General features: G+C 60.9%; 60 protein-coding genes and 1 other RNA gene (1 of these 61 cut by a window edge). 41 read left to right on the plus strand and 20 right to left on the minus strand.

What is annotated here, in order from left to right; translation table 11 throughout:
• From J5289_RS17235 to J5289_RS17265, 7 genes are all read left to right on the plus strand, one after another.
• Positions 1-12, plus strand: the 3' portion of a protein-coding gene (locus J5289_RS17235) for a hypothetical protein (RefSeq protein WP_209182239.1). It extends 330 nt beyond the left edge of the window; the window shows 12 of its 342 coding nt (coding positions 331-342); the start codon falls outside the window, past its left edge; it ends in the stop codon at positions 10-12.
• 150 nt (positions 13-162) lie between these two features.
• The gene (locus tag J5289_RS17240; RefSeq protein ID WP_209182238.1) at positions 163-369 is read left to right on the plus strand and encodes a hypothetical protein; all 207 of its coding nucleotides are present in this window, start codon (positions 163-165) and stop codon (positions 367-369) included.
• A 116-nt stretch (positions 370-485) separates the two neighbouring features.
• The gene (locus J5289_RS17245) at positions 486-1,304 is read left to right on the plus strand and encodes a pseudouridine synthase (RefSeq protein WP_374108257.1); all 819 of its coding nucleotides are present in this window, start codon (positions 486-488) and stop codon (positions 1,302-1,304) included.
• Positions 1,305-1,310: 6 nt separating this feature from the next.
• Entirely contained in the window at positions 1,311-1,991 is a 681-nt protein-coding gene (locus tag J5289_RS17250) for a phosphoribosyltransferase (protein ID WP_209182244.1), read from the plus strand.
• A 115-nt stretch (positions 1,992-2,106) separates the two neighbouring features.
• On the plus strand, positions 2,107-3,060 hold the full coding sequence (locus J5289_RS17255; protein WP_209182234.1) for a phosphoribosylaminoimidazolesuccinocarboxamide synthase: 954 nt from the start codon (positions 2,107-2,109) through the stop codon (positions 3,058-3,060).
• A 325-nt stretch (positions 3,061-3,385) separates the two neighbouring features.
• Entirely contained in the window at positions 3,386-4,819 is a 1,434-nt protein-coding gene (locus J5289_RS17260) for an efflux transporter outer membrane subunit (RefSeq protein ID WP_209182232.1), read from the plus strand.
• A gap of 470 nt (positions 4,820-5,289) precedes the next feature.
• Entirely contained in the window at positions 5,290-6,261 is a 972-nt protein-coding gene (locus tag J5289_RS17265) for an SH3 domain-containing protein (RefSeq protein WP_209207654.1), read from the plus strand.
• Between the two features lie 76 nt (positions 6,262-6,337).
• Here the strand turns inward: J5289_RS17265 and J5289_RS17270 are convergent, their stop codons facing one another.
• The 5 genes from J5289_RS17270 to J5289_RS29250 all read right to left on the minus strand — a co-directional run bounded on the left by J5289_RS17270 (position 6,338) and on the right by J5289_RS29250 (position 8,214).
• A complete protein-coding gene (locus J5289_RS17270) occupies positions 6,338-6,580 on the minus strand; it encodes a DUF982 domain-containing protein (RefSeq protein WP_142831472.1) in 243 nt (80 codons plus the stop codon).
• A 173-nt stretch (positions 6,581-6,753) separates the two neighbouring features.
• Positions 6,754-7,065 carry a hypothetical protein gene (locus J5289_RS17275; protein ID WP_142831473.1) on the minus strand — a complete coding sequence of 104 codons (312 nt, stop codon included), beginning with the start codon at positions 7,063-7,065 and terminating at the stop codon, positions 6,754-6,756.
• 230 nt (positions 7,066-7,295) lie between these two features.
• Positions 7,296-7,484 carry a hypothetical protein gene (locus J5289_RS17280; protein ID WP_224129845.1) on the minus strand — a complete coding sequence of 63 codons (189 nt, stop codon included), beginning with the start codon at positions 7,482-7,484 and terminating at the stop codon, positions 7,296-7,298.
• Positions 7,485-7,617: 133 nt separating this feature from the next.
• Positions 7,618-7,914 (minus strand): hypothetical protein, encoded by a 297-nt coding sequence (locus J5289_RS17285; protein ID WP_209182228.1) that lies wholly within the window; start codon positions 7,912-7,914, stop codon positions 7,618-7,620.
• A 171-nt stretch (positions 7,915-8,085) separates the two neighbouring features.
• Complete coding sequence (locus J5289_RS29250; protein WP_257623386.1) at positions 8,086-8,214, minus strand: hypothetical protein; 129 nt, start codon at positions 8,212-8,214, stop codon at positions 8,086-8,088.
• 346 nt (positions 8,215-8,560) lie between these two features.
• Here J5289_RS29250 and J5289_RS17290 point away from each other — a divergent pair, with 346 nt between their 5' ends.
• From J5289_RS17290 to J5289_RS17310, 5 genes are all read left to right on the plus strand, one after another.
• Entirely contained in the window at positions 8,561-10,960 is a 2,400-nt protein-coding gene (locus tag J5289_RS17290; protein ID WP_209182226.1) for a transglycosylase domain-containing protein, read from the plus strand.
• A gap of 294 nt (positions 10,961-11,254) precedes the next feature.
• Complete coding sequence (dnaK, locus tag J5289_RS17295; RefSeq protein ID WP_142831477.1) at positions 11,255-13,177, plus strand: molecular chaperone DnaK; 1,923 nt, start codon at positions 11,255-11,257, stop codon at positions 13,175-13,177.
• Positions 13,178-13,267: 90 nt separating this feature from the next.
• Positions 13,268-14,407: a molecular chaperone DnaJ gene (gene dnaJ, locus J5289_RS17300; protein WP_209182220.1), complete on the plus strand. Its 1,140-nt coding sequence runs from the start codon at positions 13,268-13,270 to the stop codon at positions 14,405-14,407.
• A gap of 198 nt (positions 14,408-14,605) precedes the next feature.
• Positions 14,606-15,847 carry a cyclopropane-fatty-acyl-phospholipid synthase family protein gene (locus tag J5289_RS17305; RefSeq protein ID WP_209182218.1) on the plus strand — a complete coding sequence of 414 codons (1,242 nt, stop codon included), beginning with the start codon at positions 14,606-14,608 and terminating at the stop codon, positions 15,845-15,847.
• 171 nt (positions 15,848-16,018) lie between these two features.
• A complete protein-coding gene (locus tag J5289_RS17310) occupies positions 16,019-16,198 on the plus strand; it encodes a hypothetical protein (RefSeq protein WP_209182216.1) in 180 nt (59 codons plus the stop codon).
• Between the two features lie 73 nt (positions 16,199-16,271).
• Here J5289_RS17310 and J5289_RS17315 read toward each other — a convergent pair whose 3' ends face one another.
• From J5289_RS17315 to J5289_RS17325, 3 genes are all read right to left on the minus strand, one after another.
• The gene (locus tag J5289_RS17315) at positions 16,272-16,547 is read right to left on the minus strand and encodes a metal/formaldehyde-sensitive transcriptional repressor (protein ID WP_111220898.1); all 276 of its coding nucleotides are present in this window, start codon (positions 16,545-16,547) and stop codon (positions 16,272-16,274) included.
• A 30-nt stretch (positions 16,548-16,577) separates the two neighbouring features.
• A complete protein-coding gene (dmeF, locus tag J5289_RS17320; RefSeq protein WP_209182214.1) occupies positions 16,578-17,546 on the minus strand; it encodes a CDF family Co(II)/Ni(II) efflux transporter DmeF in 969 nt (322 codons plus the stop codon).
• 110 nt (positions 17,547-17,656) lie between these two features.
• A complete protein-coding gene (locus J5289_RS17325; RefSeq protein ID WP_209182207.1) occupies positions 17,657-18,727 on the minus strand; it encodes an FAD-binding oxidoreductase in 1,071 nt (356 codons plus the stop codon).
• Positions 18,728-18,932: 205 nt separating this feature from the next.
• On the opposite strand from J5289_RS17325, the gene recF reads away from it, so the two are divergent.
• From recF to J5289_RS17340, 3 genes are read left to right on the plus strand one after another with little or no spacing between them, the layout of a single operon-like run.
• Positions 18,933-20,057, plus strand: coding sequence for a DNA replication/repair protein RecF (gene recF, locus J5289_RS17330; RefSeq protein WP_209182205.1), 1,125 nt, complete (start codon positions 18,933-18,935; stop codon positions 20,055-20,057).
• A 45-nt stretch (positions 20,058-20,102) separates the two neighbouring features.
• Positions 20,103-20,888 carry a molybdopterin-synthase adenylyltransferase MoeB gene (locus J5289_RS17335; protein WP_142831483.1) on the plus strand — a complete coding sequence of 262 codons (786 nt, stop codon included), beginning with the start codon at positions 20,103-20,105 and terminating at the stop codon, positions 20,886-20,888.
• Positions 20,885-21,373, plus strand: coding sequence for a GNAT family N-acetyltransferase (locus tag J5289_RS17340; protein WP_142831484.1), 489 nt, complete (start codon positions 20,885-20,887; stop codon positions 21,371-21,373). Before J5289_RS17335 ends, J5289_RS17340 begins: the two co-directional genes overlap by 4 nt.
• A gap of 55 nt (positions 21,374-21,428) precedes the next feature.
• Here the strand turns inward: J5289_RS17340 and J5289_RS17345 are convergent, their stop codons facing one another.
• Positions 21,429-22,430: a D-glycerate dehydrogenase gene (locus J5289_RS17345; RefSeq protein ID WP_209182203.1), complete on the minus strand. Its 1,002-nt coding sequence runs from the start codon at positions 22,428-22,430 to the stop codon at positions 21,429-21,431.
• A 185-nt stretch (positions 22,431-22,615) separates the two neighbouring features.
• On the opposite strand from J5289_RS17345, the gene J5289_RS17350 reads away from it, so the two are divergent.
• Positions 22,616-23,155 carry an SH3 domain-containing protein gene (locus J5289_RS17350; protein WP_209187285.1) on the plus strand — a complete coding sequence of 180 codons (540 nt, stop codon included), beginning with the start codon at positions 22,616-22,618 and terminating at the stop codon, positions 23,153-23,155.
• Here the strand turns inward: J5289_RS17350 and J5289_RS17355 are convergent.
• Positions 23,148-24,140, minus strand: a complete 993-nt coding sequence (locus tag J5289_RS17355) for an adenosine kinase (protein ID WP_209182199.1) — start codon at positions 24,138-24,140, stop codon at positions 23,148-23,150. The two genes, J5289_RS17350 and J5289_RS17355, sit on opposite strands and share 8 nt — an antisense overlap.
• Before the next feature lie 329 nt (positions 24,141-24,469).
• Complete coding sequence (locus J5289_RS17360) at positions 24,470-25,681, minus strand: MFS transporter (protein WP_247748935.1); 1,212 nt, start codon at positions 25,679-25,681, stop codon at positions 24,470-24,472.
• Between the two features lie 203 nt (positions 25,682-25,884).
• On the opposite strand from J5289_RS17360, the gene J5289_RS17365 reads away from it, so the two are divergent.
• Positions 25,885-26,418, plus strand: coding sequence for a ribonuclease H (locus J5289_RS17365; protein WP_209182198.1), 534 nt, complete (start codon positions 25,885-25,887; stop codon positions 26,416-26,418).
• Between the two features lie 42 nt (positions 26,419-26,460).
• On the opposite strand, the gene J5289_RS17370 is transcribed toward J5289_RS17365, so the two are convergent.
• A complete protein-coding gene (locus J5289_RS17370) occupies positions 26,461-27,051 on the minus strand; it encodes a cytochrome c family protein (protein WP_209182196.1) in 591 nt (196 codons plus the stop codon).
• Between the two features lie 149 nt (positions 27,052-27,200).
• Here J5289_RS17370 and J5289_RS17375 point away from each other — a divergent pair, with 149 nt between their 5' ends.
• The 5 genes from J5289_RS17375 to J5289_RS17395 all read left to right on the plus strand — a co-directional run bounded on the left by J5289_RS17375 (position 27,201) and on the right by J5289_RS17395 (position 30,182).
• Positions 27,201-27,956, plus strand: coding sequence for a 3-deoxy-manno-octulosonate cytidylyltransferase (locus J5289_RS17375; protein WP_209182194.1), 756 nt, complete (start codon positions 27,201-27,203; stop codon positions 27,954-27,956).
• Between the two features lie 10 nt (positions 27,957-27,966).
• The gene (locus tag J5289_RS17380; RefSeq protein WP_209182192.1) at positions 27,967-28,821 is read left to right on the plus strand and encodes a prephenate dehydratase; all 855 of its coding nucleotides are present in this window, start codon (positions 27,967-27,969) and stop codon (positions 28,819-28,821) included.
• 39 nt (positions 28,822-28,860) lie between these two features.
• Positions 28,861-29,094, plus strand: coding sequence for a BrnA antitoxin family protein (locus tag J5289_RS17385; protein ID WP_142831493.1), 234 nt, complete (start codon positions 28,861-28,863; stop codon positions 29,092-29,094).
• A gap of 78 nt (positions 29,095-29,172) precedes the next feature.
• Positions 29,173-29,688: an N-acetyltransferase gene (locus J5289_RS17390; protein ID WP_247748934.1), complete on the plus strand. Its 516-nt coding sequence runs from the start codon at positions 29,173-29,175 to the stop codon at positions 29,686-29,688.
• 98 nt (positions 29,689-29,786) lie between these two features.
• Entirely contained in the window at positions 29,787-30,182 is a 396-nt protein-coding gene (locus J5289_RS17395) for a cupin domain-containing protein (protein ID WP_209182190.1), read from the plus strand.
• 5 nt (positions 30,183-30,187) lie between these two features.
• Here J5289_RS17395 and J5289_RS17400 read toward each other — a convergent pair whose 3' ends face one another.
• Positions 30,188-30,433: a DUF6434 domain-containing protein gene (locus J5289_RS17400; RefSeq protein WP_247749742.1), complete on the minus strand. Its 246-nt coding sequence runs from the start codon at positions 30,431-30,433 to the stop codon at positions 30,188-30,190.
• 182 nt (positions 30,434-30,615) lie between these two features.
• Here J5289_RS17400 and J5289_RS17405 point away from each other — a divergent pair, with 182 nt between their 5' ends.
• On the plus strand, positions 30,616-30,795 hold the full coding sequence (locus tag J5289_RS17405) for a hypothetical protein (RefSeq protein WP_111220881.1): 180 nt from the start codon (positions 30,616-30,618) through the stop codon (positions 30,793-30,795).
• Positions 30,796-30,814: 19 nt separating this feature from the next.
• Here the strand turns inward: J5289_RS17405 and J5289_RS17410 are convergent, their stop codons facing one another.
• Positions 30,815-31,183, minus strand: a complete 369-nt coding sequence (locus J5289_RS17410; protein ID WP_209182187.1) for a VOC family protein — start codon at positions 31,181-31,183, stop codon at positions 30,815-30,817.
• Positions 31,184-31,275: 92 nt separating this feature from the next.
• The gene (locus J5289_RS17415; RefSeq protein WP_209182185.1) at positions 31,276-32,187 is read right to left on the minus strand and encodes a LysR family transcriptional regulator; all 912 of its coding nucleotides are present in this window, start codon (positions 32,185-32,187) and stop codon (positions 31,276-31,278) included.
• A gap of 114 nt (positions 32,188-32,301) precedes the next feature.
• Between J5289_RS17415 and J5289_RS17420 the strand changes: the two genes are divergently transcribed.
• Positions 32,302-32,997, plus strand: coding sequence for an NADPH-dependent F420 reductase (locus J5289_RS17420; RefSeq protein ID WP_209182183.1), 696 nt, complete (start codon positions 32,302-32,304; stop codon positions 32,995-32,997).
• 60 nt (positions 32,998-33,057) lie between these two features.
• Here J5289_RS17420 and J5289_RS17425 read toward each other — a convergent pair whose 3' ends face one another.
• The 3 genes from J5289_RS17425 to J5289_RS17435 are packed head-to-tail and all read right to left on the minus strand — an operon-like array spanning position 33,058 to position 35,127.
• Complete coding sequence (locus J5289_RS17425) at positions 33,058-33,747, minus strand: YafY family protein (protein WP_209182177.1); 690 nt, start codon at positions 33,745-33,747, stop codon at positions 33,058-33,060.
• Positions 33,748-33,760: 13 nt separating this feature from the next.
• Positions 33,761-34,720, minus strand: a complete 960-nt coding sequence (nudC, locus tag J5289_RS17430) for an NAD(+) diphosphatase (RefSeq protein WP_209182176.1) — start codon at positions 34,718-34,720, stop codon at positions 33,761-33,763.
• Positions 34,717-35,127: an HIT family protein gene (locus J5289_RS17435; RefSeq protein WP_209182175.1), complete on the minus strand. Its 411-nt coding sequence runs from the start codon at positions 35,125-35,127 to the stop codon at positions 34,717-34,719. The genes nudC and J5289_RS17435 overlap by 4 nt, the downstream gene beginning before the upstream one ends.
• Before the next feature lie 90 nt (positions 35,128-35,217).
• On the opposite strand from J5289_RS17435, the gene ffs reads away from it, so the two are divergent.
• The 3 genes from ffs (at position 35,218) to J5289_RS17450 (ending at position 37,608) form a co-directional block, all read left to right on the plus strand.
• An RNA gene (gene ffs, locus J5289_RS17440) (signal recognition particle sRNA small type) lies at positions 35,218-35,314 on the plus strand.
• Positions 35,315-35,360: 46 nt separating this feature from the next.
• Positions 35,361-37,247: a DNA polymerase III subunit gamma/tau gene (locus J5289_RS17445; RefSeq protein WP_209182174.1), complete on the plus strand. Its 1,887-nt coding sequence runs from the start codon at positions 35,361-35,363 to the stop codon at positions 37,245-37,247.
• A 37-nt stretch (positions 37,248-37,284) separates the two neighbouring features.
• Positions 37,285-37,608: a YbaB/EbfC family nucleoid-associated protein gene (locus J5289_RS17450; protein WP_111220873.1), complete on the plus strand. Its 324-nt coding sequence runs from the start codon at positions 37,285-37,287 to the stop codon at positions 37,606-37,608.
• Positions 37,609-37,691: 83 nt separating this feature from the next.
• On the opposite strand, the gene J5289_RS17455 is transcribed toward J5289_RS17450, so the two are convergent.
• Entirely contained in the window at positions 37,692-38,309 is a 618-nt protein-coding gene (locus tag J5289_RS17455; protein ID WP_209182173.1) for an MOSC domain-containing protein, read from the minus strand.
• Between the two features lie 57 nt (positions 38,310-38,366).
• Here J5289_RS17455 and recR point away from each other — a divergent pair, with 57 nt between their 5' ends.
• The 11 genes from recR (at position 38,367) to J5289_RS17510 (ending at position 50,141) form a co-directional block, all read left to right on the plus strand.
• On the plus strand, positions 38,367-38,972 hold the full coding sequence (gene recR, locus J5289_RS17460; protein WP_209182172.1) for a recombination mediator RecR: 606 nt from the start codon (positions 38,367-38,369) through the stop codon (positions 38,970-38,972).
• 179 nt (positions 38,973-39,151) lie between these two features.
• Positions 39,152-40,396, plus strand: coding sequence for a lytic murein transglycosylase (locus J5289_RS17465; RefSeq protein ID WP_209182171.1), 1,245 nt, complete (start codon positions 39,152-39,154; stop codon positions 40,394-40,396).
• 148 nt (positions 40,397-40,544) lie between these two features.
• Positions 40,545-41,162, plus strand: coding sequence for a ribosome maturation factor RimP (gene rimP / locus J5289_RS17470; protein WP_143123263.1), 618 nt, complete (start codon positions 40,545-40,547; stop codon positions 41,160-41,162).
• Positions 41,163-41,207: 45 nt separating this feature from the next.
• Positions 41,208-42,830 (plus strand): transcription termination factor NusA, encoded by a 1,623-nt coding sequence (nusA, locus tag J5289_RS17475; RefSeq protein WP_209182170.1) that lies wholly within the window; start codon positions 41,208-41,210, stop codon positions 42,828-42,830.
• Complete coding sequence (locus J5289_RS17480) at positions 42,827-43,519, plus strand: RNA-binding protein (protein ID WP_209182169.1); 693 nt, start codon at positions 42,827-42,829, stop codon at positions 43,517-43,519. The genes nusA and J5289_RS17480 overlap by 4 nt, the downstream gene beginning before the upstream one ends.
• Before the next feature lie 100 nt (positions 43,520-43,619).
• Positions 43,620-46,358: a translation initiation factor IF-2 gene (gene infB, locus J5289_RS17485; protein ID WP_209182168.1), complete on the plus strand. Its 2,739-nt coding sequence runs from the start codon at positions 43,620-43,622 to the stop codon at positions 46,356-46,358.
• Between the two features lie 83 nt (positions 46,359-46,441).
• Positions 46,442-47,083 (plus strand): YcxB family protein, encoded by a 642-nt coding sequence (locus tag J5289_RS17490; RefSeq protein WP_209182167.1) that lies wholly within the window; start codon positions 46,442-46,444, stop codon positions 47,081-47,083.
• A 69-nt stretch (positions 47,084-47,152) separates the two neighbouring features.
• Positions 47,153-47,563 (plus strand): 30S ribosome-binding factor RbfA, encoded by a 411-nt coding sequence (gene rbfA, locus J5289_RS17495; protein WP_209182166.1) that lies wholly within the window; start codon positions 47,153-47,155, stop codon positions 47,561-47,563.
• A gap of 9 nt (positions 47,564-47,572) precedes the next feature.
• Entirely contained in the window at positions 47,573-48,505 is a 933-nt protein-coding gene (gene truB / locus J5289_RS17500; protein WP_209182165.1) for a tRNA pseudouridine(55) synthase TruB, read from the plus strand.
• Positions 48,506-48,642: 137 nt separating this feature from the next.
• The gene (locus J5289_RS29855) at positions 48,643-48,837 is read left to right on the plus strand and encodes an AAA family ATPase (protein ID WP_209182164.1); all 195 of its coding nucleotides are present in this window, start codon (positions 48,643-48,645) and stop codon (positions 48,835-48,837) included.
• Positions 48,838-48,968: 131 nt separating this feature from the next.
• Entirely contained in the window at positions 48,969-50,141 is a 1,173-nt protein-coding gene (locus J5289_RS17510) for an AAA family ATPase (protein ID WP_209207653.1), read from the plus strand.
• A gap of 34 nt (positions 50,142-50,175) precedes the next feature.
• On the opposite strand, the gene J5289_RS17515 is transcribed toward J5289_RS17510, so the two are convergent.
• Complete coding sequence (locus J5289_RS17515) at positions 50,176-51,255, minus strand: IS630 family transposase (protein WP_111223089.1); 1,080 nt, start codon at positions 51,253-51,255, stop codon at positions 50,176-50,178.
• A 252-nt stretch (positions 51,256-51,507) separates the two neighbouring features.
• On the opposite strand from J5289_RS17515, the gene rpsO reads away from it, so the two are divergent.
• The 3 genes from rpsO to J5289_RS17530 all read left to right on the plus strand — a co-directional run bounded on the left by rpsO (position 51,508) and on the right by J5289_RS17530 (position 55,417).
• Positions 51,508-51,777 carry a 30S ribosomal protein S15 gene (rpsO, locus tag J5289_RS17520; protein WP_111220861.1) on the plus strand — a complete coding sequence of 90 codons (270 nt, stop codon included), beginning with the start codon at positions 51,508-51,510 and terminating at the stop codon, positions 51,775-51,777.
• 407 nt (positions 51,778-52,184) lie between these two features.
• Positions 52,185-54,320 carry a polyribonucleotide nucleotidyltransferase gene (gene pnp, locus J5289_RS17525; protein WP_209182121.1) on the plus strand — a complete coding sequence of 712 codons (2,136 nt, stop codon included), beginning with the start codon at positions 52,185-52,187 and terminating at the stop codon, positions 54,318-54,320.
• An 80-nt stretch (positions 54,321-54,400) separates the two neighbouring features.
• Positions 54,401-55,417, plus strand: a complete 1,017-nt coding sequence (locus tag J5289_RS17530; protein ID WP_209182122.1) for a class I SAM-dependent methyltransferase — start codon at positions 54,401-54,403, stop codon at positions 55,415-55,417.
• Positions 55,418-55,510 lie beyond the last annotated feature (93 nt).

Raw genomic sequence — 55,510 nt, forward strand, 5'->3', positions numbered from 1 at the left:
TGGTGGCGCTAACCGGACTTCGGTGTAAATCGAAGGTATAAATGACCAAAACGAGGCCTGCCCATGCGGCAGGCCTTTGTATTGTGTGCAATCCGTGATTTACTGATGGCTTATACAACGCAATTCGGGGCCTAACGATAAAAAAATGCGCGGGAGGAAATCATGCAGACTGCCAGACCGGAAAGTATCGTCGAAGTCAGCGTCGTAAAGTCGGGCATCAGCCGGGCAGTCGGCATCATGAGCATGCGGCAGGCACTCGAACTTCCCGACATTCCGAACCTCATCTATTCCCACCCGGACCCGGCATTGGCTGCCGCCGGCGTGGAGGTGAGCCGCGAGGACCTCGAAGGCTTTCTCAGTCATCACTGATACGGGCGGGATCCATGTGAGTGGTTGCTTCCCTGCCGCTGCCCGCCCGCACCGTTTGCATGTAACCGCCTGACATGCCAAACCGGCTGCAAAGATACCAAGTGCAGGACGGACCGGTGAGCCAAAGGCAATCTCCGCAACGACATGACCGTGGCGGCAAAAATCGCGAGACAACGGACGGCAAAAGGGTGACGCTACCCCGGGCACTTTCGAAGCTCGGCTATTGTTCGCGAACCCAGGCAGAAGCACTGATTTCCGAAGGCCGTGTCAGTGTCGACGGCCGCACCGTCACGGACACCGCCGCCTGGGTCGATCTCGACCACACGCAGATTGCCGTCGATGGAATCGCCGTGGTGGCAGAGACGAAAGTCTATCTCATGCTCAACAAGCCGCGCGGCCTGGTGACCACGCGCCACGATCCCGAGGGCAGGCCGACGGTCTATGATTGCCTGAAAACCTTCGACGTCCCGCATCTTTCACCGGTCGGCCGGCTCGACAAGGCCAGCGAAGGGCTGCTGCTCTTCACCAACGATACCGTTCTGGCACAGGCGCTGCTCGATCCCATCACCCATGTCGCAAAAACCTATCATGTGCAGATCGACCAGCAGATGGACGAAACGCAGCTGGCGCGGATGATCTCCGGCGTCACCTCGGACGGTGAATGGCTTACGGCGAGCTCGGCGAAGGTGCTGCGCCATGGAGATCGCAATGCCTGGATCGAGGTGGAGCTGCGACAGGGGCGCAACCGCCAGATCCGCCGGATGCTCGATGTTCTCGGCGTTGCCTGCCTGCGGCTGGTGCGCGTCAGTTTCGGGGATTTGCAACTCGGGGATCTTCCCAAGGGCAATGTGCGAGCCCTGACGGAGACAGAGGTTCGAGGGCTGAGGCAGGCAAGCGGCATGGAAAAGCGCAGCGAACCCGGCCGGAGACGCTAGACCATGATGCAGCCCGAAGACTTCTGGCAGCAGATCGATCCACCCGGCCCCGAGATCGCCGGGCCTTTCCACGACAGCTACAGCGCCGCTTTCGACGGCGGTCGGATCAGGCTGCCGATCCGCGTGCTTGCCGATGGCCACCACGCACTGGCCTCGTTGATCATCAATCAGGCAAGCTTTGCTGTGCAGGATGCGTTGGCAAGGGCGCTTGCCGCCCGGCTTTGCGGCTTTGCCATCGATATCGTTGTCGGCCTGCCGACACTCGGACTGACGCTCGCCTCCGCCCTTGCCCGCCAACTCGGCCACAGCAGGTATGTCCCCCTCGGGACGTCGCGAAAATTCTGGTACCGCGACGAATTTTCGGTGGATATGTCTTCTATCACCACGTCTGATCGGAAACGCCTGTTCATAGACCCTCGCCTTCTGCCGTTGATCGAAGGCAAGCGCGTGGCCCTGGTCGACGACGTCATCTCCAGCGGAACCTCGATCGCCGCCGGCCTCGAGCTGATGACCTTATGCGGCGTCGAACCGGTTGTGATTGGCGCGGCGATGCTGCAGTCGGAGCGCTGGCGGCAGCGTCTCGGCGCGCTCGATCGGAAATGGACAGAGCGGGTTGTCGGCGTCCTGGCGACGCCTCTCCTCGAGCCGGCAGACGGCGGCGGCTGGCAGCGGCCGGCCTCGTCCTGAGGCTGTCGTTCTGCCCGCAACGCAGCGATCGCGGTTGACATCGGCGACTGGCAATTTATGGATCGGCGGACAACGCGCATCCTGAAACCGGATGCCCAGCCGATTGGTGGTCCCCTTGCGCATCCTTTCAGAAGCCCATTTTCCTGAACTGCCGAACTATTATCGCGGCAAGGTGCGGGAAAACTACGACTTGCCCGACGGCAACCGCATCATCATCAGCACGGACCGGCTGAGCGCATTCGACCGTATCCTCACCTGCATTCCCTACAAGGGCCAGGTGCTGACCGAGACAGCGCGCTACTGGTTCGAGGCGACCAAGGACATCTGCCCTAACCACGTTGTTGCCTATCCCGATCCGAACGTCGTCGTCGGCAAGCGGCTGGACATCCTCCCCGTCGAGATTGTTGTTCGCGGTTACTTGGCAGGCACCACGGGCACATCCATTCTGACGCTCTACAAGAAAGGCGAGCGAACCATGTATGGCACGACGCTGCCCGACGGCATGCGTGACAACCAGATCCTGCCGCAGCCGATCATCACACCCACCAGCAAGGAATTCGACGGCGGTCACGACGCGCCGCTGACGCCCACCGAAATTATCGAGGGCGGATTGCTGACCGAACTGCAGTGGAAGACGCTGTCGGAGTATGCCTTTGCGCTCTTTGCACGAGGCCAGCAGATGGCGCTCGAACGCGGTCTTATCCTGGTCGATACGAAGTACGAGTTCGGGGTAGACGAGGCCGGCACCATCATTCTCGCCGACGAGATCCACACCCCGGACAGCAGCCGCTACTGGATTGCCGACAGCTATCAGGAAAGCTTCGAGAAGGGGACCCGCCCGGCAAGCTTCGACAAGGACTTCGTCCGTAGCTGGGTCGCCGAGCGTTGCGACCCGTATCGGGACGAAATACCTGAAATTCCTCTGGAATTGGTGGAACAGACCTCGAAGGTCTACATCGCGGCTTACGAGGCAATAACGGCCACACGCTTTGTCCCCGACAATCGTGGCGAGAGCCCGCTGGCACGGGTTCGCGCAAGCTTGGCCAGCTATTTTCCGAAATCAGCATGAACGGTCTTGCAATTTTGCGACCGTTATTGTCCGAGCCAAATGGCAACGCGAGTCGACCCGAAACGGTCGCGGCGACCGGCGGACAGGGTATGCTTTTTGCAACACTTGAAAAAATTCGTCCCTGCAAGACGCGGTTTCACACCTCTGTGTGATCAATCACGCCTGAGAATCTGGCAGAGGGGCTGTGATCTTGCAATCGCCGTTGCTAGATTGTCGCGACTTTCGACTACCCGTTTGCGGACCGTGAATGTGTACGATATTGACACGGAGTTATGAAAACTTCGTTAACGCACTGATAGTAATTAGAATTGTGGGAAATAAAGTGATGGTTTCCATTCGTACAGCTGCTCCTGCCCTGCTGCTTATCCTGGCAGGTTGCGTCAGCGGCCCAGATCATAAGCCGCCGGTGATGCCTCTTCCGGCGAAATTCTCGGAAGGCGGCACGAAGTCGAACGATGACGTTTCGAGCCGCAAGTGGTGGATGGACTACCATGACACCAAGCTCAACGGTCTGGTCAACATAGGCCTCGCCCAGAACGTTTCCATCCTGTCGTCGATCGAAGCCACGGTCGCTTATGAAGGCGACGTCACGGTTGCCGGCGCAGGGGGTCTCCCCAGCTTGACAGGCACTGCGGCGCAGACGGTGAGCGGCCAGAAGGGCAAGCTCCGTACCGAGCAGGCGACGCAGCACACCAGCAGCGGCGAATTGACGGCCTCCTGGCTTCTCGATCTGTTCGGACAATATCGTCGTGCCCGCGAAGGCGCACTCGATACGCTCGATGCAGCCTATGCCACCGTCGATGTGACCCGTCTGGCCTATCTCCAGGATCTGGTGACCAGCTACATCACAGCCCGTTATTATCAGGCGCTAATCGGCGTCGCCAACGAGAACCTCAAGTCCCGCCGCGAAACGCTCGAACTGACGAAGTTCCAGCTGCAGGCCGGCGCCGCATCACGTCTGGACGTCGTTCAGGCCGAGGGTCTCGTCAACTCGTCGCTCGCGGAGCTGCCGCCGAACGAAATCGCCTTCCGCAAGCAGGTGCATCACATTGCTAGCCTGCTGAACGTGCCTTCGGCCACCGTCATTGCCGAAATGCAGTCGTCGACCGGACAGCCTGTCTTCCGTGGCAATGTGACAACAGGCGTTCCGGCCGATCTCGTCCGTAACCGTCCCGATATCCGCAAGGCCGAACGTCAGCTGGCAGCAGCTACCGCCCAAATCGGCGTTGCCGAAGCGCAGCTCTATCCAAGCATTTCGCTGAGCGGTTCTATCTCGCCTTCCTACATCAAATCCGGCGGCACGAAGGGTGGCCTCACCACCTGGTCGTTCGGCCCGACGCTCAACCTGCCGATCTTCGACGGCGGCCTGTTGCGCGCCAATGTCAAGATCGCCGAATCGAATGCCCGTGCAGCCTACCTCTCCTGGAAGTCCACGGTGTTGTCGGCTGTCGAGGATGTCGAGAACGCGCTTTCGGCCGTTACCCGCGATGCACAGACGATCTCGGCGCTCCGTGCGCAGGTCAAATCCTACCGCGAAGCGCTGCAGCTTTCGACTGCCAGCTACAAGGATGGCGCATCGTCGCTGCTCGACGTCATCACTGCGCAGCTTCAGGTCACATCCGCACAGGAAAGCCTTGCAGCTGCCGTGCAGACCAGTGCAGCCGACTATGTGTCGCTGAACGTTGCGATCGGTGCAGGCTATGTCCCAGCCAGCCCGGACAAGGTCACCCCGGTAACCCTGGCCTCGAAGAAGATGTAAGCTTCTACCAGGGCGTCGCCGCCCAACGTTTTATGCACATTGAAACCGCCGCAGCACCGCCTGCGGCGGTTTCGTTTTGGGGGAGGCAATTTCAGGGGTTGGATTGTCGAGACAATATAGCGGGATACGACATGCGCCAAAACGACAAAAAGGCCGGAACGATCCGGCCTTTCGTCACCTGCTTCGAAACAATGCCAGTACATCCGTGGTCAAAGCGAAAGCAGATTTGCACACAGTCTGGGCGCGATAGGTTAACAAAAGGTTAACGCTGTCCCGCCGCTGCCGCTGGGAGCGTTGCTCCCCGGGCTTTTTCGTCGCTATGTGGCTCCAGAATAAATGGTTTGGCAGGGGGCACATTTCAAGATGGCAGTGCTATTCAGCGTTCAAGTTACGTTCATGCATCTATTCTTACAAGACGAGAGAAAGCAGCCCGCGAATCATTGCTGCAAGACGTCCCACGGAGGAGACACATGAGGAAACTACTTCTGGCCACCGCAGCCTTGGGCAGCGTGTTGGCCTTGCCGGCGATCGCCGAGGCTGCCTCGGGCTTCTCGACGGCGAACGTCAACATGCGTTCCGGACCGAGCACTGCCTATCCGGCTGTCACGCTCATCCCGATCGGCGCTCCACTCAGGATAAACGGCTGCCTTGCAGACCTTCCCTGGTGCGACGTCTCGTTTGACGGCGGTCGCGGTTGGGTCGCAGGTCGTTACGTCCAGGCGGTATACCAGCAGCGGCGTATCTATGTCGGTCCGCAGTATTATCGTCCGCTCGGCATCCCGACAATCACCTTCGATCTCGACAACTACTGGGACCGCAACTATCGCGGCCGGGATTTCTACCGCGACCGTGATCGCTGGGCGCAGGGTCCGGACTGGCAGCGCAATGGCGGCCAGCCGATCTATCGCCGGCCACCACCGCCGCCGGTTTACGATCCGCAGGACGAAGACCAGGGAAATTGGCAGCGGCGCCACCAGCGTCAGCCGGACTACGACGGCAATTACCAGGGCGATGACAACCCGCCCCCCCGCCACCGTCCGCGTTATGGCGATGGCGACGCTGGTCAGCGCTATGGCGACCCCGACCAGGGCAACTTCGACGGCGACAACAACCAGCCGCCGCGCAGGCGCCAGCAGCAGGATCAGCAAGATCAGCAGCAACCCCAGCAGCAGCAACGCCCGCAGCGCGACCAGCCTCCCCAGGGCCAGCCGCCGCGTCAGCAGCCTCCACAGGCTCAGCCGCAGCCGCCGCAGCCTCCGCAGCAGCCTGCTCCGCCGCCGCCGCGTGCTCAGCCCGAGGCCCCTCGCCCGCAACCACAGCCCCAGGCTCAGCAGCCGAGCAGGAGCGAGCCGCCGCGCGTCATTCGTCGTAATGATGGTCAGGTCATAGTGTGCCCGGACGCCGGCCCTGCCTGCAACGAGCCGCACTCGTCGCACAATTGAGCATTGAAGATGCAGGAGGTCTCTCTGAGGCCTCCTGTCCCACCTGACCAGCAGGGCGCGTCAGCTTGCGGCCGTTTCAGTGAGTTGTCAGGTCTGCTTCGCGCGTTGCCGACATGAAGATCTCACGAGCTTCCTCGGCTGACCGCCGGCCTGCTATCGCAGCACGGCAGACGCTGCGCGCAGCCACATAAAGAGGCCCGCGCCGATCAGGCCACATGTCCATCAGGCAGTGCAACGCATCGGATGGACCACTGATCACCCGGGCGTCATCCTGGCTGAAACCCACCTCTACCGGATTGCTCCATTTAACGTGTCGCATGAGCCTGTCTCCTCCTGACCTATGCTTGAGCGTCATCCTCCTCGATGACGCGCAGGCGACATTGTCCATTAGTCCCGATAAAAACACAACCGGTGAAATACGGGGGAGCCGGGCAGCAACGCTTGGTCATCCGAAGGACCAGATGGCAAAGATGTGCGGCTGAAATGTTGGCCTTAGAAATTGCCTCTTGCGCCATCGGCGGTCAGCATCTTGAAGTTGGTCCCATCTGTCAGGATCTTGGCGCAACCGGTGCTGCCATTTGGCGACCGGATGCAAATGCTGCCGTTCGACACCTTGTAACCCTTGCTGCTGCCTTCCTTGTAGGTGAAGCCGTTGGCATTGGTCTTGCCTGCAGCGTTAGGACCGAGGTGCTTGACGATTTCAGCTTTGGTTGCCGAACGAAGCTCGGCGGAATATGCCGGTGCTGAGAGGGCGCACAGGGACAAGGAACCTGCGACGAACAGGTTGGCAATTTTCACGATCATGGTGACATAGACCTCTTGGGGAGCAGGACGGTGCTGCAACGGCGGTAGTCCAAACAGGACGCCAACTCATGCCAAAAATACAGAGGGGCGTGAGATGTGCAATGCAGTTGTTGATTTTTGCAGTGCAAAAATTGTTTCCGGGCCCTTGGGGCCAGCACGATTGCTGTCCAGACGTGGGTCGGGCGGCGCGTGCGCCGCCCGACGAATAGGCTAATTTTATCGATCGACAGTCAGATCGCGGCATCCGGCGTGGGCCGGATTGTTGCAGCGACGGGATCGTTCGGGTTCAGGTCGTCTTCCGGTTGGATAATCGGCGGGACCGCCGGCTTTTCCTGCGTGCGGTCGGGGATACCCGGCGTAAACGTAGGACCGCGTGGCGTCTCGGCGTCTGGCTGTGGAAGAGGATCGCGATTAGGCATGGATTTCTCCTTCATCAATTAGCGGCACCTAGACTAACGACACCGCCTGCCATTCGTTCCGCCTTGTATAAGGAATCTGGAATGAGCCTGCGCATAACGAGAAAAGAGCCCCGAAGGGCTCTTTTCAGACTTGTTACAGGCGGATGATGACGCCGTTGCGGCGGTGATGGCGATGCCATTCGCGACGGTTGTGGTAGCCGCGATCACGACGCCACTCTCCGCGACCATGGCGGAATTCACGACGATCGTGACGCCAGTTCCTTCGCTCATGGCGATTGTGGCGCCAGCGTTCGTCGCGGACCTGCACCACGTCGGACGACTGTGTGATCTGGACTGGAGCCAACGGAGCGGCAGCTACCGGAGCGGATACGGCAAACAGCGAACCTATCGCCATGGACGCAGTCAGAAACGCTGTGGCAAAAATCTTCATAATCGATCCCTCATTGAACAAAAAATATGCAGTCGCTTACCAAATGCGCGAGCAGCCTTTGTGTTCCACAACGAAGAGATGAAGTGTCAGGTCTCGGAGATACGAATGCATGCACGGACGGAAGCTATAAGGCACCGCAAAGATGTCTGCACCCTGCAGCGCCAGTGAAAACTACAAACCGATCCGCATCCCGACGACGAGAATGGGGAGTGCCGCAATCATGCAGGTTATTGCCAGAGCCGCAGCAAACTTGTGCAGTTGCGCCCGCCTCGCCTTACGCTCGTCCCACTCGATACTCATCGACCGCCCCCTCGGCTCCACAGAATACAAATGAAACATCGAACATGCAGGAAGTCGAGTGGGGCCGCGCTCAAAGATATTGACTCTCCGACACAGAACGGGAGCGTTCATTGCGCGGAGAGGTAGAGGCATCGATGAAGAGCGGATTTCGGCTTGCCGATCAAATAGTACACATCCGACCACAAACTGTTGATCGGGATATGGAAAACCCGTGCCGCCTTTAACATCCCCTTAAATCGCCGCATTTAAAGTTCAACCGACAGCTGGGTCGTGGGGCACCTTTTTGCAGGGACTTTGCCTGTCGGCCCGCGTGCAGCATCATCACCGAAGGGTTGACCGGTCCGCAATGGCAGGAAAAGGCAGATCAGGTCAGCGCATCGAACCGTCCTTCGCCGGCAAGTCCGACCGCGATGACGACGAGCTGACAATCGACGCCGACGATCGCATAGTCGGTGGCTCGCCCGCTAAGGGCTCCGGCAAGGCGCGCGAAAAATATCCCAAGGGTCGAAAGACTGCCCGGAGCGGGCGTGGCGGAGGCCGCAACAGAGCGCAGCGCCGCGAAGGCCTCGGCTTCATTGGCCTGATCCGACGGCTTATATACTGGTGTCTGGTGCTGGCCCTGTGGGGCGGCATCGGCGTTGCCGGCATCGTTCTCTACTATGGGTCGCGCATGCCGAGCGCCAGCACGTGGCAGATCCCGGCCCGCCCGCCCAACGTCAAGATAAACGCCATGGACGGGACGTCGCTTGCCAACCGCGGCGCCACCGGCGGCGAGGCGCTTGCCCTCGAGGACATGTCGCCCTTCATCCCCGAGGCCATCGTCGCCATCGAGGACCGGCGGTTCTATTCGCATTTCGGCGTCGACCCCATTGGTCTCGCCCGCGCGTTCACGACCAACCTGTTGACCGGCCACACGGTTCAGGGTGGGTCGACCCTGACGCAGCAACTCGCCAAGAACCTCTTCCTGTCACCCGACCGAACGATGGAGCGCAAGGTCCAGGAGGTGTTGCTCGCCCTCTGGCTGGAGCACACCTACACCAAGGACCAGATCCTTGCGATGTACCTCAACCGCGTGTTCTTCGGCTCGAATGCCTTTGGCGTCGAGGCCGCCTCGCGGCGCTATTTCAACAAATCCGCCCGTGATGTGAACCTGGGCGAAGCCGCTATGCTCGCCGGCCTCGTCAAGGCGCCCTCGAAACTGTCGCCGATACGTGATCCAGCGGCAGCCCATGCTCGCCAGCAAGTCGTGCTGCAGGCGATGCGCGACCAGGGTTATGTCACAGATGCCGATATCAAGACGGCACTGGCAGCCCCTCCGACCCGCGCCAAGAGTTTCTGGAATGGCGCCCAGAATTATGCGGCCGACATGGTGATGGACCAGCTGCCGGGCCTGATCGGCCCGATCAAGGAAGATGTCGTCGTCGAGACCACCATCGACATGGCGATGGAGGCCAAGGCCGAGCAGGCGCTGGGCGATGTGCTCGATCACGATGGTAAAAGGCTAGATGCCTCGCAGGCAGCGTTGATCTCGGTCGACGGAACAGGCGCCATCCGCGCCATGGTCGGCGGTCGCGACTATGCAGAAAGCCAGTACAACCGAGCCGTCACCGCCAAGCGCCAGCCGGGATCGGCCTTCAAACCATTCGTTTACGCTGCGGCGATGGAAATGGGCCTGACGCCGACATCCGTGCGCAATGATGCGCCCATCAAGATCGGCAACTGGACGCCGGAAAACTACGAGCAGAAATATTCCGGCGTCGTGACGCTGGCGACTGCCCTTGCCCATTCTCTCAACACCATTGCAGCCCAGCTGGTGATGGAGGTCGGCCCGCCGAACGTGATCAAGCTTGCCCATCGCCTCGGCATCGATTCAGAACTGCAGGACAATGCCTCGATCGCGCTTGGAACATCCGAAGTGTCGCTGCTGGAGCTGACATCCTCCTATGCGGCCTTCATGAACGGTGGCTACAAGGCCACACCGCACGTCATCACCAAGGTGACGTCCGCCTCCGGCAAGGTGCTTTATACCGCGAATTTCAGCGATCCGCCCCGCGTCCTCAGCCCGAGCGTCGTTACCAACATGAACTACATGATGGAAGGCGTCATGGCATCGGGCACAGGCAAGGCGGCCCGGATTCCGGGCTGGCAGACGGCCGGCAAGTCCGGCACGACGCAATCCTTCCGCGACGCGCTGTTCGTAGGCTTCACCAACGACTTTACGACAGGCGTCTGGTTTGGCAACGACGACGGCAAGTCGATGAAGAAGGTCACCGGCGGCAGCCTGCCGGCAAAGGCGTGGAAGGAATTCATGATCGCTGCCCACAAGGGCCTGACGCAAGCACCGCTGTTCGGCGGCGGCCAGGTGATCGACGGCAGCATGCCGATGGCGCAGTCCGGCGGCGATGCCGGCGACCAGTCGACGATCTCGGGCATCATCTCCGGGGTGCTCGGCGGCCCGACAACCGGCAACATTCCCCCGAAGACGCCAGCGAATTCTCCAGCCGGCACCTATCCTCCAGCGCCGGTCAATCCGGCAGTGTCGGCAAGACCCGCTGCTGTGCCGCAGCAGGCACCGGCTGCTATCGCCAACAACGACGAGCCTGTCGACATGCCGCCGGTCGGACCCGGCGCGGACAGCAACCCCTATGCCTCGCAAAGCCCGACGCCGCCCGCCGATATCGGCGAATCGCCGTCCGATGCGCGCCCTCGCCGAACCACCCTGCTCGACTATCTCATGGGCCGATAACACCCCTTGACGTTTGATTTGACCGTTGCCACTTGCAGGATGGACCAAGGGCTGGTCTGATGCGGGTTCACGCCTCTTTCCGGGGTTGCCGCCAGAAGCTGCAACACCTTGAAATAAAGCATGGGCTTTGCCGGATTCCGCTTCATTTCCAGCCTTGCAGTCCGCAAAATCGCTACTTATATAGCCGACATCACCGCAGCTAAGACTGCGCAAACCGCAAGACTATCCCGTAAGGGGCTGTCCCAGAAATGCCTGACAGGGGTTTCGACAGTCTGCTTCAATGGAGAGAATGACATGGCAAAAGTAATTGGTATCGACCTTGGAACGACGAATTCCTGCGTATCCGTCATGGACGGGAAGGACGCCAAGGTCATCGAGAACGCAGAAGGCGCGCGTACGACCCCATCGATGGTGGCTTTCTCCGAAGACGGCGAACGCCTCGTCGGTCAGCCGGCCAAGCGCCAGGCGGTGACCAACCCAACGAACACACTCTTCGCTGTCAAGCGCCTGATCGGCCGCCGCTTCGAAGATCCGACTGTTGGCAAGGACAAGGACCTCGTCCCGTTCAATATCGTCAAGGGCGATAATGGCGACGCATGGGTCGAAGCCAACGGCAAGGGCTATTCCCCTGCACAGATTTCCGCGATGATCCTTCAGAAGATGAAGGAAACGGCTGAAGCCTATCTCGGCGAGAAGGTCACCCAGGCCGTCATCACCGTACCAGCCTACTTCAACGACGCGCAGCGTCAGGCCACCAAGGATGCAGGCCGCATCGCCGGCCTCGAAGTCCTGCGCATCATCAACGAGCCGACGGCAGCAGCGCTCGCCTACGGTCTCGACAAGAAGGAAGGCAAGACCATTGCCGTGTACGACTTGGGTGGTGGTACCTTCGATATCTCGATCCTCGAAATCGGTGATGGCGTCTTCGAAGTGAAGTCGACCAACGGCGACACCTTCCTCGGCGGCGAAGACTTCGACATGCGCCTGGTTGAATATCTGGCAGCCGAGTTCAAGAAGGACAACGGGATCGACCTGAAGGGCGACAAGCTTGCACTGCAGCGCCTGAAGGAAGCCGCTGAAAAAGCCAAGATCGAACTGTCCTCGTCGCAGCAGACCGAAATCAACCTGCCCTTCATCACCGCCGACGCAACCGGCCCGAAGCATCTGACGCTGAAGCTGACGCGCGCCAAGCTGGAAAGCCTGGTCGACGATCTGGTCCAGCGTACAGTTGCGCCATGCAAGGCAGCCCTTAAGGATGCCGGCGTAACCGCAGCCGAGATCGACGAAGTCGTTCTGGTCGGCGGCATGAGCCGCATGCCGAAGGTTCAGGAAATCGTCAAGCAGCTGTTCGGCAAGGAGCCTCACAAGGGCGTCAACCCTGACGAAGTCGTTGCCATGGGCGCGGCCATCCAGGGCGGCGTTCTGCAGGGCGACGTCAAGGACGTCCTGCTGCTCGACGTGACGCCGCTGTCGCTCGGCATCGAAACCCTCGGCGGCGTGTTCACGCGCCTCATCGAGCGTAACACGACGATCCCGACCAAGAAGAGCCAGACCTTCTCGACCGCAGACGACAATCAGTCGGCCGTGACGATCCGCGTTTCCCAAGGCGAACGCGAAATGGCGCAGGACAACAAGCTGCTCGGCCAGTTCGACCTCGTCGGCCTGCCGCCAGCTCCGCGCGGCGTACCGCAGATCGAAGTCACCTTCGATATCGACGCCAACGGCATCGTCCAGGTTTCGGCCAAGGACAAGGGCACCGGCAAGGAACAGCAGATCCGCATCCAGGCCTCGGGCGGCCTTTCCGACGCCGAGATCGAGAAGATGGTCAAGGACGCCGAAGCCAACGCCGAGACCGACAAGAAGCGTCGTGACGGCGTAGAAGCCAAGAACCAGGCCGAAAGCCTGATCCACTCCAGCGAGAAGTCGCTGAAGGACTTTGGCGACAAGGTTTCGGAAGCCGACCGCACGGCGATTGCCGACGCGATTGCGGCGCTGAAGAGTGCAACCGAAGCCTCCGAGCCGGACGCCGAGGACATCAAGGCGAAGACCCAGACTTTGATGGAAGCGTCCATGAAGCTCGGCCAGGCGATCTATGAAGCTCAGCAGGGTGGCGATGAGGCCGCAGCTGCAGCCGATGCCGCAAGGCACTCTGCCGCTGACGACCACGTCGTCGACGCCGACTACGAGGAAATCAAGGACGACAAGAAGTCCGCATAAGTCACAAGCGCAAGCCGAAACGGTTTTGCGGAAACTTAAGTCCGGCTGCCTTTTGGCAGCCGGAAATCCATTTCCGGGGTCTAATCCTGCATGGCTAAAGCAGACTATTACGAAATTCTCGGTGTCTCGCGCTCTGCGGACGACAAAGAGCTCAAATCTGCGTTTCGCAAGTTGGCAATGGTGCATCACCCCGACAAGAACCCGGGTGATCATGAAGCCGAGCGCAAGTTCAAGGAATTGAACGAAGCCTACGAAATGCTGAAGGACCCGCAGAAGCGGGCAGCATACGATCGATACGGTCACGCGGCTTTTGAGCATGGCGGCATGGGCAATGCTGGCGGCGGCATGGGCGGCGGCGGCGGTTTCTCCGATATCTTCGAAGACATCTTCGGCGAAATGATGGGTGGCGGGCGCCAGCGCCAGCGCTCGTCCGGCGGCCGCGAACGCGGTGCCGACCTTCGCTACAACATGGAAATCTCGCTCGAGGAAGCCTTTGCCGGCAAGACCGCGCAGATCCGTGTTCCGACTTCCATTACCTGCGACGTCTGTTCCGGCTCGGGCGCCAAGCCCGGCACCCAGCCAAAGACCTGCTCGACCTGCCAGGGATCCGGTCGCGTGCGCGCAGCCCAGGGCTTCTTCTCGATCGAACGTACCTGCCCGACCTGCCACGGCCGCGGCCAGATCATTTCCGACCCCTGCATCAAGTGCCAGGGCCAGGGTCGCGTTACCGAAGAGCGCTCGCTGTCGGTCAACATTCCGGCCGGTATCGAGGACGGCACCCGCATCCGCCTGCAGGGCGAAGGCGAAGCCGGCACCCGTGGCGGCCCTGCCGGCGACCTCTACATGTTCCTGTCGGTCAAGCCGCACGAATTCTTCCAGCGCGACGGGGCTGACCTCTATTGCGCCGTGCCGATTTCCATGACGACCGCAGCACTAGGCGGCACGATCGACGTGGCGACGCTCGATGGCACCAAGTCGCGGGTCACCGTTCCCGAGGGCACGCAGGCTGGCAAGCAATTCCGCCTGAAGGCCAAGGGCATGCCCGTTCTTCGCTCGGCCCAGGTGGGCGACCTTTATATCCAGGTGCAGATCGAGACCCCGCAGAAGCTCACCAAGCGTCAGCGCGAGCTGCTGCAGGAGTTCGAACAGATTTCTTCACAGGATAACAATCCGGAATCGACAGGCTTCTTCGCCCGCATGAAGGATTTCTTCGACACCCTCAGCGAGTAGGCATCTCGGCCGGATTTTGAGACTTGAAGCCGGTTGCGGAAACGCTGCCGGCTTCGTTCGTTGAGCTAAAGATGCATTGCGGGCGACAGGTTGGTTTTGTGTCGCAATACCTCTCGCCTTTTTCGTCAACCCAATGATAGGATATACTAATTGAGCCCGGCAACTCAGCCGAGGCAGTGATTTGACGAGAGAAACTGCATGTTTCCGCTTTCGCATATGATGAAGGCTTTCATTCGCAAGGGCCGGCTGACGGTCATCGACGCAGACGGCAAGCGCCACGTATTTTCCGGCACCGAAGGCCCCCACGTCACGATGAGGCTGACGGACAAAAAACTCTACAGGACACTGGTCTTTAATGCCGAACTTGCTGCCGGCGAGGCCTATATGGACGGCACCATGCGCTTCGAGGAAGGATCGACATTGCGTGACTTCCTCACGCTGTTCTCGATCAACCGCCTGTCGCTCGGCTCCTATCCGATCCAGAAAATGCTGCGTACTATCAAGATGAGGTTCCGCAAGCGCCAGCAGTCGAACAGGAAGGGCCAGGCGCAACAGAACGTCGCCCACCACTACGATATCGGAAACGAGTTTTACAAACTCTTCCTCGACGAAAACATGCTCTATTCCTGCGCCTATTTCCGCGAGCCTGGCGAAACGCTGGAGCAGGCGCAGCGCAACAAGCTCAGGCTGCTGGCGAGCAAGCTCGGTCTGAAACCAGGCATGAAGGTCCTCGATATCGGCTGCGGTTGGGGCGATCTGGCGCTTTATCTCGCCAAGCTGGAAGACATCGAGGTTCTCGGCGTCACCCTTTCCCGCGAACAGCAGGCACTTGCCACCGAGCGGGCACGCAAGGCAGGCCTTGGCGACCGCGTCACGTTCGAGCTTCGCGACTACCGCGATGTCATCGGGTCCTTTGATCGCATCGTCTCGGTCGGCATGTTCGAGCACGTCGGCGTCCATCATTACGACGAGTTCTTTGCCAAGCTGAATTCACTGATGCCGGATGACGGTGTCGCCGTGCTGCACTCCATCGGCCATATGAGCCCACCCGGCATGGCCAGCGCCTGGCTGCGCAAATACATCTTCCCCGGCGCCTATTCGCCGGCGCTGTCGGAAGTGTTCGAGGTCGTCGAGCGCAACAGCCTGTGGGTGACCGACCTCGAGTTCCTGCGCGTGCATTACGCGACGACGCTGCAGCATTGGGCATCCCGCTTCGAGACCAACCGCGACAAGGTGGTGGCCCTCTATGACGAGCGTTTCGCCCGGATGTGGGAATTCTATCTGATCAGCGCCGAGATGATGTTCCGCACGGGAAGCCAGCTCGTGTTTCACATGCAGCTATCCCGCTCCCGCGATGCCGCCCCGATCGTCCGCGACTATATCATCGACCAGCAGCGAGCCTACATCGAGAAGGAGAAGACGCTCGATATGACCGTTTAGGCGCTCGCCTGTGAGTTTCGGCTGGGCGAAGTGCATGCCCACGCTGCCAGTCGGCTGAGGCAGTGCCCGAACGGAAACATTCCGGCCACGATTTTACCACCGTAATGTCAATTGGCTGACACCCGGTTGTAATGCTCCCCGTTTATCCCTTCGGCAAACGAGGAGATCGCTATGCACGCCGCCGAATTGACCATGTCGGAGATGTTGAGAGACCCGATGATCCGCCTGATGCTGCGCGCCGATCGGGTGCCGCTGCGTGATTTTGCGAAACTCTTGGAAGATGCGGCGAACGCCCGGACAAAGGGCCGGCAGGAAGACGCTCAACCTTTGCGGACACCGCTTGCGCATTGAGGTCGGCTGGGGCGACCCGTCCCGCAGAATGACGGCAAGTATCGGGGGGAGGAAGTCCCCTCACCTACCGCTGCTATTTCAGATAGGTGCGCACGACATCGATGAGTTCCGCCGCGCCTTCCTCGCGCTCCGCTTGGCGGAGGTCCGCTGCCGCAAGGTGCATGCGGATGTGATCTTCCATCACCTCGCCCATCAGGCCATTAATCGCACCGCGGACGCCGGCGATCAGCTGCATAACCTCTTCACAGCCCTTTTCGTCCTCTAGCATCCGTTCGACGCCTTCCATCTGACCACGGATGCGCCGCACCCGGTTGATGAGTTTCTGCTTTTCCCGGATCGTGTGGCTCATTTGAATGCTCTCCCGACGACGCCGCGATACTCAGGCCGCACGGGCTTCGACCTCGACCGTCACATGCGAAAGATCGTGGATCGCAGCCAGTTTTTCACGGTAGTAGGACGGCGCGTGCGGGTTATCGGTAACGATCGAGACGATGGCGCCGTGATGGCCGGGCCCGAGTTGCCAGACGTGAAGATCGAGGATCTCCGCCCCCTCGCGGGTCATGATGTCCTTGATCTCCTCCGGCAGGTCCTCGTCATCGCTCTGGTAATCGAGCAGAACGCGCCCGCTGTCGCGGACAAGTACCCAGGACCAGCGCGCGATGACGATACCGCCGACGATGCCGATGGCCGGGTCAAGCCAGAGCCAGCCATAAATGCTTCCGAGCACGAGCGCGCCTATCGCCAGAACAGATGTCAGCGCATCCGCCAGCACATGGACATAGGCGGCACGTAGGTTCTGGTCCTTGCCCCCATGCCCATGATGATCCCCATGATGTCCAGCATGGTCATGGGAATGGTGGTGGCCATGGCTATGATGGTGATCGTCCCTGAGAAGCCATGCGCAGACGATATTGACAAGCAGGCCGACCACGGCCACGAAGATCGCCTCTTGGAAGTTGATGGAAACCGGCGACCGCAGGCGCAAGAAACTCTCCCACGCAATCATCAGAGCGATCAGCGCCAGTACAACCGCGCTGGCAAAGCCCGCGAGATCGCCGAGCTTGCCGGTACCGAAGGAAAACCGCGGATTATTGGCGTGCCTGCGGGCGTAAAGATAGGCCAGCGCGGCGATCAGCATGGCTGCAGCATGCGTGGACATATGCCAGCCATCCGCCACCAGCGCCATCGAGCCGAACATATTCCCGGCAACGATCTCGATCACCATCATCGATGCCGTGATGGCAATGACGAGCCAGGTGCGACGCTCGTTGCGAGCATGGTTTTCACCGAGAAACAAATGGTCATGGGCAGCGCCCAACGTGCGGCCGTGATCGTGCGACAGGGTCATGTTGGAAAATTCCTGATTGGTAGAATAGGGGGGTACCCTATTTAGCGTATGGCCGCAAGATTGAAGCTACTCATCGACACAGGTGCTGGCGGCACGTCAGGCGGGCCGGCTCATAGAGGAGTTGGTATGAGCGCCGTCCGCTTGCCCGTAAGTATTTCTTCTGCCGCCAGGCGTCCAATGAGTGGGGCAAGAATGACACCCGGATGGCCTCCCGCGATATAGAGGCCAGTCATCTGCGGCAGGAAGCCGACACGCGGCATGCCGTCGGGAAACGTTGGTCGCCCGCCTATGGTGGCGGTTGCCATGGCCGTATCACCGGGTAAGTCGAGCTCGTCTCTTATCACTTCCAGCATTCGCTTGCCGATGGTCGACGGTCCGTTGACGTCCCCGTCGTCCACATAGGACTTGGCAACCATGAGCATATTATTGCCAGCTTGACGAACTTCCAGCTGTGGGCTGCGGAGTATATGGCTGATAAAAGGCGCGCTGCAGAAGTAGCGCAGGAGCAAGGCTGGCGACACCGCGATGCCGGTGTCGATACCCAACTCACCTGTTAGCGTACTGATGCTAGCTCCTGCAGCCAACACCACGACATCGGCTTTGATCACGTCGTCCGCAAACTTGACGCCAGTGACGCGACCGTTGCAGGTTTCCACGGAAGCGACCTTGCCTCCCAATCGCGCCGATGCGCCCGCCGTAACAGCCGCGCTGACGAACACCGCAGCCAGTCGCGCAGGGTCGACCGCCAGATCGCGCGGAGAATAAACGGCAAGCTCGGGCACCCGACGCAAACACGGCTCCATCTCGGCGATGGCACGGCCCTCCAAAAGTGTCACGTCTTCGCCGGCAAGCTTGTGGAGATTCCCGAATTCCTCTGTCTGCTCTGGTGTTGCCTTCCAAAGAAGCGATCCTTTGCGGGCCTCCGCAAGGGCTTCAGGCAAGACGGACTTCAGGCGGCGATACTCCTCGATCGCCTCTCGCCAGAGAATATAAGCACGATCTCCGGGCGTTCCGTTTATGACATTTATCCAGCCGAAAGACTGCCCGGTAACGCCACCGCCTGGCTGGCTTCTCTCATCTATAAGCACGACCTCGCCACCCATCATCGCAAGGTGATAAGTTATGGCAGCGCCTATTATGCCGGCGCCGACTACGATGATGCGTGGCTTGTAAACTGACATGAATTTGAACTCGAAGAAGCGCGGGTTAAAATGTATCGCTAGGCATTAGGCGTGACGGTGGCGTGACGATATGCATGTCGAGACTAACTACCTATCATCCCCTTCCCACCAAAACGCCTGTCACGCGACAAGCTTTTCCAGCCGTACCTTGCCATTCCGCACCGATCGGCATAGCTCTCACCGGACACACGAATCCCGGATCCCGATGCCGCATAAGGTCTCCCTCTCGCGCCTGAAACTCACCGACTTCCGCAACTATGCGGCAGCGGCGCTGGATCTGGACGGGCGGCATGTGGTGCTGACCGGCGATAACGGGGCCGGCAAGACGAACCTGATGGAAGCAGTCTCGCTGCTGTCGCCGGGCCGCGGCCTCAGGCGCGCCGCCTATGGCGATATCACCCGGGTCGGGGCGGCCAATGGCTTCTCCATCTTTGCGGAGATCGAGGGTATGGACGGCAGGGTCGAGATCGGCACCGGCGTCGATACAACGGACGAGACAGCAGTCCGCCGCCTGCGTATCAACGGCACCACGGCCAGAACCGTCGACGAATTGACCGACCACCTGCGTGTCGCCTGGCTGACGCCGGCCATGGATGGACTTTTTACCGGCGGCTCCTCCGACCGCCGGCGTTTTCTCGACCGGCTGGTCCTGTCGCTCGATCCGGCACATGGCCGCAGGGCCACCGATTTCGAGCGCGCCATGCGCAGCCGCAACCGCCTGCTCTCCGAAGGTCGTTTCGACCCTGCCTGGCTTTCCGGCATCGAGCAGCAGATGGCAAGCCTCGGGATTGCGATGGCGATTGCCCGCGAGGAGATGCTCGGACTGCTGTCGGGCCTGATCGACGCCAGCCGCGAGGCGACCCCCTTTCCCTCGGCCTCCCTCACCCTCTCCGGTTTTCTCGATGGCGGGCTTGATGGCCCCGCCGTCGATCTCGAGGACCGCTATGCCGACATGCTGCGCGACAGCCGCTGCCGCGACGCCGGCGCAGGACGAACATTGGATGGGCCGCACCGCGCCGACCTCAAGGTTCGCCATCTCGAAAAAGACATGGACGCCGGGCGCTGCTCGACCGGTGAACAGAAGGCTCTGCTGGTCGGTCTCGTGCTGGCGCATGCCCGACTGGTCGGCAATTTGACAGGCCACGCGCCCGTGTTGCTGCTCGACGAGATTGCCGCCCATCTCGATGAAAACCGCCGGGCGGCGCTGTTCGACCTGATCGACGGTCTCGGCGGCCAGGCCTTCATGACCGGCACCGACCGGGGCATGTTTTCGGCGCTCGGTGAGCGCGCCCAGTTCCTGGGCGTCGATCACGGTGCCGTCCAGCCATGACGCACCGCTTTTGCGCGAGCCGGATGCGAATGATAGGATGATGACATGGAACCCTTGAACCCCGATGAAATCGAGCGCTACCGCCGCCATATCCTGCTGCCCGAGATCGGCGGCGCCGGCCAGCAGAAGCTGAAGGCAGCCCGTATCCTGGTCATCGGCGCCGGTGGCCTCGGGGCGCCGGTGCTGCAATATCTGGCCGCCGCCGGCATCGGCACGCTCGGCATCGCCGACGACGACCGCGTATCGCTGTCGAACCTGCAGCGCCAGGTGATCCACGACACCGGTACCATCGGCGAACTGAAGACGCAAAGTGCCGCTGACGCCATCGCGCGGCTGAACCCCCATATCCGCACCATCCGCTTCGAGGAGCGGTTTGCAGCCGAGACGGCAATGCGGCAACTCGCCGGCTTCGACCTCGTGGTCGACGGCTCCGACAATTTCGATACCCGCTATGCGGCTGCTGACGCCGCACATACCGCCGGCAAGCCGCTCGTTTCCGGTGCCGTCGGCCGCTTCGACGGATCGCTGACCGTGTTGAAGCCCTATGAAACCGGCCCTGACGGCCGTCTCAACCCGACCTACCGCGATTTGTTTCCAGCCCCGCCACCGGAGGGCCTGATCCCCTCCTGCGCCGAGGCCGGCATCATAGGCGCGCTCACCGGCGTCATCGGCACGCTGATGGCGACGGAAGCCATCAAGCTCGTTACTGGCATCGGAGAACCGCTGATCGGCCGGCTGCTGCTCTACGACGCGCTTGCTGCAAGGTTCGACACCATCCGTTATGCAAGGCGCACCAAGCCGGCTAAGGTGGGTGGCACCGCTGGATCATGAGCGGCCTGGAACTGCACCGACTGGACGAAGACTTTACCGGTTGGGACGCCTTGCTGACGCTCATCCAGATCTCATTTGCCGGCATGGAAGGCCGCATCGACCCACCCTCGTCGGCAAAAGCCCTGACAGCCCAGTCATTGCGACAAAAGGCCGGAGCCGAAATCAGTTTTATAGCCATGCAGGAGAAGATCTTAGCCGGCTGTATATTTTGTCGATTGGAACCCGATTGCCTCTACATAGGCAAGCTGGCGGTTCTGCCGACACTGCAGGGCCGAGGTATAGGTCGAAGGCTCATCGAGGCTGCGGAACAGCTCGAGCGGCGCAAAAAACTTCCGGCGCTGCGGCTCGAAACACGTATCGAACTCGTCGAAAATCACGCAACATTTGCCGCCTTGGGTTTTTGCAAGACCGCCGAAAACGCCCATCCCGGCTTCGACCGGACCACCTCGATCGAAATGCGGAAGTCCTTGCTGCCGGCAGGTTAGCCATCGCTAAAGACGAGCGCTTGCCCGCGGATCCTCGGGCCTGACCCGAGGAAACTCAGCGCCCCGGCAACACCCGGTTGGGTGGCCTGTGGCTATCCATGAAGGCGCGGATGTTGATGATCACTTTGTCGCCCATCTCGATGCGGCCCTCGATGGTGGCAGAGCTCATATGCGGCAGGAGCACGACCTTGCCTTCGTTGGCGAGCTTGATCAGCTTCGGGTTGACGGCCGGCTCGTTGGAGAAGACGTCGAGGCCGGCGCCGGCGATCTTGCCGTCGCGCAGGATGTTGATCAGGGCCGGCTCGTCGATGATGTCGCCCCGCGCGGTGTTGACGATGAAGGCGGTTGGTTGCAGCAGCGCCAGCCGTCTTGCCGAGATCAGATGATAGGTGCCTGGTGTCGAGGGGCAGTTGATCGAGATGATATCGACGCGGGCGAGCATCTGGTCGAGGCTGTCCCAGTAGGTCGCCTCCAGCTCGTCCTCGGTCTCCGGGCTGACTTTGCTGCGGTTGTGATAGTGGATCGAAAGGCCGAAGGCCTTGGCACGGCGGGCGACGGCGGTGCCGATGCGGCCCATGCCGACGATACCGATGCGCTTGCCGGAGAGCCTGCGGCCGAGCATCCATGTCGGCGACCAGCCGGCCCATTCGCCGGGCTTGTCAGTCAGCACCCGCGCGCCCTCGGCCAATCGCCGCGGCACGGCGAGGATAAGCGCCATCGTCATGTCGGCAGTATCTTCGGTCAGCACGCCCGGCGTGTTGGTTACGGTGATACCCTTTCGCGCCGCAGCGTCCACGTCGATGTGATCGGTGCCGTTCGAGAAGCCGGCAATAAGTTTCAGCTGCGGGCCCGCCTGTTCGATAAGGGCCGCATCGATCCTGTCGGTCACCGTCGGCACCAGCACATCGGCCGTCTGCATCGCCGCCGCCAGTTCGCTGGCGGTGCGCGGCCGGTCGTCGATGTTGAGCTCGGCGTCGAACAGCTCGCGCATCCGCGTCTCGACCGCGTCGGGAAGTTTGCGCGTCAGATAGACTTTTGGTTTTTTCTTCGTTGTCATGACGCCCTGCGATGCCTTGTTCAGAGGTCCTTAACCAAGACCAGACATAATTTTAACGTTGCGGGCAGTTCTACCAGACCCGCAGTCGAAGACAAACAGAAGTCGCTTTCGGCGTCCACGCATTTGCGGATGGCCGGAACGAAGCGCGCCCGGGCAGCGCGCCAAGGTAATCGAACGGAATTCTGATGCGGAGCACCATGTTCAAATCCTGCACGGCATTGGCACTCGGCCTGATGATGATGGCCGGCTCGACCCAGATCGCCAACGCCCAGGCAGCCAAGGGTGCCAGCGGCTTGCCGCTGCCACGCTTCGTGACGCTGAAGTCGAAGCGCGTCAACCTGCGCATCGGCCCGAGCAGCGATTACGCGGTCTCATGGCTCTATACCCGCGCCGGCCTGCCCGTCGAAATCATCCAGGAATACGACAACTGGCGCCAGGTACGGGATGCCGACGGCACGGAGGGCTGGGTCAACCAGTCGCTGCTGTCAGGCTCGCGCGCCGCGATCGCCGCCCCGTGGATGAAGGGCAAAGGCAAGGAAGTCTACGTCAACATGCGCCGGGATCCGCAGCCGTCGAGTTCCGTTATTGCCAAGCTCGAGCCCGGCGTCGTCCTCGATGTGCGCGAATGCAACGGCACCTGGTGCAAGACGACAACCGATGGAACCGAGGGCTGGGTGGCGCAATCGGAAATCTGGGGCGCCTATCCCGGAGAGGCCTTCAAATAAGCCCGGCTTCCTTGGCCAGCTTCGACAGAGACTTGTCAGGCCGGGGGCCGATCTGCTGGATCACAGTACCTGCCGCCAGGCAGCCAAGTTTGCCGCAATCGCGGAGTTCCCGTCCCTGCGTGTAGCCGTAGAGGAAGCCGGAGGCGAACAGATCGCCAGCCCCTGTCGTGTCGACAAGCTCGTCCAGCTCGATGGCGTCGACTTCGTAGCGCTCGCTGCCGCGTAGGATAACAGCCCCGTCTTCGCTCATTGTCACAGCGGCAATCTTGCAATCGCGGGCGATCAGCGTCAGCGCTTCCTCGAAATCCTCTGTCTCGTAGAGGCTGAGTGCCTCCTGACGGTTGGCAAAAACGATATCGACGGTGCCAGAGCGCATCAGCTCGAGAAATTCGTCCCGGTAACGGCCGACGCAGAAGCTGTCGGAGAGGGTCATCGAGACCTCGCGGCCGTTTTCATGGGCGATACGGGCGCATTCGCGGATCGCATCCTTGGCGCGCGGCGGATCCCAGAGATAGCCCTCGAAATAAATGACCTTGGAATCGGCAACGACATCGGCTTCCACGTCCTCGGGTCCGAGCTCGACGCAGGCACCGAGATAGGTGTTCATCGATCGCTCGCCGTCCTCGGTAACGAAAATCATCGAGCGGGCCGTGGGCGGAAACGTCTCTTTCGGTGCGGTCTCGTAGTGGACGCCGAGCGCGCGAATATCGTGGGTAAAGATTTCGCCGAGCTGGTCCTTGGCGACCTTGCCGAAATAGGCAGCCTTGCCGCCGAAATTGGCAATGCCTGCCGCCGTGTTGCCGGCGCTGCCGCCGGAGGCTTCGATGGCCGGTCCCATGCGGGAATAGAGCAATTCGGCACGCTCAGCGTCGATCAGGTTCATCGCCGCCTTGGTGATGGCGTTGTCGATCAGGAACTGGTCGTCGCACCGGGCGATAATATCGACGATGGCATTGCCAACGGTGAGTACATCGAAACGTGTCATCAAAATGGAACCCCGGTCACTGTCTTCGCCGGTGTCCGGTCATATCGGGTTTTGAAAAGTTTGGAAGGTGGAATCGCCACCGCCCGTCCAAGAAATGCCAAGTGGTCACAGAGCCGTCACTTTCGCCGTGTACATATTCATCAGGCGACAGGCATGGACGGTCGGTAGATCGTTAGAGCCTTTATCGCTTGGGGTGAGAAACCCTGGCTTCCATTGAACGCGCTGACCACGGATGTACTGGCAGACGGCGATGGAAGCAGATCGCCGGGATGACCGGCTGCGGAAAAGCGGGCAATGCCCGCTTTTTTTGTGCCTTTTTTCCGGATCGACTAACGAACGCCGGCAGACGTTCGCCGTACCCCGAAGAAGAGCGAAACACCCAGCAGCGTTGCGGCGAGACAGATCAGGCAGACGCAGACGAGGCAAACGCCGATCCATCCGGCAAGCGTCCAGGCCATGCCACCGGCGAATGCGCCGAGTGCACCACCGGAAAACGTCGAAACCATATACATTGTGTTCAACCGGCCGCGGATCTCATGACCGATGGCAAAGATCCGCGTCTGGTTGGCGATCTGGCCGCTCTGCAGGCCGAAATCGAGCAGGTTGACGGCAACGACCAATGCCAGCAGGTGTGTCGTCCCCAGGGTGGCAGCAATCGCGAAACTGGCGAGCAGGGCGCAGAAGGCAAGAGCATTCACCCGCGAGGAACCCCAGCGGTCGGCAAGTCGCCCTCCAATCGGCGCCATCAGCGCACCGGGGGCACCCCACAGCCCGAAAAGGCCGGCAGCGGCGGCTCCGAGGCCGAAGGCAGGGCTCGCGAGATGGAATGCCAGCGTCGCCCAGAATGCCGAAAAAGCGCCGAAAGCCAGGAAATTCATCCCCATCGACAACAGCAGCGGCCGGTGCTTCAACAGCGGCACAAGCGAGGCCAGCAGCTTGCCATAGCTCATTTTCTGCATCGTCTGCGGTCGCTGCGGCATGAAGGCCGGAACGAAGAAGAAAAGAATCAGCGTGAGAACCGCAGCAAGGCCGTACGACGCACGCCAGCTGTCGGTATATCCCGCCACAAGACCGGAGACTGTGCGCGACAACAGGATGCCCATGACCAGGCCGGTGGTCATCGTACCGACGACCCGGCCCCGCTTTTCTGCCGGCACCAGCGAGGTGGCGAGCGGGATCAGCACCTGTGGCACGACGGTGACCAGCGCAAGACAGGCGCTGGCACCGACAAGCACGCCGATACCGGGCGCAAGCGCCGCTCCGAGAAGGCCGATCGCCGTCAGCGCCATCAGCCAGCGCAGCAACCTGCGTGGCTCGGCAATATCGGCGAGCGGCACCAGCAGGAGAATGCCGAACGCGTAGCCGACCTGGGTCGCCACCGCGACCAGCGACGACACATGCTCGGGAACGCCGAAGCTGACGGCGATCTGGCCGAGCAGAGGCTGACAGATATAGATATTGCCGACCATGACGCCACAGGCGGCGGCCATCAGAGGTATGGTGCCGCGATGGATTTCAGGCAACGACTGCGAATTTGGCATCAAAAGACTCACATTGGCATAAGCGCGCAGAACGTCATGCTTCGGCTATCTTGTCGAGGTCGCAGGGTGTGCCGATTATGCAATGCAGCATCCCGCTCGTGGCCGAGGTAAGCGGCGGCCACAGCATTCGAGGTTGGCAACGCGCAATGTATCCGGGTTAGGATGTTCCAGTTCTCCAGCGACGTCTCCGATAGGCCAACCCATTGACCGCCACGCCTACTCAATCCTTGCAAGCCGATCCAGTGGCTGTGCTGCACGGACTTCATGTCTTCACCGACGGCTGCGTCGAGCCCGGTTCCGGCGATGGAGGCTGGGCCTATGTCGTGTATCGCGATGGACTCGAGATATCCTCGGGCTGCGGCGGCGTCGCAAAGACCGCCAACAATGCGATGGAAATCATGGCTGTGCTGGAGGCCGTCGCCTGGATCGCGAGCAATGCCGCCGAACAGCCCGTCGTCGTCTGGTCCGATTCGCTCTACGCCGTCAGGGGCTGCAACGCCTTTCGACAGATATGGAAAGGCAACGGCTGGAAAAAGATCGACGCCAACCCGAACGTCCGGCGAAGGACGATCGCCCATGCGGAGCTCTGGAAGGCACTCGATCTAAAGCTGTCGCAAAATGCGCTTATCAGGATCGACTGGTGCAAAGGCCACTTCGGCATAGACGGCAACGAGCGCGCCGACGCGCTTGCCGATCAGGGCCGACGCACGATCCAGTGGCAGGGCAGGCGGACGTGAGGACCCGGCCACGGATGGCCGGGCTTTGTCGCCGGATCAGGCTCAGTTGGTAGCGGGCGCCGGCGCGGCGGCAGCATCCGGCAGCGGTGCCGGCGTATCGGCCAGCGTCCGGAGATAGGCGATGACGTTGGCGCGGTCGGTTTCCTTCGGCAGGCCCGCAAAGCCCATTGCCGTGCCCGGAATGTATTTCTTCGGCGCCGCCAGAAAATGCGTGAGATGGTCGTACGTCCACTTTTCCGAGCTGCCCTTGGAAAAATCCTTGATGGCTGCGGAATAGCCAAAGCCCTCATGCGCGGCGATCGGCCGGTCGACAATGCCGTAAAGGTTCGGCCCGACCTTGTTCGGCCCGCCCTTGCTGCCGTCATGACAGGCCTGACACTTCTTGAAGATGGTTTCGCCAACCTTGGCATCGGCCTTCTGCAACAGCTGGGCAATCGGCGTTTCCGGCGCTGCCGCAGCAGTCTTGCCGCTGGCACCGCCAGCCGGTGCCGTCTCGTCGGCGACAATGATAAAGCCCGGCTTTTCCGGCGGCTCCGAAGCAAACAGCGCGCCGGACACCAGCGACACCGACTTCAACACGAACAACGTCGCCAGAAGCGCACCGAGTCCCATGTTCACGTAGGATGAATTCATCTGCTATGTTCCCCTCCCCGGCAAACCCGCCGGCCCCATCTTGAATTCGGCCGAAACCTGTGTCTTCTGACTGTCCCTTACAAAACTCTCCACCCAGCTCGGAACATCACACTTTTTGACATTTTTCCGACGGGAATAAAAGGCCAACAATGACGTACCTCGATATCGGCAAGACGCTGGTCCTCATCCCCGCCCGTCTGGCGTCTACCCGGCTGCCGGGCAAACCGTTGGCCGACATTGCCGGCTTGCCCATGATCGTACAGGTTGCCATGCGCGCGCGCGAAGCGGCTATCGGTCGCATCGTCGTCGCCGTCGACCATTCCGACACGTTCGACGTCGTAAGAGACGCAGGTTTCGAGGTGGTGATGACCCGCGAGGACCATCAATCCGGCTCCGATCGCATTCACGAGGCGCTGCGCGCTGTCGATCCGGACGGTCGCATCGAGACAATCGTCAATGTCCAGGGCGACCTGCCGACCATCGACCCCGCCACGATCCGCGCTGCCCTGAAGCCGCTCGAAGATACAGCCGTCGATATTGCGACGCTGACGGTGGAAATCCGCGACGAGGAGGAAAAGACCAATCCCAACGTCGTCAAGATCGTCGGCTCGCCGCTGTCGGACAGCCGGCTGAGGGCACTCTATTTTACCCGCGCCACCGCCCCCCATGGCAAGGGGCCGCTCTACCATCACATCGGCCTCTACGCCTATCGCCGCGCGGCGCTCGAGCGCTTCGTGACGCTTGCCCCATCGACGCTGGAAAAACGCGAATCGCTCGAGCAGCTGCGCGCGCTCGAAGCCGGCATGCGCATCGACGCCGAGATCGTTGACACGGTTCCGCTGGGTGTCGATACTCCGGCCGACCTCGAAAAGGCCCGCCGAATGCTCTCCGGCGCCTCTCTCTGACGGATTTTTCATGACAGCCAAGACCAACAAGATTGCCTTTCAGGGCGAATACGGCGCCAATTCCGACATGGCATGCCGCGACATGTTTCCCGACATGCAGCCGCTGCCGTGCCAGACCTTCGAGGATGCGTTCACCGCTGTCGACAATGGCGATGCCGATCTGGCGATGATCCCGATCGAAAACACCATCGCCGGCCGTGTTGCCGACATCCACCACCTGCTGCCGGAATCCAACCTGCACATCATCGGCGAATATTTCATGCCGATCCGCTTCCAGCTGATGGTGCTCCCGGGCGTTACCCGTGACGAGATCCGCACCGTCCACAGCCACATCCATGCGCTCGGACAATGCCGCAAGATCGTTCGGGCCAACGGCTGGAAGCCGGTCATCGCCGGCGACACTGCGGGCGCTGCCAAGCTGGTGCAGGAAACAGGCGACCGCTCGATGGCGGCGCTGGCCCCCCGGCTGGCCGCCGACCTCTACCATCTCGACATCATCGCCGAGAATGTCGAGGATGTCGAAAGCAACACGACACGCTTCGTCGTGCTGGCCCGCGACGAGGCTTGGGCCGAGCGCACATCGAAGGAAGAAAAGATCGTCACGACTTTCGTCTATAATGTCCGCAACATCCCGGCCGCCCTCTACAAGGCGCTCGGCGGTTTCGCCACAAACGGCATCAACATGACCAAGCTCGAGAGCTACCAGCTCGGCGGAAAGTTCGTGGCCACCCAGTTTTACGCCGACATCGAAGGCCATCCGTCGGACCCGAACGTCCGACAGGCGCTGGAGGAACTGCGGTTCTTCTCCGAAAAGGTCCGCATCCTCGGCGTCTACAAAGGCCACCCGACGCGCGGCTCGATGTAGGCATTGCAACTGCCGACCGTCACACAGAAGGAAAACGCCATGGCCACGCCACCCCGCCGCCCGGTCAGCCCGATGGACGCCGCAGAGGCGCTATTCAAACCGACAAAGAAGCCCGTCGCCCCTGCAGTCGAGCGCCCTGCCGTGCCCAACACGAAGGAGATGGTGTCGATCAGGCTCGACAGCGACGTGCTCGCCCACTTCCAGGAAGACGGTCCCGGCTGGCAGGACCGCATCAACGACACGCTGCGTGCAGCCATGCTGGCCAAGGATTAGCATCCGGCCACACTCCATGCCGGGATAACGCGCAGAACGCATGGCTCCTGCAGCAGACCGGCAATTGAATGGACCCTCATGATCACCTTCCAGCCTATGCTTCCCGCAGAGTTCCCCGCATACCTGGATTACTTCATCGCTGACTACGCAGATGAAATTGCTGAGAACTATGCCATGTCTTCGGCCGCTGCGCGGATACGGGCTGAGCGCGAGGTCGCGGCGGAGCTTCCGGCCGGCCCGCAAACCGCAGGCCAGGAATTGCTCTGCATATTCAGCGAGCAGAACCCAGCGCAACCCATTGGCTATCTCTGGTATCGCTCCGACAAAGACCACCAATCGGCTTTTGTCTGCGACTTCTGCATACTTCCAAAGTACCGGGGACAAGGTCGCGGTCACTCTGCTCTGGCTGCCCTGGAAGCGATGATGCGGCAACAGGGATACACGGAGATCAAGCTGCGTGTGGCTGCCGATAACGCGCGCGCTCAACACCTATACGCCGTCGGCGGCTTTCGCGTCACTGGGCTCAATATGTCCAAACGCATCGACGCTGAAGCGATGCCGCAAAAAGCCCTTGCCAACGAGCCCATCATCTGACTTTCCGAATTGAGTGTGCACACACCTGATCCGGTGCATTCCGCGCGCTAAGTAACGATTACCGGCGGCAGGGAAATGCCGCGCAACAGGAGAGTTCCATGAAGATCACCCGCAGCGGTTCGCTTCCATCGGCCAAGGGCCCATCCGATTACTTCACCGGCACGGTGCGCATCGATGCACCGTTCAAGGGCGAAGATCCCGCCCGGATCGGCGGCGCCACCGTCACATTCGAACCCGGCGCACGCACCGCCTGGCACACGCACCCGCTCGGCCAGACCCTGCTCGTGCTCTCCGGCTTCGGCCGTACGCAGCGAGAGGGCGGCCCGATCGAAGAGATCCGCCCCGGCGACATCGTCTGGTTCGCGCCGGGTGAGAAACACTGGCACGGTGCTGCACCTTCAACAGCCATGAGCCATGTCGCCATCGCCGAAGCGCTTGACGGCAAGGTCGTCGATTGGCTCGAGCACGTCACCGACGAGCAGTACGAGGGCTGATAGGATCACGCATCGGTCGCTGCAGGTGATGCTGGCTGACGCTTTGCAGCCTCGCGCCGGCACCACTCGTCGGCAGCACTGCCCATAGTCTGGCCGACAGCCGTCTTAAGCCAGGCCATGAAGGGGCGGTCGAACCTGAATCCGTCGCCACATTGCGCCTGGAAAAATCGACGGACGTTCTGCGTGTTGCGGTAGGATGCCGTCACCGGCGTCGCGCGCGTGATTTCACTGCTATGCCAGTCGAATGCCATTAGCCCCACTCCCCGTCTACCCCTGCACCGCGTTGGTATCCGCAGTCTCATTTACCCGTAATGCACCACGGTTCCATGCACCAAGCTCACGGCAGATCATCAATATGTGAATGGGCATGTTGCAGTGCAATGTGCTAAGTAGTTAGCTTACTACCTATCCACTACGATGAAGGTTGAAAAGCATGTCGGAAGATAAGAGCACACATCTGGTATCCGTTCTCAAGACCATGATCAGAGACCACGGCATGCCGCGGTCCCTGGATGAGATCACCGATCCGGACTTTCGCAGCATGGCAGTCGCGCATATCGATGAATTCGATGAAGCCCGCGATGAATGTGAAAGCGACCTCACCCTGAACTGATGCGGAACTGCGGTGCAGCCTACTGATCCGGTTCGCAAACACGCAGGCGATGGCCATCGGGATCGAGCGCCACGAAGGTCTCTCCGAAATCCATCGTCGTCAACTCCTGCGCAATCGGCATTCCCTGGCTGCACCATTCCCGGTAATGGGCGGCAATGCTGCCCTTGCCCGGCAGGGCAAAGCCGATTTCTCCGCGATTTCCAAGCGCTGAAGGCTGAGGTTCCACAGAACTACGACGCCAGAGCCCGAGCATGAAACCGCTATCGAGCGCAAAGGCGGCATAATTCGGCGAATCCGCTACGGGTTCGCGACCAAGAAGGCCGCGATAGAAAACGACGCTCTCGGCCGGGTCCTTGACGTAGAGAATGATGAGATTGGGATTAGTCATTGTCGCTGCTCCTTGTTGTCGATGGAGCAACGATAGCAGCAACCACTGACAGTTTATGGCAGCAGCGTGGGCAAGGCATCTGAGTTGTTCTTCTATGTTGCGCCACCCGCTTTCGCCTCGCCGAACTCCTCCATGACGGCCTCGATAAAGCTTTTGAGTTTCGGGGTCTGGCGGCGGTCGGGGTGGAAAAGAAGATGCATCGGTCGCGTCTCCGTCCGGTAGTCCGCCAGCACCCTGACGAGACGACCATCGGCCAGCATGTCCCGCGCGTGGTCGTGGGCAATCAGCGCGATGCCGAAACCGCCCACCGCAGCCGAGAGCAACCCCTTTGCATCGTTCACCCGCAAGCGCCCCTGCACCTTCGGTTCATAAACGCTGTCGCTCATCTCGAAACGCCAGTGATAGTTCTCCGGCTGCGACCACAGAGCCTGCCCCAGGCATTCGTGGTGTTCGAGATCGGCAGGATGGGTCGGAGTTCCGCGTTCCCGCAGGTAGTCCGGCGAGGCACAGAGCACGACGCGAAACGGCGCAAGCCTGTACTTGGTGAGGGTCGTGTCCCCGACATGCCCGATGCGGAACACCGCCTCGAAGGACTCCTTGACCGGATCGACATACTTGTCGTCGAGAACCAGATCGATTTCCACGTCGGGGTATCGACGCAGATAGCGGGTTACGAGACCGATCAGGCTCTGTGAGCCGAACGAAACGGGAGCGTTGATGCGCAGGCGCCCCTGCGGCGTGCCCTTGGCCTGCTCCGCAACGGCATCGGCCCAGTCGGCATCCGCCAGCACCAGCTTGCACCGGTCATAGTAGGTCCGACCGATCTCGGTGACGCTTTGCCGCCGGGTGGTGCGATAGAGCAGGCGGGCGCCGAGGCGCGCCTCGAGATAATTGACATGCTTGGCGACCATCTGCTGCGAGATGCCGAGCACGTTGGCGGCAGACGCAAAGGAGCCCATCTCCACCGACGTGACATAGGCATTCATGCTGACGAGACGATCCATTCCCTACTCCTGGTAGTGATTGTTACCATCTTATTGCGATTTATCGCGATGTGAATAGGAATTATGGTGCATTTGTCTCTCCACGAAGGAGACGGGCAATTCGGAGTATTTGACATGAAAATCGGAATTATCGGTGCCGGCAATATCGGCGGCGCGCTCGCAGGCCTGCTTGTCAAGGCGGGACACCAGGTCGATATCGCTAACTCGCGCGGTCCGGCCACGCTTTCAGAATTAGCCGCGAAGACAGGTGCACGCGCGGCAACTGTTGAGGCAAGCGTGCTTGACAAGGACGTTGTGGTCGTGACTATCCCCCTCAACGCCATCCCGTCACTGCCTCGCGACCTCTTCGCCAACGTGCCCGCGAAGACCATCGTCATCGACACCAACAACTACTATCCCCGCGAACGCGACGGCGCGGTCGCCGACATCGAAAACGGCATGACGGAAAGCGCCTGGGTGGCAAAGCAACTCGGCCGCGACGTGGTGAAGGCATTCAACATGATCTACGCCACGAGCCTCGCCAAGCTTGGCAAGCCGGCGGGCCAGCCGGGTCGCATAGCAATTGCAGTGGCCGGCAACGATCAGGCCTCGAAAGCCGTCGTTATCGGCCTGATCGATGAGATCGGTTTCGACGCTGTGGATGCCGGAAGTCTGGACGACTCCTGGCGCCAGCAACCGGGCTCGCCTGTCTATGTGAAGGATCATGACGCAGCCGGCGTACGCCAGGCGCTGACGGAGGCTAGCCCTCAACGGACGGACCAGTGGAAGGCAACTCCGCGCAGCCCCGGCACCTTCGACGCGCCTGCGTAAACGCCAGCAACCTGACGAACCAGATCCTGCGCCTAACCTGCAGGATCTGGTCGCCCTGCATCATGCATTCCGGGCATAGTCGTCGATCTCGCGCCACTCTTTCATCAGCACCGCCCGACGGCGGGGATAACGACCGTCCTGAACGGTCATGTCGCCGATCCGGTCTGTGCGGAAATGCCGGTAGTCGCCACGCAACTCGCACCACGCCGCCATGATGCGGATATGCTCGAGATAGCCGAGCGCGAACGGCCAGACCCTTCGGACGGAGACGGCACCGCTTTCGTCGGTATAGTTGAGCTCGAGAATGCGCTCCATGCGGATCGCCCGACGGATGACCGAAAGGTCCGCCTTGTCTTCGCTTATGCGGCGCGGACCGACCAGCAGCGTCGCCGAATCGATTTCGTCGCGCATTTCTTCAGGCAGCACGGCGGCGATCTTGGCCATCGCATCGGCGCCGGCCGCGGCCAGTCGCGGCTCGGCGGCACGCGCCACCCACCGCGAACCGAGCACCAGAGCCTCGATCTCGTCCTGCGAAAACATCATCGGCGGCAACATGAAGCCCGGCTTCAGCACATAGCCGACGCCGGCCTCGCCTTCGATATGCGCCCCTTGCGCTTGCAGGCTGGCAATATCACGGTAGAGCGTCCGCAGGCTCACGCCCGTCTCCTCCGCCAGCGCCGCCCCAGTCACTGGACGGCGATGGCGACGCAGGGCCTGCAGGAGAGTCAGCAGCCGCTCGGAACGGGCCATGGCAAATATCCGCCTAGCGCTTCCACTCGATCCAGTCGCGCATCAGCCGGTGGGCAATGGCACCCTTCGGTGGCGAGGTGTGGCCGGATGCATCCACCCGCTCCAGCATTGCCAGCGTCTCCTCCGGCGTAAACCAGCGACAGTCGTCGAGCTCAGTGGAGTCAATGTGGATTTCGGTGGATTTCGCTTCGGCATAGCAGCCGATCATCAGCGAATGCGGCATCGGCCACGGCTGCGAGGCATGATAGCGGATGCGGCCGGTGGCGATGCCGGATTCCTCGTGCGTCTCGCGGCGCACGGCGCTTTCGATCGTCTCGCCCGGCTCGACGAAACCGGCAAGGCACGAATACATTCCCGGCGGGAAGTGGTGGCTTCGACCGAGCAGACAGAGCTCTCGGGCCTCATCGACGACGAGCATGATGACGACGGGGTCGGTGCGCGGAAAAATCGTGTGCTGGCAGGCTGTGCAGATGCGCTTGTAGCCGCCGAGATGGCCTTCGCTTGCAGATCCGCAACGGCCGCAAAAACGGTTGTCGCTATTCCAGCGGAGGAGGCTGGCAGCCTGTGCCGCCTCGCCCAGAATTTCGCCTTCGAACAGATGCTCGCGCCACAGCGCCCGCATGTCTGTCGCCTTGTATTGGCTGGCAAGATCATCGGCCCCTATGCCCACCGGCACCGCGAGCCGCGGCTCGCCGCTCTTCTTGTAGCCAAGCAGCACCGCATTATCCCAATCCGGATCGAGCTCGGCCAGTTCGTATTTGGCAAACAGCGGATCGAGGATCTGGCCGTCATGCTTCAGCACCAGCTTTTCGCCGGCAAAGGCCAGGATATGGGTCCCGTCGATGGACAGCGCTTTTTCCACCGAGCTTTCATCGCGATGCTCAGAGTCGCGGTTCAGTGCGTTCTCGGCAAAAGCGGTAAGGCTGCTGGGCTCGGGGTGGGGCGCGTCGGAGGTGAAGAGGGAATGGCTCATGGGGACAGGGCTTTCTGCATTCGGGTCATGAAGGCGCGCATCTCGTCGTCCTCATAGGGCTTCTGATGGCCATGACCCCAGACGGGCCCAGGCCAGTTCGCATCCCCTTCGGACCGCGCAATGACATGAACATGCAGCTGTCTGACAATATTTCCAAGGGCGCCGACATTGATTTTCGTAGCCCCGGTGACGCTCTTCAACGCGCTCGACACCATATTCGTCTCGAAGGTGAGCAAGGCCTGGTCGAGAGGTGTAAGCTCGAAAATTTCAGAGATTGCCTGCCGGCGCGGCACCAGCACAAGCCATGGCCAGCGGCGATCCTTCATCAGGCGCAGGTCGCAAAGACCTGTGATCGCAACAGACACTGTGTCCTTCGCCAGGCGATCATCGAGCACGAATGGGCTCATGGTGTCTCCTCCAGTATTTTTTCAAATGTTTAGCAGTTTTTTTGTGGGCGTGCTTGCATTTGATGGCGAGATTGCCGATATGTCGCTCCGGGAGGTTGGTGGTGGACGAGCCACTCGCCAACCGGGTCAGGTCCGGAAGGAAGCAGCCCCAACGAGCCAGGCACGGGTCATCGTGCCAGCCTCCCACCCTTTTCTCATAGCGATGTCCGGCTTGCCCGGCGATAAGCAGGGCGATGAGCGAAATCGAGCGACCAGCAAATTCAGCCGCGTCGACCGGCACCGGCTACAGGGTACTGGCCCGCAAATATCGCCCCAAGGATTTTTCGGACCTGATGGTCGGCCAGGAGCCGATGGTCCGCACCCTGACGAACGCCTTCGAGACCGGCCGTATCGCCCAGGCCTACATGCTGACCGGCGTGCGCGGCGTCGGAAAGACGACGACCGCCCGCATCCTGGCGCGTGCCCTGAACTACAAGACCGCCGAAATCGACACGCCCACCATCGACCTGCGCATGCTTGGCGAGAACTGCCAGGCAATCATGGACGGCCGCCACGTCGATGTCATCGAGATGGACGCCGCATCGCACACCGGCATCGACGACATCCGGGAAATCATCGAGCAAGTTCGCTATCGCCCGGTGTCGGCACGCTATAAAGTCTACATCATCGACGAAGTGCACATGCTGTCGACTGCCGCCTTCAACGGCCTGTTGAAGACGCTGGAAGAGCCGCCCGAGCACGTCAAATTCATCTTCGCGACGACGGAAATCCGCAAGGTGCCGATCACGGTGCTGTCGCGCTGCCAGCGCTTCGACCTGCGCCGCATCAGCGCCTCCGATCTCGTCGGCCTGTTCTCCACCATAGCCGCCAAGGAAGGCATCCGAGCCGAGGCTGAGGCCCTGGCGATGATCGCCCGCGCCGCCGAAGGCTCCGCCCGCGACGGCCTGTCGCTGCTCGACCAGGCAATCGCCCATGGCGGTGGCTCGGTGCAGGCCGATACCGTGCGCTCGATGCTCGGCCTTGCCGACCGCGCCCGTATCGTCGACCTGTTCCAGCATATCGTCAAAGGCGACGTTGCCGCTGCCCTTGCCGAATTCAATGGCCAGTACGAGGCCGGCGCCAATCCCGTCGTCGTGCTCACCGATCTTGCCGATTTCACCCATTTGGTGACGCGCCTGAAATATGTGCCCGACTCGGCCAACGACCCCTCGCTGAGCGAGATCGAACGCATCAGCGGCCTCGAATTTTCCCGAACGCTTGCAGTCACCACCCTGTCGCGCATCTGGCAAATGTTGCTGAAGGGCATTCCGGAGACAGAAAACTCCTCGCGCACGGCGGGTGCCGCCGAAATGGTGCTGATCCGCCTCGCCCATGCCGCCCACCTGCCCTCGCCGGAGGATGCCGCAAGGCGCCTGGCCGAAATCGGCAGCGACAGCGGCGGTGGCGGCAGTTCGCGTCCCACCCCATCGGGAAACGGTAACGGCAACGGCGCTGGCGCTTCCGTTGCCTACCAGCCAGCCACATCCAGAAACGCCCCCGAGGCGGCCCCGCGCGCAAACAGCGGAGCAGCCACGATGCTGCGCGCCGTCCCCGATGCCGCGCCGCAGCCCATCGCTGCAGGGCGCACCGAGGCAAAGCCCGTCGAGGCTCCGAAGCCGAGCGTCGCCATCCGGTCGATCGGCGATATCGCCGACCTCTGCGGCGTCAAGCGCGATCCCCGGCTGAAGGCCATGGTGCGCACGTTCCTGCGGCCGGTGAAGCTGGAGCCCGGCCATCTCGATGTCAGCCTGGCGCCCGGCGCGCCCGGCACTCTGCTCAATGAACTCGCCCTGAAGCTCAAGGAATGGACCGGCATCCACTGGGTCGTCAGCCTCAGCCGCGATGGCGGGGCACCGAGCGAGACCGAGGCCGAGACCAAGGCGCAGGCACAGCGCATGGTCGATGCCAGCCAGGACCCGGACGTCGCCGCGATCCTTTCGCAGTTTCCTGGCGCCAAAATCATCGACGTGCGCGTCCGCGCCGATCCGGATGACGATGCAGGCGATGAACCGCTCGCCGCCCCAGCCGTTGCCGAATCCGACGAAGGCGATATCCTGCCGGGCGACGACATAGAATTCTGATCGAACACCAAAAGACAGCAGAGAAGGAACGAAGGCGATGCGCGACATCATGGGAATGATGGGCAAGGTCAAGGAAATGCAGTCCAAGATGGAAAAGATGCAGGCAGAAATGTCTGACATCCATGCGGAAGGCAAGTCGGGCGGCGGTCTCGTCACCGTCACCCTGAACGGCAAGGGCGAGATGATCTCGCTGAAGATCGACCCGTCTCTGTTCAAGGAAGACGATGTCGAAATCCTGGAGGATCTCGTCGTCGCAGCCCACACCGATGCCAAGGGCAAGGCCGAGGCCATCGTCGCCGAAAAGACCAGGGAACTGACCGCCGGCCTGCCGATCCCTCCCGGCTTCAAGATGCCTTTCTGAGACCGGGAAGCAACCGCAGCCTGAATATCACCGGAAGGACGGTCGCGCCATGTTCGGCTGTCGTGCGTTTCGGCGGCGAGCCGTCAGGCCTGCGCTTCGATCTTCTCGCGAAACTGCTTGTGCAGCGGCGTCGACAGATAGCGCTCCCGGTCCTTGGGCGACAGCTTGCGGCCGAATGTCTTCATCATCTCCGGCATCGTCACCCGCTCGCCTTCGAACGGCCGGTATTCGACACCGGTACCTGAAGACAGCGACGCCGGCTTCAGCACGCGGCAGTAGATGCCGGGCAGACCGGCATTCATGTAGCGCTTGACGAACTTCGGGTCGCCCATCTTGGCCGCGAAGGTGGCGCAGGGGATGCGCGGCGATGTCACCTCGAGCACGAGATCGCCCGCCACGAAACGGTCGCCGACGGCAACACTGGTATTGTCGAGCCCGTCGATGACGACGTTCTCGCCGAACAGGCCGGGCGGAACCGGCTGTCCAAGTTCGCGTGCCCACCAGTCGAGCGTCAGCGAGCCCTCGACGTATACCGCCTGGCAGGGACCTCCATGGTGCTTTCGATTGCAGACGGCGTCGCCGATCAGGCCGTTTTCATCGATCATGACCGCGCCGGAAACCGGATGCTTGTTGATGCCAGTCTTGTAGCTCTTGCCGGGTAGTTTTTCGGCATTGCCGGTGCAGACGGCGAGAATTTTCATGGGATGCTGTCTCCTGACGCGATTCCGTTTCTCTAGCATATGGTCTAAGAACGCCCCATGGCAAAACGAGTCACCGGTCCCGAAATTGAAAAACTGATCCAGTTGCTGGCCAAGGTGCCCGGCCTCGGGCCGCGTTCGGCGCGCCGGGCGGCGCTGCATCTGATCAAGAAAAAAGACCAGTTGCTCGGCCCCCTCGCGGTGGCCATGGGCGAGGCCCACGACAAGGTCAAGATCTGCTCGCACTGCGGCAACGTCGACACCGTCGACCCCTGCACGGTGTGCACAGACGACCGCCGGGACCAGGCCGTCATCATCGTCGTCGAGGATGTCGCCGACCTCTGGGCGCTGGAGCGAGCAGCAGCGATGAACACCGCATACCACGTGCTCGGCGGCACGCTGTCGCCGCTCGACGGCGTCGGACCGGACGACCTCAACATCCGTGGCCTTGTCGCGCGCGTCGCCGAAGGCGGCATCCGCGAGATCATCATCGCCGTCAACGCTACCGTCGAGGGCCAGACGACAGCGCACTACATCACCGACCAGCTCGCAGGCCTCGACGTCAGGATCACCCGATTGGCCCATGGTGTGCCCGTCGGCGGCGAGCTGGATTATCTCGACGAAGGCACCCTGACGGCGGCATTGAGGGCGAGGACGCTGATATGAACGAGAGATCGACGATGCGGATGATGGATATGACATCGCCCCCCTCCACCCTCCCTCATTCCTGTGCTCGTCACAGGAATCCAGCCATGGCGCGTCTGCGCCATGAGAAAACTCTGCGTCATGGAAAGTGTTTGTCGCCCAAGGACTTGGGCGACTGGATTCCTGTGACGAGCACAGGAATGAGGGAAATCGGGTCCCTCATCATTCTCGTCCTCCTCACACTCCTCCCGCTACCCGCCTTGGCAGCGCCCTCGAAGGCCGACGTCGAAGCGCAGTTCCAGGCCTGGGTCAAAACCGAGATCTATCCGGAAGCGCGCAAGGCCGGCGTCTCGGAAAAGACGCTGAACGCCGCCTTTGCCGGTGTCCAGTTGAACTGGAACCTGCCCGATCTTGCGCCGCCCGGCTTCCCGCCGGTGAAGCAGCGGCCGCAGAGCCAGGCAGAATTCTCGTCACCGGCACCCTATTTCAACAATGACCGGCTGCAACGATTGGCCGTCACCGGTCGCGGCTTCGCCTCGCAGTATTCTTCGACGCTGAAGCGGATCGAGAAAACCTATGGCGTGCCCGGCTCGATCGTGCTTGCCATCTGGGGCCGCGAGACCGGCTTCGGCGCCGCCACCATGAAGAACTCGGCGATTGCCATCCTTGCGACCGACGCCTTCATGTCGACCCGCAAGGAGATGTTCCGCACCGAGCTGATCACTGCCCTCGGCATTCTCGAGCATGGCGACATCGGCCCAGACCAGTTCAAGGGCTCCTACGCCGGTGCGCTCGGACAGCCGCAGTTCATGCCGTCGAGCTATCTGAAATATGCAGTCGATTTCGACGGCGACGGTCATCGCAACATCTGGACGTCGGTGCCGGACACTCTGGCATCGATTGCCAACTACCTGGTCCAGAAGGGCTGGCAGCGCGGCCGTGGCTGGGGTTACGAGGCGACGATACCGGCCGCTGTTTCCTGCGCCCAGGAAGGCCCGGATCTCGCCAAGCCGATTGGAAAATGGGCGGCGGACGGCATCACGCGCGTTAATGGCAGCAGCTTTCCGGCCAGTGAATTGAAAGCATCCGGCATGATGCTGGTGCCGGCCGGCCGCGACGGCCCGGCCTTTATCGTCACGCCCAATTTCTATGTCATAAAAGAGTATAACAACTCTGATCTCTATGCGCTCTATATCGGCAATCTCGCCGACCGCATCGCAGACAATGCCGGCGCCTTCAAGGGACCATGGGGCGATGTCGGCAAGATGCTGCGCTCGGATGTCGCCGCAATGCAGAAGGCGCTGCAGCACAAGGGCTACGATGTCGGCGGGACGGACGGCTTGCCGGGCTATAAGACACGGCGCTCGATCGGCCAGTGGCAGGCAAAGAACGGCGAGCGGCCGAGCTGTTACCCGGAGGCAAGAATGATGGGTGTGCTTAAATAGCCGCTGGCGATTGCAGACCTTGCAATTTGGTAAAAACCTGGCTATATCGCATTCAAATTCTTGATCGTCTGATGAAGGGTGGGCCGCGAGGACCCGCTCTTTTTTATTAGCTCGAGCATGGAATGCCAAATTTTCCAGGAGCGCATGCTTGTCGGACCTGACACACGCCGAAGACCCCAACGAACCCCGCCTGATCGTCGAAACCGGTCTGGACCAGCGCGTTGCAGCCATCATCGAACCGGTGATTGTTGACCTCGGCTACCGCCTCGTGCGCGTCCGGCTGATGAACCAGAACGGCGCGACGCTGCAGATCATGGCCGAGCGTCCTGACGGCACCATGACCGTCCAGGATTGCGAGGCGGTATCGCAAGCCGTTTCACCGGCTTTGGATGTGGATGATCCGATCGATAAGGCGTATCATCTAGAAGTGTCGTCGCCGGGCATCGATCGCCCGATGGTGCGCAAGTCGGATTTCAGTCGCTGGCAGGGCAACCTCGTCAAGTGCGAGACCTCGATCCTTGTGGATAACCGCAAGCGCTTCCGCGGCAAGATCATCGCCGTGGATGCCGATGGATTTACCATCGAACGTGACCAGCCGGCCTACGGCGAAGATCCGAAGGTCGTTATTCCGTTCACGACGCTAGCCGAAGCGAAGCTTATTCTGACTGACGATCTCATTCGTGACGCGCTGAAGGCCGACAAGCTGGCCAAGGCAGCGAACCAGAACGAACAAGAAGAAGACGAAGATACTTCACCGATAGACTAACCGCCCACGGGACGGGAACCCGGGCAGGAAGACGGAGAAATTAAAATGGCAGTCAGTGCGAACCGCCTGGAACTTCTGCAGATCGCAGACGCCGTGGCGCGCGAAAAGGTCATCGATCGCGAGATCGTTCTTGCCGCAATGGCAGACGCGATCCAGAAGGCTGCGCGCTCCCGTTACGGTTCGGAATCGAACATCCGCGCGGACATCAACCCGAAGACCGGTGAAATCCGTCTGCAGCGTCTGCTCGAAGTGGTCGAAGTAGCCGAAGACTATGCGATCCAGATCCCGTTGGAACTGGCCCGCGACCGCAACCCTGACGCTGCCCTTGGCGACTTCATCGCCGATCCGCTGCCACCGATGGATTTCGGCCGCATCGCCGCCCAGTCTGCCAAGCAGGTCATCGTCCAGAAGGTCCGCGAAGCCGAGCGTGATCGTCAGTACGACGAGTTCAAGGAACGCGTCGGCGAAATCATCAACGGCACCGTCAAGCGCGTCGAATACGGCAACGTCATCGTCGACCTCGGTCGTGGCGAAGGCATCATCCGTCGCGACGAGATGATTCCGCGCGAAAACTTCCGCTACGGCGACCGCGTCCGCGCCTTTGTCTACGACGTCCGCCGCGAACAGCGCGGTCCGCAGATCTTCCTGTCGCGTACCCATCCGCAGTTCATGGTGAAGCTCTTCACCATGGAAGTGCCTGAAATCTACGACGGCATCATCCAGGTGAAGTCGGTTGCCCGCGACCCGGGCTCGCGCGCCAAGATCGCCGTCATCTCGAACGATTCGTCGATCGATCCTGTCGGCGCCTGCGTCGGTATGCGCGGTTCGCGCGTCCAGGCTGTTGTCGCCGAACTGCAGGGCGAGAAGATCGACATCATTCCGTGGAGCCAGGAGCCGGCGACTTTCGTCGTCAACGCCCTACAGCCTGCAGAAGTCACCAAGGTCGTGCTCGACGAAGATGCAGAGCGCATCGAAGTCGTCGTGCCGGACGAACAGCTGTCGCTGGCCATCGGCCGTCGCGGCCAGAACGTCCGCCTCGCTTCGCAGCTGACCGGCTGGGACATCGACATCATGACGGAAGCCGAGGAATCGGAACGCCGCCAGAAGGAATTCAACGAACGCACCACCCTGTTCATGGATGCGCTCGACGTCGACGAGATGGTCGGCCAGGTCCTTGCCTCCGAAGGCTTTGCCCAGGTCGAGGAACTCGCATTCGTCGATCTCGAGGAAATTGCCTCGATCGACGGTTTCGACGAGGAAACCGCCCAGGAAATCCAGCAGCGTGCACGCGAATTCATCGAGCGTAACGAAGCCGAGATGGACGAGAAGCGTAAGGCGCTCGGCGTTGCCGACGAATTGCTGCAGATCAACGGCATGACCGCCCAGATGATGGTGGCGCTCGGCGAAGACGGCATCAAGACGCTGGAAGACTTTGCGGGCTGCGCCTCCGACGACCTGATCGGTTGGACCGAACGCAAGAACGGCGAGACCAAGAAGTTCGAGGGCCTGTTCTCCAAGCTGGAGGTTTCGCGCGTCGAGGCCGAACAGATGGTCATCCAGGCACGTCTGGCCGTCGGCTGGATCACCGAAGACGAAGCAACTGTGCAGCTTGCAGAGGTGGCGGAAGCCGAACCTGAGGCTGAGCGCGATGCCGAGCAGGGAGCATGACCGCGGCACTCCAACAGGATGTTGCGCTTGACGACGACGATGTACCGACCGAGGAAAAAAACGGTCGCATGTGCATCGTCACCCGCGAGAGCGGTGATTTGGACGACCTGATCCGGTTCGTCGCCGCGCCAGACGGCACGGTGGTACCGGATCTGAAACGGCAATTGCCGGGACGCGGATGCTGGGTCAAGCTCGACCGGGCAACAGTCGACAAGGCGGTGGCAAAGAAGCTCTTTGCCCGCGCCCTGAAGGCGGATGTGAAGGCATCCGAGGATCTCGGCGAAACAGTCGAGCGGCTGCTGAAGATGCAGCTTGCCGGCATGATGCATATGGCCCGCAAGGCCAGCCAGTTTATCAACGGCTCGTCGAAGGTCGACGGGGCAATCAGATCAGGCGGCGCAATTGCCGTCTACCACGCCGCGGACGCAGCCGATGACGGCGTCCGGAAAATCGACCAGGCCCGCAAGGCCTGGCATCTCGGAATGGAAACCGAGCAGGAAATACCATCTTCCCGTCCGTTCACGACGGCGGAAATGGACGAACTGATGGGCCAGAACGCTTTTATCCACGCCTGCGCGCTTGCAGGGCAGGCGGGTGAAGGTGTAGTGAAACGCGCAAACCTGCTCGAACGGTACCGCAACGGCGGTCAGTCCCGGGCAACGGGCGCCGCTGGCCAGCTAAAACAATGACGCGGACATCGGTGAACGCCGGACGCATCGTTAAGGTACATCGAATTAAAGACAGGGTCTGATGGTAGTCATCCGCCCTGTTTGAAGGAACAGGACCGGAATGACTGACAACAACGACGAAAAGACGCTGAGCGCATCGGGTAAGAAGACCCTCACACTGAAACCTTCAGGCGTGAACCAGGGCACCGTGCGTCAGGATATGGGTCGGGGTCGCACCAAAGCGGTCGTGGTCGAGACTCGCAAGCGCCGCCCTCTACGCCCGGAAGACGACAAGCAGGTGATCACGCCGGTCACGGCCCCAGCGCCTGCCGCTGCTGCACGCGTCGAGGCTGCACCGCAGCCTGCGGCCCGTCCGGCCCAGCCGCAGATCCAGACCCGCGTCAACCAGCCGAGCGGCATTGCTCCGCGTGCCCAGCCGGCAGCGCCGACCTACCAGGCGCGTCCGCAGCAGGATCGCCCGTCGCGTCCGGTCGTGCTCAACCACCTTTCGCCAGACGAGATGGATGCCCGCCGCCGCGCGCTTGCCGATGCGCAGGCCCGTGACGCTGCAGATGCCATACGCCGCGCCGAGGAAGACGCCCGCCGCAAGATCGAAGACGAAAAGCGCCGCATCGAGGAAGAGGCTGAAGCCGTTCGTCGCGCTGCCGATCTCGCTGCACGCGGTCCCGAAATCGCAGCTGCCGAAGCCGCCGCAGAAGCAGCGGCCGAGGAAGCAGCCCGTATCGAGGCTGCAAAGCCTCAGCCGGTTGCAGCTCCGCTCGTTCGCCGTGCAGATGCCGGCGCTCCGGCCGCACGCCCCGCCGTCGGCGATGTTGCCGGCCGCCGCAAGCCTCTTGGCGAAGAAGAAGAGAACCGCGGACCGCCGCGCACTGCCGTCATTCGCGGCAAGGTCGTTCGCGTCGAGCCGCCGAAGACACCGGCTCGTCCGAAGACCGAAGAAGAGCGCCGCCGTGGCAAGCTGACTGTCACGACAGCCAATGTCGATGACGACGGCACGGGTCGCGGTCGTTCGCTGTCGGCCATGCGTCGCCGCCAGGAGAAATTCCGTCGTGGCCAGATGCAGGAGACCCGTGAAAAGGTCCTGCGCGAAGTGATCCTGCCGGAAACCATCACCATCCAGGAACTCGCACAGCGCATGTCCGAGCGCGCCGTCGACGTGATCAAGTTCCTGATGAAGGAAGGCCAGATGATGAAGCCGGGCGACGTTATCGACGCCGATCTTGCTGAACTGATCGCGGTCGAATTCGGCCACACGGTCAAGCGCGTATCGGAATCGGACGTCGAACTGGGCCTGTTCAATGGCTCCCAGGAAGACGAAGAGCTAGTCTCGCGTCCTCCGGTTGTCACCATCATGGGCCACGTCGACCACGGCAAGACCTCGCTGCTCGATGCTATCCGCAAAACCAGCGTTGTGTCCGGCGAAGCTGGCGGTATCACCCAGCATATCGGTGCCTACCAGGTCGAGCAGAACGGCCAGAAGATCACCTTCATCGACACCCCGGGCCACGCCGCGTTCACCGCCATGCGTGCCCGTGGTGCGCAGGCTACCGACATCGCCATCCTGGTGGTCGCGGCCGACGACAGCGTCATGCCGCAGACGATCGAATCCATCGCCCATGCCAAGGCTGCCGGCGTGCCGATCATCGTCGCGATCAACAAGGTTGACAAGCACGAAGCCGATCCGCAGAAGGTCCGTAACCAGCTGCTGCAGCATGATGTGTTCGTGGAAACCATGGGCGGTGAAGTGCTGGACGTCGAAGTCTCGGCCAAGACCGGCCTGAACCTCGACAAGTTGCTCGAAGCCGTGCTGCTGCAGTCGGAAATTCTCGACCTCAAGTCCAACCCGTCGCGTCCTGCCGAAGGTACGGTCATTGAAGCCCAGCTCGACCGCGGTCGTGGTCCGGTTGCGACTGTTCTCGTCCAGAAGGGCACGCTGCGTCCCGGCCAGATCATCGTTGCCGGCGATCAGTGGGGCCGCGTTCGCGCGCTGGTCAACGACAAGGGCGAGCAGGTCAAGGAAGCCGGGCCCGCCACGCCGGTCGAGGTTCTCGGCCTCTCCGGTACGCCGTCTGCCGGTGATCGCTTCGCGATCGTCGACAGCGAAAGCCGGGCCCGCGAGATTTCCGAATATCGCCAGCGCCTCACCCGCGACAAGGCCGCTGCCCGTCAGTCCGGTCAGCGCGGCTCGCTGGAACAGATGATGACGTTGCTTCAGAACAACGTTCTCAAGGAATTCCCGCTAGTCATCAAGGGCGACGTGCAGGGCTCGATCGAAGCCATCAACGGCGCGCTCGACAAGCTCGGCACCGACGAAGTGCGTGCTCGCATCGTCCATTCGGGCGCCGGTGCCATCACCGAATCGGATGTCTCGCTGGCCGAAGCCTCGGGTGCCGCGATTATCGGCTTCAACGTCCGCGCCAACGCACAGGCACGCGCGTTCGCCGAACGAGAAGGCATCGAGATCCGCTATTACAGCATCATCTACGATCTCGTCGACGACGTGAAGCAGGCAATGTCTGGCCTCCTTTCGCCAGAACGCCGCGAAACCTTCATCGGCAACGCCGAGATCCTCGAAGTCTTCAACATCACGAAGACAGGCAAAGTGGCCGGTTGCCGCGTTACCGAAGGCAAGGTCGAGCGTGGAGCAGGCGTCCGCCTTATCCGCGACAACGTCGTTGTCCACGAAGGCAAGCTCAAGACACTCAAGCGCTTCAAGGACGAAGTTTCCGACGTGCCGATGGGCCAGGAGTGCGGCATGGCCTTCGAGAACTACGAAGACATGCGTGCCGGCGACGTCATCGAATGCTTCCGCGTCGAACACATCACGCGTACGCTCTGATCGTTCGCGCATTATTGCCAAGATATCCAAACCGCCGGTGCAAACCGGCGGTTTTTTGTTGAATTCGGCCGACGAACAGTCGAATGCTGCGCGACGTTATCCTCAAGGCTTCTCATATGCTTACATCACCGCTGTCGCAGGACGACCGTTTCAGCCTGTCCTACATCCGCCAGCCCGGTGAGGAAGCCCATGTCATCAGCGAGGCCATCGGGCGGTTCGGCCATCCACTGACCCCGCGCGCCAGCATCAACGGCTGGTACCTTATGGTCGGCGTCCTCGGTGGCGCAGCGCTCAGCCTTTTTCTCAACATCTACCGCAGCCTCATCCTGCTTCCCTCATTTGGGCCGACGCCGCTGATCGATGTGTTCAACCTGATGCTCATCTGCTCGGTCCCCTGCCTTGCCGTCTGCGTGCTGATGATGCTTTCGCTCCGGCGCGAGGCCTACCTTCAGCGGAGCGCAAGGGCGAGCCGCATCCTCCCGGATGCCACCGTGATGGTCAGCGTCTCGCCGGAGGGTATCTCCTGGGAACGGCCCGGCGCCACGACGACCTTGGCCTGGACAATGATTTCCGCCATCGAGGAACGGCATGGCCGTATCGAGTTCGACAGCGAGGCGACGGTCCACTACATCCCGGCCCATGCCTTCCATAACCGGCAGGAACAGGACGCGGTTCTGGCTCGAATTCGCAACCTCTGGCAGCCGCCCGCCCCAGCAAAGCCTTGACCTTTTCAGCATATCAGGGCATGTGAGCCGCTTTATCGCGTCCCTTTGGACGCCGCTGATGGAAACACCATGACCAGACCCACTACCTCCGCGCCCTCGCAGCGCATGCTTCGCGTTGGCGAACAGGTCCGAGGCGCCATAACGCAGGTGCTGCAGCGCGGCGAAGTCCGCGAGCCGGTCCTCGAAAAGACTGTGCTTGCCATCTCGGAAGTCCGCATGTCGCCGGACCTGAAGGTTGCCACCGCCTACGTGTCGCCGCTCGGCGTCGCCGACCACGATACGATCATCGATCTGCTCAACAAGCACGCCAAATATATACGCGGCCGCGTCGGCCCGCTGCTTCGCCAGCTGAAATACATGCCGGAAATCCGCTTCAAGGACGACACGAGCTTCGATAACTACAAGAAGATCGACGATCTCCTGAAGTCGCCGGAAGTGCAGCGCGATCTCGGCCCCGATACCGACGACACCCAAGCATAGTAGAGACCGATGTCCAGACCCAGAAAACCAAAGGGCCGCCCGGTTTCCGGCTGGCTGATCCTCGACAAGCCGATCGATTTCGGCTCCACCGAGGCTGTCTCGAAGATCAAATGGCTGTTTAACGCCCAGAAGGCCGGCCACGCCGGTACCCTGGATCCGTTGGCCTCGGGCATGCTGCCGATCGCGCTCGGCGATGCGACCAAGACGGTTCCCTACGTCATGGACGGCCGCAAGATCTATGAATTCACCGTCACATGGGGTGAAGAGCGCGCCACCGACGACCTCGAGGGCGAAGTCACGCAGAGTTCGGACAAGCGTCCGACCGAGGAAGACATCCGCGCCCTGCTGCCGAACTACACCGGCGTCATCAACCAGATCCCGCCGCAGTTCTCGGCTATCAAGATCGCCGGCGAACGGGCCTACGATCTCGCCCGCGAAGGCGAGACCGTCGATATCCCGTCCCGCGAAGTCGAGATCTTCCGCCTGACGCTGCTCGCCTGCCCCGATGCCTCCACGGCGCATTTCGAAGTCGAATGCGGCAAGGGCACCTACGTCCGGGCGCTCGCCCGCGACTTCGGCCGCGACCTCGGCTGCTACGGCCACGTCTCCGGCCTGCGCCGCACGTTCGTCGCGCCATTTGGCGAAGAGACGATGGTGCCTCTTGCAGAGTTGGTGGCGCTGGAAGCCATCGAGGATATGGAAGAGCGCCTCGCCGCCCTCGACGCGCTGGTCATCGACACCGCAGAAGCCCTGTCATCCCTCCCGCATCTCGCCATCACCGACGAACAGGCCCACCGCCTCAAGATGGGCAACCCCATCCTCGTCCGCGGTCGCGATGCACCGGTCGCCGAGAGCGAAGCCTATGCCACGGCGCGCGGCAAGCTCATTGCCATCGGCGAGATCGGCGAAGGCGAGTTTCGGCCGAAGCGGGTGTTTGTCTGAGGGGGGGAGCGGAAATTTTCTGAGCTTGATCGATAGTCAGATAGTTGAAATATCTTTACTAAAAAAAACATAATTCCAAAAGTTCGCCGCTGGAAAATAGAACTCGACTGCAGCCGCGAATCGCGCTCAATAGAGGGATGAGCGGAATAATTGAAATAAATAACATTCGAAACATCAAGAAGTTGCGTTTCAACATCCCCGATAGGGGAGTTTGGCTTCTTACTGCCGGCAACGGGGCCGGCAAAACGTCCTTGTTGGCTTGCCTACGCCGTATCGGTCACCCTACGGCATTCCCCTTCACTTTCCATCGTCATTGCAATCAGATCGGCTAGACAACCACGCAAGTGGAACGATTTCCTACGAAATAAATGGCGAAACCGTTTCGTACGCATACAGAGGTGAACGTTGGACTCCGCGGCCTCGGAGTAACTCACATCTCTTTGAGAGACTCGGATATGCATCAGTGATTTATATTGGAGCAACGGCGGACAGAATTACTCCAAGACCCGAGGATTTCGACCCATCATTAGTACGAGCCGTTAGTCAATTCATCATCAGAGAAGCAAACCTAATATTTGAGAACAATAAATTTTCGATGCTTCGCACTATTAATCTTACTCGCGGCGCCGGAAACGACGCATTTGTGTTGGCTATAGCTGGAACTCCAAACACCTATCATTCTGAAAAAAATTTCAGCCTAGGTGAACTATGCGTACTTAAGCTTCTACGAGTTCTAAAAGACGTCAGCAACAATAGCATGATAATTATTGATGAGCTTGAAATGGTGCTTCATCCGAGGGCGCAGATTAACCTACTGCGCTTTTTAGAAGATCAGGCGCAAAGGAAGTCACTCACGGTTATATTTTCAACGCATTCTGTAACGTTATTAAAGACCGCAAAAAAACGACATATTATATACCTAGAAAAACAAGACGATGGAGAAATAAAACCCATTTACGGCTGCTTTCCCACTTACGCAATTGGCAATATTGCATCGGACGAAGAGACGCTTCCTGACATTATGATGTATGTGGAGGACCTTTTTGCAAGAGATATGACTACTGCTTTTTTTGAACAATTTGCCAATGACCGCTTCGATAACCCCACAGAGCGCCCTACCGCGAAGGTCGTGCCTGTCGGGGGATTTAAAGAAGTTGTCGCTTTTCTGGATCGAAATAGATCTGTGCTTCCAGATCATTGCATACAGAAGGCGGTCCTAGACGGAGATGTGTCTTCAGAAACGGTCGCACAATGGCGCCAGAACAATAATCATAACCAGCTGGCGAAGTTTCAAGCTCTCGAGGAACACATAAGCTATCTCCCATTTACGCCTGAAGTCGGAATGATGAGCTATATAACACAAAACGCACAATCATTTGAGCAAAGTTTACGCCTCAAATGCGGTGACAATCAGCTTAGAATCGGACCATTGCTCTTGACCTACGACCCAAGCCTTGCCGGGAGTCAGCTAAGAGCGTCTGCAAAGAAAGCATCCAGTGAGCTTATAGACTATATTGCACAACGGACCCAGCGCTCAAATGAGACGGCACGGGATCTACTGTGTAGCTTGTTCGCAAATTCAGCATGGCAAATGTATAGGGCTGATTTCATGAGGCTATTCGGTCGTATGCTTTAAATAACTCCTTTAATGTGATTGTAGGAGCGAGTTACTAGTGGATGGAATCTAACGCTTGGTGCCCGCGTTTAACGGCGGCGATGATTTTGTCGGGATCGGCGGTCCAAGTGAAGGGCTTTGGCTTTTTGTTGTGCTCAACGAGGAAACGGTTGATGGCGGCCTGGAGATCGACGACGGAATGGAAAACGCCGCGTTTCAGACGCCGCTTCGACAGCCTGGCGAAGAAACCCTCCACCGCGTTGAGCCATGAGCTTGAAGTCGGAGTGAAGTGGAAGGTGAAACGCTCGTGACGGTCGAGCCAGGCTCTCACCTTGGGATGCTTGTGGGCAGCATAGTTGTCGAGGATGACGTGGACGGCCTTGTCGTCCGGCACCTGGGCGTTAATGGCGTTGAGGAAGCGGATGAACTCCTGATGACGATGACGCTGCATGTTGCGGCCGATGACGGTGCCGTCGAGCACGTTGAGGGCGGCAAACAGCGTGGTTGTGCCGTGCCGCTTGTAGTCGTGGGTCATGGTGCCGAGCCGACCCTTCTTCATCGGCAGGCCCGGCTGGGTGCGGTCGAGCGCCTGGATTTGGCTTTTCTCATCGACCGACAACACGACGGCGTGGGCTGGCGGATCAACATAGAGGCCGACAACGTCTCGCAGCTTGTCGACGAATTTCGGGTCGTTGGACAATTTGAACTGCCGCCACCGATGAGGTGCGAGGCCATGCGCTTTCCAGATACGCCTGACTGCGCTGGCGCTGATGCCGGCGGCCGTCGCCATCATGTCGGCCGTCCAGTGCGTCGTCTCGCCCGGCGGATCAGCCAGCGTCAGGGCCACCACACGCTCGGCGACATCGGGTCCGAGCCGCACAATACGCGACGGCCGCGTCTTGTCGCGCAGGAGACCCTCGACGCCTTCTGTGGCGAAGCGCTCTTGCCAGCGCCATACGCAGGTCTTCGATTTGCCGGTCTGGCGCATAATCTCGACAGTCCCGACGCCATCGGCACTCAGCAGGATGATCTCGGCCCGCCAGACGTGCTTTTGGGGCGCATTGCGATCCCTGGTCAAGGCCATCAGGCGTTGGTGATCTGTTGGCGAAACGGTGAACGATATTCCTGTGCGCATGCGCCAGACTCGCATGCCAACCCAGCAAATGGAATCCCATACAGGACTCTTATGTCAGGCGGTAACCACTAGGTAGCCACTTTTTGACGCGTTCTCTGCCACACCGTCCATCCTTCCTCCCCTCTTCCCTTCCCACCCCGAATAGTCTATAGGCTGCGCCAGCACTGGGCATGCCCATTTGCTTTCGCGGCCAAAGCTGGACGACATCTCGGCTTTTGGCGACTTCTTCCTCCTCATCGAAAGGACCATCCGATGTCGATTACTGCTGAGCGCAAGTCTGCGCTGATCAAGGAATACGCAACTGTCGAAGGCGACACAGGTTCGCCTGAAGTACAGGTTGCTATCCTGACCGAACGGATCAACAATCTGACCGGCCATTTCAAGGACCACAAGAAGGATAACCATTCCCGTCGTGGTCTGCTGACGATGGTTTCGAGCCGCCGTTCGCTGCTCGACTATCTGAAGAAGAAGGACGTATCCCGCTACAGCAAGCTGATTGCTGCCCTCGGTATCCGTCGTTAACAATTTTGCGGCGGGCGTTCCTGACGGGACGCCCGCCGGACTTTTATGACCGGGTCGCACTGGCCCAAATCCCGATGCCTGACCGCGCCACGATATGATCCGCGCGACAGGCAAGGGGCGGCGAACCGGATGGGCCGGCTTCGCCAAGACATAAACCGTTGACCTGTCATGGGGCAGGATTGCCGGACGCTTTCGCCAGGACCCTTGGTCCAGGCCGTCTTCGAGGTCCAGGACCTGAAGCCGCAATGCCGGACACGATTGTCTCCGTCCACCGCCTGAAGGCGAGACGGAAACGCCGGAAAAAGCCTCCCGCTGTCTTGCCCGTGACCTGTCACACAATGCGGTCGACGATGCGCCTTGCCCGAACCGGCGGTGGCGCGTTTTCCCGCATCAGGCAAGGATACGATATGTTCGACGTACACACAGTGGAAATCGAGTGGGCAGGACGCCCGCTGAAACTCGAAACCGGCAAGATTGCCCGTCAGGCTGACGGCGCTGTTCTCGCCACCTACGGCGAGACCGTGGTTCTGGCCACCGTCGTTTCGGCCAAGTCGCCGAAGCCGGGCCAGGATTTCTTCCCGCTGACCGTCAACTACCAGGAAAAGACCTACGCAGCCGGCAAGATCCCGGGCGGCTATTTCAAGCGCGAAGGCCGTCCGAGCGAGAAGGAAACGCTGGTTTCCCGCCTCATCGACCGCCCGATCCGCCCGCTTTTCCCGGCTGGCTACAAGAACGACACGCAGGTCGTCGTAACCGTTGTCCAGCACGACCTTGAAAACGATCCCGACATCCTCGCCATGGTTGCCACCTCGGCTGCCCTGACGCTCTCCGGCGTTCCCTTCATGGGCCCGATCGGCGGCGCGCGCGTCGGCTACATCAATGGCGAATACGTCCTCAACCCGCATCTCGACGAGATGGACGAATCGGTTCTCGACCTCGTCGTTGCCGGCACGCAGGACGCCGTCCTGATGGTTGAATCGGAAGCCAAGGAACTCTCCGAAGAAATCATGCTCGGCGCCGTCATGTTCGGCCACCGTGGTTTCCAGCCGGTCATCGACGCGATCATCAAGCTCGCTGAAGTTGCCGCCAAGGAAGCCCGTGACTTCCAGGCGGAAGATCATTCCGAACTCGAAGCCGAAATGCTGAAGCACTTCGAAGCCGAGCTTCGCGAAGGCTACAAGATCACCCAGAAGGCCGACCGCTACGCAGCCGTCGACGCCGTCAAGGCCAAGGTCAAGGCTCACTACTTCCCTGAGGGCGTTGAGCCGAAGTATTCCGCCGAAGTCATCGGCGCCGTCTTCAAGCACCTGCAGGCGAAGATCGTTCGCTGGAACATCCTCGACACCAAGAGCCGCATCGACGGCCGCGATCTGTCGACCGTTCGTCCGATCGTCTCGGAAGTTGGTCTGCTGCCGCGCACCCACGGTTCTGCCCTGTTCACCCGCGGCGAAACCCAGGCGATCGTCGTTGCCACGCTCGGCACCGGTGAAGACGAGCAGTATGTCGATAGTCTGACCGGCATGTACAAGGAACGCTTCCTTCTGCATTACAACTTCCCTCCCTACTCGGTTGGCGAAACCGGCCGCATGGGCTCCCCGGGCCGCCGCGAAATCGGCCATGGCAAGCTCGCATGGCGCGCCATTCGTCCGATGCTGCCAACACCTGAGCAGTTCCCCTACACGCTGCGCGTCGTCTCCGAGATCACCGAGTCCAACGGCTCGTCCTCGATGGCTACCGTCTGCGGCACCTCGCTCGCGCTGATGGATGCCGGCGTTCCGCTCGGCCGCCCGGTTGCCGGTATCGCCATGGGCCTGATCAAGGAAGAGGACCGCTTTGCAGTTCTCTCCGACATCCTCGGCGACGAAGATCATCTCGGCGACATGGACTTCAAGGTTGCCGGCACGGAAGGCGGCATCACCGCCCTTCAGATGGACATCAAGATCGAAGGCATCACTGAAGAGATCATGAACGTCGCGCTGAACCAGGCGAAGGACGGTCGTCTTCACATCCTCAACGAGATGTCCAACGCCATTTCCGAAGGCCGTGGCCAGCTGGGCGAATTCGCTCCGCGCATCGAGATCATGAACATCCCGGTCGATAAGATCCGTGAAGTCATCGGCTCCGGCGGCAAGGTCATTCGCGAAATCGTTGAAAAGACGGGCGCCAAGATCAACATCGAAGACGATGGCACGATCAAGATCGCATCCTCGTCCGGCAAGGAAATCGAAGCGGCCCGCAAGTGGATCCACTCGATCGTTGCCGAGCCTGAGATCAACCAGATCTATGAAGGCACGGTCGTAAAGACCGCCGACTTCGGCGCTTTCGTCAACTTCTTCGGCGCACGCGACGGTCTAGTGCACATCTCCCAGCTCGCCGGCGACCGCGTTGCCAAGACGACTGACGTCGTCAAGGAAGGCCAGAAGGTCTGGGTCAAGCTGCTCGGCTTCGACGAACGCGGCAAGGTTCGCCTCTCCATGAAGGTCGTCGACCAGGCCACCGGCCAGGAAATCGTCGGCGAAAAGAAGGATGCCGCAGCCGAATAAGCTGCGCCTTCGCTTGCATCTCCGGGGCGCGGGACAAGTTCCGCGCCCCTTTTCTATCCGCCTTTGACACGAGATAAGCCATGAGCCGCGACGCCCTGAAGACCCTGTTCCATCCCTTTGCTTCCGCCACCGTGGCTGCACCCGGTGAAGGTGAACGCATCCTGTTTCTCGGCGCCGAGGCCGGCTTCGCGCTGCCGCCCGAGTTCAAGGCGAGCCTGACTGCAGTGCAGGGTTTTCGCCCTCTCTATCGCCAGCTGCAGGCAAGCCGCATCGAGGCGACGCCTGAGATCGAGGGAACGGACTATGACGGCGCGCTGGTTCTCTGCACCAAGCACAAGGGCGAGAACGAGGCCAACATCGCCGAGGCGCTCGCAAGGGTGAAACTCGGCGGCCTGATCGTCGTCGCCGGCGGCAAGGAAGACGGCATTGCCTCGCTGCGCAAGCGCGTCGAAGGCCTGGGCCTGACCATCGACCATATGCCGAAATATCACGGCGTGGCCTTCTGGTTCGGACGCCCGGAAGACACGGCGCCCATGCTGGCCAAGCTTCAGAAGCCCGCAACCCGCGTTGACGGCCGCTTCACCACGGCACCGGGCATGTTCTCCCACGAGCGCATCGACGCTGGCTCCGAACTTCTCGCCTCACGCCTGCCGGCCGACTTTACCGGCGACGTCGCCGACTTCGGTGCCGGATGGGGTTACCTCGCCGTCGAAATGGGCACCCGCTCGCCACGTCTTGGACGCATCGACCTCTATGAGGCCGACCATGCCGCGATGGAGGCAGCCAAGCTCAATCTCGCATCCAATATCCCCAACATCGCGGCGCGCTTCTTCTGGCACGACCTGGCTGGCGAATCCGTGCGCGACAAATACGATCTCGTCATCATGAACCCGCCTTTTCACGAAGGGCATGCCGCCGATCCGTTGCTGGGCCAGGCACTCATCAAGACGGCAGCCGGAGCGATCCGCAGCGGTGGCCGGCTGTTGCTCGTGGCAAACCGTGGCCTGCCCTATGAGCCGGTTCTGGCTGGCCTGTTCAAGAATAGCGGTGAAACTTGCCGCAATGCTCGGTTTAAAGTGCTGTGGGCAAGTAAATAGGTTTGTCCACTACCGGACAATCCGGCATTCATAATAAACTAATTAAGAATAAGCTCGACAGGGCGACGTGGAAGGGCTTATCTTCTGGCGACT

This window comes from Rhizobium sp. B230/85 (assembly GCF_019355735.1).
Classification (GTDB): Bacteria; Pseudomonadota; Alphaproteobacteria; order Rhizobiales; family Rhizobiaceae; genus Rhizobium; species Rhizobium rhododendri.

Coding starts and splice junctions, on each gene's coding strand:
- J5289_RS17240 (WP_209182238.1), top strand. CDS start 163: ATGCAGACTGCCAGACCGGAAAGTATCGTCGAAGTCAGCGTCGTAAAG.
- J5289_RS17250 (WP_209182244.1), top strand. CDS start 1,311: ATGCAGCCCGAAGACTTCTGGCAGCAGATCGATCCACCCGGCCCCGAG.
- J5289_RS17260 (WP_209182232.1), top strand. CDS start 3,386: ATGGTTTCCATTCGTACAGCTGCTCCTGCCCTGCTGCTTATCCTGGCA.
- J5289_RS17265 (WP_209207654.1), top strand. CDS start 5,290: ATGAGGAAACTACTTCTGGCCACCGCAGCCTTGGGCAGCGTGTTGGCC.
- J5289_RS17270 (WP_142831472.1), bottom strand. CDS start 6,580: ATGCGACACGTTAAATGGAGCAATCCGGTAGAGGTGGGTTTCAGCCAG.
- J5289_RS17275 (WP_142831473.1), bottom strand. CDS start 7,065: ATGATCGTGAAAATTGCCAACCTGTTCGTCGCAGGTTCCTTGTCCCTG.
- J5289_RS17280 (WP_224129845.1), bottom strand. CDS start 7,484: ATGCCTAATCGCGATCCTCTTCCACAGCCAGACGCCGAGACGCCACGC.
- J5289_RS17285 (WP_209182228.1), bottom strand. CDS start 7,914: ATGAAGATTTTTGCCACAGCGTTTCTGACTGCGTCCATGGCGATAGGT.
- J5289_RS29250 (WP_257623386.1), bottom strand. CDS start 8,214: ATGAGTATCGAGTGGGACGAGCGTAAGGCGAGGCGGGCGCAACTGCAC.
- J5289_RS17290 (WP_209182226.1), top strand. CDS start 8,561: ATGGCAGGAAAAGGCAGATCAGGTCAGCGCATCGAACCGTCCTTCGCC.
- dnaK (WP_142831477.1), top strand. CDS start 11,255: ATGGCAAAAGTAATTGGTATCGACCTTGGAACGACGAATTCCTGCGTA.
- dnaJ (WP_209182220.1), top strand. CDS start 13,268: ATGGCTAAAGCAGACTATTACGAAATTCTCGGTGTCTCGCGCTCTGCG.
- J5289_RS17305 (WP_209182218.1), top strand. CDS start 14,606: ATGTTTCCGCTTTCGCATATGATGAAGGCTTTCATTCGCAAGGGCCGG.
- J5289_RS17310 (WP_209182216.1), top strand. CDS start 16,019: ATGCACGCCGCCGAATTGACCATGTCGGAGATGTTGAGAGACCCGATG.
- J5289_RS17315 (WP_111220898.1), bottom strand. CDS start 16,547: ATGAGCCACACGATCCGGGAAAAGCAGAAACTCATCAACCGGGTGCGG.
- dmeF (WP_209182214.1), bottom strand. CDS start 17,546: ATGACCCTGTCGCACGATCACGGCCGCACGTTGGGCGCTGCCCATGAC.
- J5289_RS17325 (WP_209182207.1), bottom strand. CDS start 18,727: ATGTCAGTTTACAAGCCACGCATCATCGTAGTCGGCGCCGGCATAATA.
- recF (WP_209182205.1), top strand. CDS start 18,933: ATGCCGCATAAGGTCTCCCTCTCGCGCCTGAAACTCACCGACTTCCGC.
- J5289_RS17335 (WP_142831483.1), top strand. CDS start 20,103: ATGGAACCCTTGAACCCCGATGAAATCGAGCGCTACCGCCGCCATATC.
- J5289_RS17340 (WP_142831484.1), top strand. CDS start 20,885: ATGAGCGGCCTGGAACTGCACCGACTGGACGAAGACTTTACCGGTTGG.
- J5289_RS17345 (WP_209182203.1), bottom strand. CDS start 22,430: ATGACAACGAAGAAAAAACCAAAAGTCTATCTGACGCGCAAACTTCCC.
- J5289_RS17350 (WP_209187285.1), top strand. CDS start 22,616: ATGCGGAGCACCATGTTCAAATCCTGCACGGCATTGGCACTCGGCCTG.
- J5289_RS17355 (WP_209182199.1), bottom strand. CDS start 24,140: ATGACACGTTTCGATGTACTCACCGTTGGCAATGCCATCGTCGATATT.
- J5289_RS17360 (WP_247748935.1), bottom strand. CDS start 25,681: ATGCCAAATTCGCAGTCGTTGCCTGAAATCCATCGCGGCACCATACCT.
- J5289_RS17370 (WP_209182196.1), bottom strand. CDS start 27,051: ATGAATTCATCCTACGTGAACATGGGACTCGGTGCGCTTCTGGCGACG.
- J5289_RS17375 (WP_209182194.1), top strand. CDS start 27,201: ATGACGTACCTCGATATCGGCAAGACGCTGGTCCTCATCCCCGCCCGT.
- J5289_RS17380 (WP_209182192.1), top strand. CDS start 27,967: ATGACAGCCAAGACCAACAAGATTGCCTTTCAGGGCGAATACGGCGCC.
- J5289_RS17385 (WP_142831493.1), top strand. CDS start 28,861: ATGGCCACGCCACCCCGCCGCCCGGTCAGCCCGATGGACGCCGCAGAG.
- J5289_RS17390 (WP_247748934.1), top strand. CDS start 29,173: ATGATCACCTTCCAGCCTATGCTTCCCGCAGAGTTCCCCGCATACCTG.
- J5289_RS17395 (WP_209182190.1), top strand. CDS start 29,787: ATGAAGATCACCCGCAGCGGTTCGCTTCCATCGGCCAAGGGCCCATCC.
- J5289_RS17400 (WP_247749742.1), bottom strand. CDS start 30,433: ATGGCATTCGACTGGCATAGCAGTGAAATCACGCGCGCGACGCCGGTG.
- J5289_RS17405 (WP_111220881.1), top strand. CDS start 30,616: ATGTCGGAAGATAAGAGCACACATCTGGTATCCGTTCTCAAGACCATG.
- J5289_RS17410 (WP_209182187.1), bottom strand. CDS start 31,183: ATGACTAATCCCAATCTCATCATTCTCTACGTCAAGGACCCGGCCGAG.
- J5289_RS17415 (WP_209182185.1), bottom strand. CDS start 32,187: ATGGATCGTCTCGTCAGCATGAATGCCTATGTCACGTCGGTGGAGATG.
- J5289_RS17420 (WP_209182183.1), top strand. CDS start 32,302: ATGAAAATCGGAATTATCGGTGCCGGCAATATCGGCGGCGCGCTCGCA.
- J5289_RS17425 (WP_209182177.1), bottom strand. CDS start 33,747: ATGGCCCGTTCCGAGCGGCTGCTGACTCTCCTGCAGGCCCTGCGTCGC.
- nudC (WP_209182176.1), bottom strand. CDS start 34,720: ATGAGCCATTCCCTCTTCACCTCCGACGCGCCCCACCCCGAGCCCAGC.
- J5289_RS17435 (WP_209182175.1), bottom strand. CDS start 35,127: ATGAGCCCATTCGTGCTCGATGATCGCCTGGCGAAGGACACAGTGTCT.
- J5289_RS17445 (WP_209182174.1), top strand. CDS start 35,361: ATGAGCGAAATCGAGCGACCAGCAAATTCAGCCGCGTCGACCGGCACC.
- J5289_RS17450 (WP_111220873.1), top strand. CDS start 37,285: ATGCGCGACATCATGGGAATGATGGGCAAGGTCAAGGAAATGCAGTCC.
- J5289_RS17455 (WP_209182173.1), bottom strand. CDS start 38,309: ATGAAAATTCTCGCCGTCTGCACCGGCAATGCCGAAAAACTACCCGGC.
- recR (WP_209182172.1), top strand. CDS start 38,367: ATGGCAAAACGAGTCACCGGTCCCGAAATTGAAAAACTGATCCAGTTG.
- J5289_RS17465 (WP_209182171.1), top strand. CDS start 39,152: ATGAGGGAAATCGGGTCCCTCATCATTCTCGTCCTCCTCACACTCCTC.
- nusA (WP_209182170.1), top strand. CDS start 41,208: ATGGCAGTCAGTGCGAACCGCCTGGAACTTCTGCAGATCGCAGACGCC.
- J5289_RS17480 (WP_209182169.1), top strand. CDS start 42,827: ATGACCGCGGCACTCCAACAGGATGTTGCGCTTGACGACGACGATGTA.
- infB (WP_209182168.1), top strand. CDS start 43,620: ATGACTGACAACAACGACGAAAAGACGCTGAGCGCATCGGGTAAGAAG.
- J5289_RS17490 (WP_209182167.1), top strand. CDS start 46,442: ATGCTGCGCGACGTTATCCTCAAGGCTTCTCATATGCTTACATCACCG.
- rbfA (WP_209182166.1), top strand. CDS start 47,153: ATGACCAGACCCACTACCTCCGCGCCCTCGCAGCGCATGCTTCGCGTT.
- truB (WP_209182165.1), top strand. CDS start 47,573: ATGTCCAGACCCAGAAAACCAAAGGGCCGCCCGGTTTCCGGCTGGCTG.
- J5289_RS29855 (WP_209182164.1), top strand. CDS start 48,643: ATGAGCGGAATAATTGAAATAAATAACATTCGAAACATCAAGAAGTTG.
- J5289_RS17515 (WP_111223089.1), bottom strand. CDS start 51,255: ATGCGCACAGGAATATCGTTCACCGTTTCGCCAACAGATCACCAACGC.
- rpsO (WP_111220861.1), top strand. CDS start 51,508: ATGTCGATTACTGCTGAGCGCAAGTCTGCGCTGATCAAGGAATACGCA.
- pnp (WP_209182121.1), top strand. CDS start 52,185: ATGTTCGACGTACACACAGTGGAAATCGAGTGGGCAGGACGCCCGCTG.
- J5289_RS17530 (WP_209182122.1), top strand. CDS start 54,401: ATGAGCCGCGACGCCCTGAAGACCCTGTTCCATCCCTTTGCTTCCGCC.